The sequence below is a fragment of the Pseudomonas sp. GW704-F2 genome (assembly GCF_059423025.1).
Genome location: NZ_JBWKXO010000042.1, coordinates 1 through 47762, shown reverse-complemented (window position 1 = coordinate 47762; position 47762 = coordinate 1). Strand labels below are relative to the sequence as shown.

The window sequence follows — 47762 nt, the reverse complement described above, 5'->3', positions numbered from 1 at the left end:
GGCGTCAGCGCATACACGCCAGCAGCATTGGTGGCCCCACGATAGTTTGGCGCGATCGACATTGCCGAGTCGCTGGCAATGTTGGTGACCTCATACCACCCGCCATCGGGACCGAGAAACGCATCCCCTACCCGACTGTTGGCCACGAAGGCAGTGCCGGTTCCGATAACAGCATTTGAATCTAATGTTACAGAAACTGTGCCGGTTCTATACCAAGGCATATTTTTCTCCAGACAATAAAAAACCCACTCATGGTGGGATCTCAAAAGTTAAATATAGAACTCTTACTACGTTCCAGGAAGTCTTGCGAACACAGCGCCAGGCGCACCTATGTTAGTCCATGGCGATAGCGCGCTAACTCCGAACACTTGAAGTCTGTTTTCTGAATAATTGAACCTTACAGCTGAATCCAGCCAGTTCAGGTGGTTTTGCAGTATGCCGCGAGAGAATGGGTTGATCATGAAGTATTCATCGGACTGCAGCGGCGCAACAGATCCATTTGCCCAGTAGTAAGCCTGGGCCGTACCATTTAAAACTACCATCCCTTGATATGCCCACGAGTTATTGGCTCGCGTAAAAATTACCGGGGCCGCCCCAGAATCAAAGATAAGTACGCCGTTTGCATCCCACATCCGCAGCCCGTAATCAGCCTTGCTTATCGAGGCAAATACGGCTGCAAACCACTTTCCGGCAGGCCTGAAATCAATGTTAAGTGACGTTATGGAAAACCCAGTCCACGCTCCAGGGCCTCCATTAATGGTCATGCTCGTGTAAAGTTCATTCGGTCTAGCTGCGCTGTTCTGAATGAATACGCACGGCGGCTCAGGCGTGGTTATGGCGGACGGGAAAGACACTGACACCGATGAACTACCAGATGCCTGATACGTTCCACTGTACAGCGCACAAAGCCTAGGCTGCTCTGAGTCTATCTGTACATAGCTTCCGTCGTTTACAACAGATAGACCGAAATTCAATTTTTGAACCTCATTACAAGCAGCCTGAACTGTATTGTTGATCCTATAGCGCCTGGCTCATTTGGGTGTTTTGAGCGCACGACAACCGAACCAACACCTACTGACATAAACGGCATGGCGCTATAGCAGTAGTTGTTAGCTGCGGCCTGCGTGGGAAGTATAACGGCCGTACATGTTGCCGGGTCGAACCCAGCAATACTTGCAGTCACTATGGCACCCATCGTTAGCGTGTATAGGGCGTTATGCAGAACCTGATACGTGAAACTATCAGTATCCATTTGAAGATTACCTGAAGCATCCCACGTCCTTACCCCATGGCTCATACCGATAGATCTCCAAGTTGTACGCGCTTAACGTTGTTGGCGTCATATACCTTAATCGCTCTGTTGGTCATCGTCAGACGCCCACCACCAGGTGCTGGCCCGTTGAATTCCAGGTTTCCCGCTTTATCCAGGCGCCACCCCTGTACGCCGGCGACATAATTGTCGGACTGCAGGGCCTGCCCGATCTTCAACATCGTGATCGTGCCGTCCTCAATGAAGGCAGAGTTCATAAACACCTGCCCGCCACTCACCACAAACGGCGTAGTAATGGTCCCGCCAGCCAACGTGTTAACAACAGCGAACCGATCAGCGCTCACCAGGAACTGGCTTTGCAGAAGGCCTTCGGCGTTCTGCTCGATACCGAGCCCGATACCGGCCGCTACATACTGGCCGTTCTGGTTCACCTGCATCTTCACCGCCCACATGGTGGACAGCTTGCCGTCGGTGTCTGCTTGGGCCTTGGCTGTGATCTGGATCGCAGCCTTGTTCTTCCATTCGCTGAGAGCACTCGCAAGGTCACCCTCATCCGTACCATCGCGCCCGCCGCCGGCTATGGCTTCGAGCGTGGTGGACTGCGAGGCGATCGCCTTGGTCGTGTCGACCAGTGACTGGCTGACGGTTTGCACTGCCGCCGAGTTGTCATCGACTTCGCCTTTCAGTTGATCAATGCGCTCGGCGGTTGCCAGCTTGTCGGTGGCCACCACCTGCTCGAGCGTGGTCAGTGCTGCCTTGTTCTGGCCGACTGCCGCATCCAGCGACGTGGCGCGCTCAACCATGGCCAGGTTGTCGGAGGCTTGCACCTTGACCTGCTGTGCAAATTTCGCGGCAGCATCCCAGTTATGCAGGGCATCCGAAAGGTCGCCCTCTCCATCATCCTCGCGCCAGCTTGCCTGGAGCGATTGCAGGGCCGACGCCTGAGCCGTGACCTTGCCGTCCACGGTTTCGATTGACGCCTTGTTCTGCTGGATCTGGAGCGCCATGGCCTGGGTTGTTTCGGCAATGGTGCCCATGTTGAACCAGAACTCGGCGGCGGGCGGCGGGGTATCCACCGGAACCGCTTTGATCGCCTGGTACAGGTACTGGCCCTGTCGAACGATCTGACCGGCGGTGTATGGCTTGGCCGGATCGTAGGCCAAGGCATCCGTTACCTGGTCAATCAGGTCTTCCAGTTCCTGCTTGGCCTGCTCCAACCTGTCATTGACCGAGCCAGGGCCGGAGCCAGAGATCAAATCGATCTGGTCCATGATTTCCTTCGCAAGCTCGGTATCACCAACCTGGCCGGCGATCAGGTCAAGGATCGGCCTGCCCTCCGAGCTCGCCTGCCCAATCACGCCATTCGCCACCGGGTAGAAAGGACCGACGTTGCCAGTACGATCGACCAGACGCGCCCAGAAGAACAACGTCGCGCCGGCCAGCAACTGCTGCATGCGGTAATCGGCCTGTGGATAGGCCAGGTCAGCCAGCTTGGTAGCCACCGACAAGTCATTGGCCGGGCCGTACCATAGCTCGGTACGCTGGGTGTCTTCGGCGCCAGCAGGAAAGCCCCACTTGATGCCGATTCCGAACAGTTCGCTGGTGGTGGACAGGAACGCCACCGCCGGCGGTAGGCCAACCTTGCCGGTCAGCACCACCTCCTGACTTGCTCCCCAGATCGAGGTCACATCCATGGCGTTGACCGAGCTCACGCGCGCCACGTAGCGCCCGCTGTAGATGCCCTCAACGTCTGCGCCGAGATTCCCGGTGCGCGGCAGGCGTATCCAGTTGCCGCTGTCCTTGCGCCATTCCACGTTGTAGGCGATCGCCCCAGGCACGGCGTCCCAGGTGATACGCATACTGGTGACGGAAATCCCTTGCGAAACAATGCTGCGCGCCTCGATACCGATGTTTGCCGGTGGCGGCATCACACCTGGCGGAATGACGCTGGTTGGCTGCGGATCAATCCGCGCTCCGGTGTCGATCGCCTGATATTTTAGTGGTTCGTGCTGTGTAGCGGCGATCTTGAACTGGTGCAAACCCTGAGGCTCAATGGTTTGCACGCGAAAACGCATCACAGCCAAGTCAGCGCTTTCCACGGACCAACTGCACTCAGCCTCTGGCAGCTCAGAATAGTCAGCCATCACGGTGACCAGGCGCCCAGATACCGATTTAACGATGCGCCCCTCAGACTTGCCGCTTGGCAGGTTGAGGATCAATCGATCCTCCTCATGGACCTCGGCATCGATGTCCAAAGTGATAACGCGCTTGGTGGCTGCGCTGATGCGCCCACCGTTCGCACGACCAGAGAACAGCTCGTCAGCCACGCAGATGATCTGCCCGGGCTCAACATTGCGGCCCTCCATGCCGGTGGTGAAGCTGATCGACCACTCTTCGTACTGCTCCGACTTCAGTGCCCAGATGCCGTGGCGAATTGCTTCACCCTCAACAGTGCAGCCGAACCGCGAGATGTCCAGCATCCGATGCCCGAGCACGCCAATCAGCTCGTCGTTGGTGACTGGCGCCGGCTGGGTTTTGAACTCGTTCTCTGGGTTGTCCCAGGCCACTTTGGCGCGGGTGTGCCGATCAGGATACGCAGCAGCGACATATTCGAACTCACCGACGATGTTCGATCGAGTGAAGACGTAGCCGTCCTCATTGCCTGGGATGTCCGCCACCATGGTGACCTGCGACCCGTTCCAGCAGCTGCTGCCACGGAACACGCTGGCCAGGTCCGAAAGCAGCGCGTAGCCCTCAATAGAATCCTGGATGTAGACGTTGGTGGTCATGCGCGGCTGAACGCCGCCTTTGCCATCCGGCACCATGACATCGCAGTAGCGACCGATCTCATACAGCGTCCAGTGGTCGACCATGTCTGCAGTGATGCGGCGGCCCAGGCCGTAACGGCGGTGCAATAACAGGTCGCGCCACACCCAAACAGGGTTGTTGGTGTAAGCCAGCTTGAACGTGCCGTTCCAGTCGCCCGTGTAGGTGCGAGTTTGCGGGTCGTAGTTGCTGGGAACCTGAACGATTCGGCCGCGCATCAGGAAGCTGGCCTTCGGAGTGTCCTGGAACTGCTTGGCGTCGAACTGCAACCCACCCAAGGCAAGGTTTGGGTAACGCAGCTTTTTGTCGATGACTTCCGTCAGACCCTTGACCCGCATCAGGTCCGCGAAGTTGGAGTCGTTGCGGTTCGGAGTCAGCCGGCGCACACGCACCAGGGCGCTGGTGAATCCTTCCGGAAGATCAATCCTGTGGGTGCGCTCGTATTCAGTGGTGCCCTTATCATTCAGCGTGGCCGACAAGACGGTCTGGTAGCTGCCGCCGTTGACCGACAGATCGATGGCGTAATCAATGCGATAGCCGATCTGATCGCCATTGGTTTTCACCTGCCAAATCTGCGGCCACGACAAGCGCACGCGCACGGCTGACAACTGCTGGTCAGTGATCGCGTGAGTCCACGCATTGTCCGACTTCAGCTCGACAGGCAGACCTTGGGATGCCTCACTCTCGATGGCTGGAAAGCCAGCGATATGTTCCTGATCAACCGTGCCTGAGCGGAAATCCCAAATGGTGCCCGGGAAGTTTTCGCTACCGTCCGGAGAGATCAGTGGTGTGCCGTTCAGCTTGATCGAGCGCCGGCCATCAATCGGACCAACAATAGGGCCTTCGCTCAGCGCGTAGAGCAGCTTTACTGTAGCGACTGAAAGCGCGCTATCTGGCGCCTTGTATGGGGTGTAAGGCTTGGCCTCGCCGCCCTTGGAGCCCAAAACGCGGGCAGCAGCAGTCCGGCGCCGGCGCTTTGCAGCAGGCGCTGTTGCGGTTTTGGACATGGGTTTTCCTTACTGCTGATCTTCCGAGAAGACGCCAGCCGAGATGAGGGCGCCGCCGATATCGCGCTCGCCGTAAAGCAGAGGTTTGCAACGGCCCTGGGCCATCGTGGTTACCGCGCCACCGAACGCATAGGAAGGCTTGTTGCCGTCGCCCTCCTTATCCAGCACGCCCAACGGTGACGGGGACATGCTCATGGCGATGCCGCCGATCATCAGACCAGCGCCAGCAGCCACCAGATAGTATTGCTGCGTGATAGCCCCGATCACGACCAAGGCCAGGCCGGCGATCGTCGCAAACAAGCCGCCGCCCTTGCTTCCGATCACGATTGGCGCGATGCGGATCGGCTCAACGGTGTCCTGACGCATCTCAATCTCGCTTTCGCTGAGATTGGTCTTCCCACGGAACACCGCATAGGTCAGTCCGCGCTCCTCGGACATACGAAGGAATCGCCTGAACCCGGGAATCTTCACGCACAGAGCGTGGACGGCCTCGGATGGCGAAGCAACGGCCAGATGATGCACTCTCCCGAATCGGGCCCCGAGGATTCCATAAAGCATCACCAGTACCACCAGGGGCTGCGGGCGAAACGTTGTTCTCATTGCCATCAGTCAGCCTCCGGCACTCGTTGGTGCCGAAGGATCAGCACGGTGTAATCAGCCCACATACCGCCGTAAACATCGCGGGTGGATTTCTTGTTGTAGCGGTGATGCAGGAACGTGCCCGGGGCCGGATGCAGATCCGGGACGCTGGCCAGAAGGCCGTCACCCAGGTAGATGCCTGCGTGATTTGGCGCGCCGGCATTGATCTGCATGACGATCATGTCGCCTTTGCGTGGCATCGATACTGGGTAAAAACCGGCCTCTTCGTAGTACTTCTCGTAGAGGCTTTCACCGGCGTTCCACCAGCCATCGCGGCGAGGGTAGTTCGGCAGCTCAATGCCATGCTCGCGCTCATAGTAGTCTCGGCATAGCGCGTAACAGTCCAGCAGGCCGTGACCGAACTCGCGGCCAATGAGCGGTGCCTGATAGCCGTCCGGCTTGAATTCGAAGTACTCCCCAGACGGCCAGCTCACAATTCCCCACGGCTTTTCATGCAACTCACAACTTACGCGATCGGTCATGCTCGGCACCGGCGGCACGTCGGGGTGGCTGTGAATGATCATGACCACCTCGCCGCGGTCCTCTGCATCGCACTTGTCCTCGGGGTTGATGATGAAGTGCTCGCTCGGGGTCTTGGCATCGTTGCGACAGGGAACGTACTTCAGGCGCCCTGCCTCGCGGATCACCACGCCACAGCTCTCCTTGGGAAACTCAGCGGCGGCGTGGGCCTGGATTTGTTTCAGCATCGTTTTATTCATGGCTGTCTATCCAATAAGCGAAGCGCCCGGGGCACCACCAAATGGCAGCGGGTTTCCTTTCCCATGTCGCATCTCACAGGCGCTCGGGAGTCCGTTGCAGCGATCCAACGCAGGGTCAGTTACCGGGTTACCGTCGAGGTCGAACATCTTGATGCCGGTGTAGTTGCAGTCAGGGCCGCGATACTCACCCCACAGACACCACTCGCATCGGTTCATAATCAGGCCGCCGGGAAGCATCTGCCCCTTCACCGCCGTCGGTGGTGCCAGCGAGAACACCACTTCCTTGCGCAGCAAACTGGTCACCTGGTTGATGTAGGAGATATCGAGCCTTTCCATCGTGCTGGCCAGCGGGTTGCCGTCTGGGAAGTTGGCAGCATCCAGGTACTTCGCGTAGGTTTGCCGCACCGTCAACTTGACGCCGCTCATGCCCTGAAAGCGTCGGCACAGAGCCGTGATCGTTCCGTCGATGTTGCTGATCTTCAGCATGGGCGTGGAGTTGTTACCCTCGACGCTGCGACCGAATCCACCGGTCTCGTAAGGCCGGGGCAGATACACGTCGCCCTTCCAGATGATCGGCGTGGACTGCTGGTGTGCGTGGTACCGCAAAATGCCCATCCCTCGCGCCTCCCCGTCCAGTTCGATCAACTGGATCAGCGCACCCGGCTCCAGCTTCTGGTCGTCCAATGTGATCATGGGTTGAATACCTGCTGGAATTTGGCGGAAAGGATGTACACCCCGGCGCCGAGCGGCTGAAGACTCCAACCGCCGTCGGTGATGAATGCGCCCTGCTCATGCAAGGGTGGGGTCCACAGGAAATGCGTGACGCCCTTGTGCCTCACGAAGAAGTCGCGAATGGGGAGGATGTAGTCAGTCTTCCCCATGAACGTCACCGGCCAGGACGTGGATATGTTGTTGATGCCGACCGAGATGCGCTGGCTGTAGCCATTGCCAAACTGAGAGGCAAGGATGTCCGTGTCGTCATCACCGGTAGTGCCTTTTTCCGGGCGCCAGGTGAATACCTCGCTCATGCCGCGTTCCTCCGGTTGCTTGGGTCAAGTAGGCCGTTTTGACCTTTCTCGCGCATGATCCCGCTACGAATCATGCCCGGGCCTTCTGCAGCAAGAACGGCTCTGGCAATTACCATGGCCCGCTCCTCATAGCCCGCGGTAGCATCAGTGCTCGCAGTGCCATCGGCATGAATGGTGATATTGATTTGAGGCGCAGCACTCGATGTGGACCGCGCCGACCCGCCAGAGGCAGAGCCAGAAGCAGAGGATGGAATTGCCGATACGTTTCCGTTGCGGAGGGATTCCACAGCGGCAACGCCTCCGTATCGCTGAATGTCCTTTTGGCTCCAGACCACCTCGCCCTTGTGCACGGTGCCGGCGACTTCGTTAACGCCACCGGGGCCCGTGTAGCCACCTCCAGAGAAGCCAATACCGGCGATGGAGGCGACGTTTGCAGCGGCCACCACTCCAGCCGAAACGGCAAGCGCCATCCCGAGCGGATAAGGCTGAACCGCCAGGGCGTTCTGGACTGCCACATACCCCTGAATGGTTGCCTGCGCGATTGCAGCCGCCTTGCCAACCGCAGCGAGCTTCTTGTTGCCGGACTGACTGAGGGCCGACATGTTTCCGAAGAAGTCCGCGCTTGAAGTGAGGATTGCCGAGTTTTTTGCTCGCTCAATCTTCGCCTGATTGTCTCGACCCTGCTGATTGATGTTGTTGACTCGCTCGGCATAGGTCTCCTCATTGATAGCTTTGAGGTCGAGATAGGCCTTCTGCTTTTCCAATTCCATGGTGCGCCAGGCATCAACCTTTGCCGACTCTTCGTTGAGACGCTGGATTTCGCTATAGGCACCGCCCACTGAAGCATCAATGCCGGTCACCTGGGGCGCCTGCGAAACACCCTCAATAGTTCCGGGTTTCTGGGATGCCTGCAGATTGATATCGCGAATCTTGATCAGGGTTTCGAGTCGCTTCATCGCCTCGGTGTTGCCCTGGCGCTCGTACTCGGCCATCTGTGCTGCGTCATCCAGCGAGGACTTGAGGCTGTTCGCCTCGCGCAATTGGCCGGTCAGGGTTAGCAGTTGCACCTGGTCCTTCTGCGCCTGCTGAATGTCTCGACTGATCTGCGCTTCACGCTCAAGCGCGACATTCTTCTTGAGCTGAGCGGTGATCAGATCCTGGCTGGCCAGCAGCGATTTTTGATCAGCGGTAAGCGTCTGCTTGCCCTTGATGTCGGCAAGCTGCTGCTCCCACTTGATCAGGGCCTGGGCCTGGGTTCCGACCTTCTCGGTGGCGATGCCCTGAGCGTTCAGCGAGGCGTTCTGCTGGAGCAGTACGGCCTGGGTCTGGCGTGCCGCGTCCAGCGCTTTCATGCCGGCGTCTTCGCGGTAGGCCTTTTCCTTTTTGGGCGCCGACTCCTTGTAGATTGTGTTTTCGCGAATGGCCTTTAACGAAGCAGCCGCCTGCTCCTCGCTGATGTTGTAACCAGCAGCACGTGCAATGTTGATGCGCTTTTCTTCATCCTCAAGCGCTTTATTCATCTTTTGCGTTTTGGTGAAGTTTTGCTCGCGATTTTTCTGATGCTCTTCGTACGCAATCTGACCATCACGCTGTAGTTGGGCAACCTTTTGTTCTGCTGCTGCTTGGTCATTCTTTGCCGTTATCTGGCTCTGAATGGCTACGATTTGCTTTTGAAGTTCCTCGGCGCTTTCTCCGCCCCTGGATGCTCTAGAGGACCGGCCCGCAGCAGTAAGCTTATTTACGTTTTCCAGCCGCTCCTGCAGCAGTGAAAGTTTGCTTTCCAGGGTGCTTTCGCGGCCAATTCCAAGCATCGCGTCCCAACCTTTTTTTGCGGCGCCAGCCACGGTATTCCACGCTGTTTCGATATATCCCAGGCTTTCCTTGATCTTGCCTGCACGCTCAGACAAAGCCTTAGCCAGAGCCTCCTGAGCAATTGCGGCTGCAGCCTCCTTGTCGCCCATTTCCTGTGCAGCCCTGACCTGCTCATATACAGAGGCGGTGAGGAAGTTGTACTTCTCGTTGAGTGAGGCGAGCGCTTTCACTGGATCATCGGCCAGCTTTACAAACTCGGCGACAGTCGTTGATACGGCTTGGCCGGCAGCCTTTTCGAAGGAGACAGCGGCGGAAGCTATAGCCTCGAAGCTCGTGCTCGCAATTTTACCGGTTCCAGCAAGCTGAGCTAGCGCCGCAGCTGCCGTGCCCGTGGTACCGGTCGTGTCGCCGATCCGCTTAGCCATTTCGGCCAAAGCGCCGGTTGTTGTACCTGCGGCGTTTCCGGTGATGATCAGCGAATCCCTGAAAGCATCTTGCTCCTTGGAGCCCTGATAATACGCAACGCCAAGTGTCGCCGCAGCAGCTGCCGCAACGGTGAAGGGGTTCACCAGTCCAAGCACATATCCGCCGAGCGCCTTTGCCGCTGGCCCTGCACCGCCAAACATATCCTTGAGCTGACCGCCTTGCTGCAAGAAGACGGTTAGAGGTGCCTGCCCGCCCTGGAGAGAGACGGCAATGTCTGTGAACTGAGCCGGAACCCCCCTTAGCGCGGCCGCTGTTTGCTTGGCTGTATTCCCGGTGCGGGTCAAGGAGTCGCTGAACCTGTTCAAGTCGTTACGCGTAGCGGCGATCTTCTGCTGATATTCGGTGTAAGTATCAAGTTCGATAGTTCCTGCTTTGCGGTGTCGAGCAAGCTCTTGCTCTTGCCGGTCAAGCTCTCCTAGCTTTTTGCTCAGCGGATCAATTCGCCCTAGCAACTGATCAATCTCTTCGCGCTGACTGGAAAATGATTTACCTGCCGCCTCTGCGCTCTTACCTGCGCCATCCATCCCGCTTCCAGCCTTATCCATGGCTGGCTTTACCCGAAGTCCGGCGCCCTCGAGGGCTTCAAGTGCCTTGCGAGTATCGGCCGCTTTTTGCTCTGCATCCCGGCTATCAATTTCCAGAACGAGGCGGGATGTTTGAGCCATGACTTTTCTCCAGGCAATAAAAAACCCGCTCAAGGCGGGTTTTTCAAGAATTAGTTATTTTGGTACTGTTGGCGCAATACCCTCATCAAAGATCATATACATACCAGCATTCTTTAACTTAGGATCGGGCCAATATGTTGCTTTAAGAGTGAAGTTTTCAATGATTTTTCCGGTATCTTTAGGCCAGGATGTGAAATAACTCTCTTTATCTCTAGGGCCTAATTTAGAATCAAGCATACGAGCAATAGCATCAACCTCATTCTTGCTTTTTGCCTCAAAGAAGACGGAGTATAAAAACCCTTTGTAAAAACACATTCTCATTGATGATATTTTTGACCCTGGCAGAACACCTTCTACATTTTTCGATTCTCGACAGTCAACGCTTTTCGATGAATCGATCTTTGTAAAATTTTTGCTTGGGAAATCACCACTACGACCCATATCCGCGCCAAGTATATTTAGCGGCGGATTAAATACCCTTTCGAATGCAGGGCTAGGTAAATTGTACCGGAATTGCGTAGCGCCTCTTCGCGCAAGAGGGATCTCAACGAATACTGTGTTCGAAATAGAAACAGAGGCAGAAAATGCAGTACTCCGTGTCGGTATTATAGTTTTTCCGTCCGCGCTAAAAGACATTCTCTCCTTAGTTACAGATCCGTCATCAAACCTAACCGGAACCTCGCATATTCTTTCAGCGCATAACCCTCTGTCCCCATCAATTGTAAAAACAGTGGCCTGAACCGTCTCGCTTTTATTGATAACGTTCATAGAAAGGGTAACCGACGGTTCAGCACTGCTAGTGGCGGTAACTATTGCTCCACTAACCTCCTCACCCCTCATTTCGTCTTTTGTTTTGTAGTGTTCCCATTCGCCCGCGCTGGCAGTAAAAGAAACCGTTATGAGCATCAATGCCGCCAACGTTTTGATTTTAAGCATTACAGCCTCCATTTATATGAAAGCAATTTAGCATCATAACCACATCATAAGAAAGTCACTCGTCATCTCCCGCCAAGCACACGCCGTCGAGCGCAAACATCACAGCATCCACCTCGTCCCGCGTCATTGGGGAAGGGTGCGAATCCAGCCAGTCCGATATCTCCCTAGCAGATAAAGGTAGCGGGAAAGCACCCGCCATGGTGGCCAGGAACCGCCGACCGCGCGTGATGCTGCGGAAGGCGCTCAGCAGATACGCGGTGATCGGGTCATTCGGCGGCTCATCGGGAAGCTCAAAGCCCAGCCGCTGGTAGATTAGGCTTCGCTTTTCGGCTTGGCCGACTGCCCACTCTTTTTCCCACTCGAAGCGGGCGACGGCTTTTTTACGGTATCAGCCAGCTCTTCGGCCGCTTCGGTCGCCACCGAGGCGCTGTGTCGCAGGACGAACAGAAAGAAGTCCACGTTGTGATCGAGTAACTGCGCGGCAACGGGCGGGCTGTACTTTAGCGGGTTACCTTCGGCATCCAGCACCCCCGACCAGTCCTTCACGATGAAGTGGCTCAGAAGCATGGCGTGGTTCTGATGCTCGGTCAGTTCGCCGGTGATAACGCCAACCTGGCCTTCTTCGAATCGCGCGTCGTTCCGCACGATCCGCCGGCGCATGCGCTCCAGGCCAACCTGGTACTCGGCATTGTCGATGCCGGCCAGCAGCACCTTCGTGTCCTTGTCGAACTCCACCCAGCGTGCTCCGGAGGCCGCCTGGTCTTTCTTGGTCAGTTGGAGAGCCATGATAAATCCTCAACGCCACGCCAATAAAAGGACCGCCCCGGCCGGCGTTCACGCCGAGGCAGTCAAAGGGGTTTACGGTGTAGGGTCAGCCGCTTCGCGGGTGATGGTCGGGCTGAGCTTGGCGACGGTGTAATTGAGCGTGACCTCGATCAGGTCGCGCTTGCCGCCGTTTGGCAGTTCGCCGTCCACTTCCACTGCTGGGAAGTTGAAGGTGTACTTGTTGCCCAGCGAATCAGTGATCGGGAATACGACAGCGATAGGCGCCCGAGTGAAGGTGTTCTTCCAGATCTCCCACGCGCGCTTGGACCAGGCCAGCGTGAGGCTGCCGGTGATCGCCGCTTCGGTCGCGATGTGGGCGCCCGGGCCGAGGCGTTCAGAACCCAGGCAGCGCTGAGTTTGCAGGCTATTGTCGAGGTTCACAGTCATGGCTGAGACGCAGGCCACGCCTTCCAGCGACTGGCCGTTGACCAGGATCGTGCCGACGTTGTTATTCGACAGGAACGGCGTGGTGGTGGGAGCGTTGGGCGAAACCACGATCGGCACTTCGCCGTCGGTGTAGTCGAGGCAGGCCATGTTGAAGGTAGCGGTGACCTTGCCTTCTGACGGGATGTCGAGCGCGAAGGTCGAGACGTGGGCACCCTTGAACAGGCCATAGACGCCGACATCGTTGTATCCCTTCGCGATGCTGAAGGTGTTGCGGGTATCGCCAACACGCAGCACGTCAGCCGTCCATGCGCCATAGAAAGCGGCTTCCAGCAGTTGGTCAAACGAGCCGAATGAGAACTCTGCCGTCAGGTCGCCGCCGATATCGATGCTGGTGGCCACAGAACCTTGGCTCAGACGAGTGTCAGTGATCTCGTCGCTGACCTCGGTGTTGACGGTTGGGGTCAGTGCGTTGCCGGTCAGGCGCAGCGTGTCCCAAGTGCCGACAGGGGTAACGCCGGGCGTAACCTCCTTGATGATGTGCGATACGACTTTTGCGCCGGAACTCATGGGTGAGTCTCCTATCTGCGGGCATAAAAAACCCGCTCAAGGCGGGTGGATGGTGTTGCCTGGCTCAGCCGGCGCGGAACCGGATGTTCACGTTGATCTGGTAGAAGCCTTCGAACTCTCCGGCGATGACCTGGCTGGCCTCCATGCATTCGAGGTCGCCGGACATCCAGTAGGCGAAGTGCGCCTCGAGTGCATCGGCAAGCTCGGTGATGACCTTGGTGCCGGTGCGCTCCCTGGCGAAGCACTGAATGCTGATCTGCCCGGGCTTCCTGGTGTAGGGCCTGTCTGCCATGCCGGCCATGAAGGCCGTGGCGTACTGGATATTCAGCCGGCACCACAGGCCCGACTCAGGAGGGGTGAAAACTTCAGGCTGGTTGGGGTAATCAATCCGCGCCCGCTCAATGCCGGTGAACGCCACCATGCGCGCGGTGATGAGTGCCCTGATCTGCTCGTAGGTCATTTGTAGGCCTCGGAAACGCCGATGAAGGCCAGGTCGTAAACGCCGCCAGGCGCTTGCGTGGAATGCCCCAGCTCCAGCATCTCGCCGTAGGGGCTGTTCGTTTGGATGTAGATGACGGGGAACTGGCCCGAGGCCTTGATGAGCATGCTGCCCTTGCTGATCGTTTCACGTCCGGATGGGTCGATATTGTCGGTCACGGTAAAGTCGGGCGCACCGATCGATACCAGGTGACTGCCTCGGAACGTGCCGCCGATGTAGCCCTTCCCCGCTGCCTGCGCTTTGACGAAGTAGTTTTCTTCGCGCTCGCGCTTGGTCAGCTTCTTGAAGGCTCGGCCGCCGGTGCGCGCAGCGTTGCGGGCGTCGACGTTCGCGTCATAGGCATCAGCCAGCGCCACGTTCTTCGTGCGCAGCGCCACGTTGGCCTGCCACAGGTCAGGGTTGCCGACAGGGGACTTCAGCACCACCTCTTCGAGCATCTTCTGCGCGATGACGCGCGCCATCTGCGTGATGTCCTCGCCGGCCTGGTCGGCGAAGTCCGTGAGGCTATGGCTCCAGCCTGCTTTGGTGGTCATTAGACTTTCCTCAGCTGGATCTCGTAATGGGCGCCAGCCGGGTCGGTCTGCACGTTTACCACGTCGAAGCCGTTGATCTTGTGGCCGATGTCCGGTGTGCCACCGATTGTTTCGTTGGTCAGCGCGATCAGCAGTTGGTCAGTTGCGCGGATGTTTACGCCGTCAACCTGGGCCATCTTGAAGGCGTCGAACACGCCACGGCCGGTGTAGGCAATCACAACGGGCGGCCCTGCGGCCTCGGTGACCGGGTCCCAAGTGCCGGGAATCGTCACGCCGCCGGCGAATGGCTGCACCGCATCAGCCAGGTCGGTATCGAAGGCCTCGGCCAAATCCTTCTGGATGTCTTCGCGAAGGCCCATGGGTCACCCCCGATCTACGCGGAACGAGAACGGGCTGGACCGCCACGGCTGCAGCAGGCCCAGGGCGAACTGCGCGCCGTCGGGCAGCGATGTGGACTTGCTGGTGTCGATCGATGCGAAAGTCTTGCTGGTAGTCACCGATCCGGCCTTCACCGTCTTGGCCTCCAGCGATCCCTCGGTCTGCTGCTGGTACAGCTTGCCCTGAGCAGCGACCACCGCCAGTTCGGCGCCGGCCTGCTTCACCTCTTCCGGGATGGCGTCCATGTCGACGCCAGCAAGGTTGAGCGAGGTCAGATAGGCGTTTGCCTGCAACACTGCGCGGGCCTTCTTGTCATCTGGCGCCCAGGTGGCGCCCAGGATGGCGTCAACGTCCGCCACAGTGATGTAGGTAGCCATCTGGCCTCCGCTTGAATGATTGGGGCCGAAGCCCCGGGTGTTACGCCTTCGGCAGTTCGTCGACCTGCTTTTGCAGCGACTCTTTCGAGGCATTGGCGCGGTAGGTGACCTTGGCCGCGTCCAGCTTGCCCTTCAGGTCGGCAATTTCCTTTGCCTCGGCGTCTGCCTGACTGGTTTTGGCGGCCTGCTGGAGAAGGTCGTCCACCTGCAGTTGCAGGGCCTTCACCTTCTCCACCTCGCCGTCACGCTCGCTGCGCAAACTCTGCACGCCAGCATTGACCGCTTCGAACACCTGGAACAGGCGCCCGGCCACAGGGCCAAGCTCACCTTCCGGGCGCGCCAGCGCTTGTTCAGCGAATGACTCGACGATCAGGCCGACAGATTCGAGCTCCGCGCGGTAGGCGTCGATATCGATGCTGGAACTGCCACCACCGATCAGCAGCACCTTCGGCAACTCCTTTACCGTAACGTCAGGCACATTGTCGGCAGCATCTTCACGACTTTCGGTAACACTTGCGTCGACGATGCGCAGACCTGCGTCCTTGGCCAGGGACTTAACGTCTTCCTGATACTGGTGAAACGGGCCTGGCAGATACCAAATCTTATTACTCATGTCGCGTCCTCGCCGAGCCGAGCACTTGGCTCGACTCGGCATCAGGGGTTACTTGGAGGCATCACCGATCAGAGCCACACCAGCGGTGTGCTTGATGCTGGTGGCGGTCTTATCCCAGTTCGTCCCGGTCGCCAGTTCGGCGTCGGTTGGCGACTTGCCGCCGGTGGTGGTGTCCCAGGTGTAGCCCTTGAGACCCAGGCCGAAGGTGTAGTCGGTCTGGAGCGTGGTTTCGATACGCTCCTTGCCGTTGGTGGTCTGGACGTTACTGATGATGTCGCGACCGTCGTGGACCAGCGCAGCGCCTTGCACCAGGGACAGGATGATTTCTTTGTTCGGGGTGCCGGCCTGCATCAGCGCCGGGGCATCCGTCACAACGGAGATCTTGCCCAGAATGTCGATCACGCGGACGTTACCGGCCTGGAACAGCTGGTTCTGGTTTGCCAGGTTCTGACCGACCAGTTTGTGATAGCTGGTGCCCTGCATCACTTGGGTGACCAGGTTCTGGCTTGCATCGCCGAACTTCGCATGCGCGTTGTTCAGACCTGCGTAGGTGATGCCGGTGGTGGCCGACACATCGTTGACCGCGGCGGCCTGAGCGGTGATTGCAGCAACCAGGGCGGCGATCGCGGTGTTCAGTTGGTCCTTTAGCAGGATTTCAGCGAACGCACGGCTGGCGACTTCGATGCCTTGCGCGGTTGGACGCTCCAGCCAGGTCATCTGCGATGGCTCGTAGCGGATCGGACCGAAGCCGCCGGCGACCTTCACTGAAGTGTTCTTCAGCTCGGTCAGGTCGGTTGCAGCGACAGCAGCATTCGCGCTGTAGCGATCCACGCGGCGCTGGGCTGCGGCCAAGGTCTGGAAGAACGACTCCTGGAGGAAGTCACCGGTGAAGCCGTCCGGAGACAGCACGATTGCACCGCGGCTGGCGGCGTTGAAAGCGGCGAGATACTGATCCAGCGTCTCGAGAGTCGCCGGCATGATGTATTCGTTGAAAACCTGCATTTGCGACAGGGACATGAGTTATTTCCTTACGATTGAGGGAGATCTGGGAACCGGCTTGCGATTGCAGCCGTCCGTTCCTCTTTGGTGCCGCCGATTTTTCCTTTTGCGGCCCCGCCGCCCTTACCAGCACCGCCGGCCCCGCCGCCCGATGCCTTACTGCCAGCGATCAGCGGGCCGAAGGCCGGATCGTTGGTGAATTCTGCTTTCAACTCGTCCAGCGTTGCTGCCGAGAGCTTGCCGGAGGCATCCAGCACGACGACAGTTGGCTTGCCGTCTCGCTGCTCAACGCTCAGCCGGCGTTCGATATGAGGGAGCAATGCCTTGGCGCTGCCAGGGATCGCCAGAGTAGTGGCGATATCGGTAGCGGTACGGCCTACGGTCAGATCCCGGATCTGGCCCTGCAGGGCGCTATTCGTGCTTTCCAACTGACCCGACAGTTCAGCCTCACGGCGGGCGTACTTCTCGGACCAGGACTTCTCCAGCTCCTCGACGTTGCCGGATTTGCGGGCCAGTTCTTCGCGCTCCAGGCGCGCAGCCTCTTCCGCCTCGCGCGCCTTCTTTTCGGCCGCCTTCTTCTCGCCGAGCAGTTCGTCAACCTTGGCCTTAAGGCCGGTAACGTCTTCTTGTGCTGGCAAGCCATCGATGTTCAGGACGTACTTGCCGCCCTTCTCGACGTACATGGTCTGGATGGCTTCGTCGACGCCTTCGAGGGTGTCCAGTTGGAATTTCAAGGTCATTGCTGTCTCCCAGAGACTTGGTGCAGGCCCTGCCTGCGGGCATAAAAAAACCCCGCCGAATGGCAGGGCTGTTAAATCTGATTGCTTGTTACATGCCTGCGCGCTCAAACGCCTGAGGCTCAAGGTCTTTCAATTGCTGAAGAGTCAGCGTCTTGCCGTTGTCGTCCACGAACTTATCCAGGGTTAACTCGCCCTTAGTGAAAAGCTCGTAACGATTCGGCCCCAGCACGTCGCGCTGAAACGATGCAGGCTGGCGGGATAACCATTCCTGATAACTCGTCTTGCTCGACACCGGCGCAACCCCATCAGGACCGATTGAGGGCCTGGTAGAGCCAGGAATCTCCCGCGCAAACTCATCCTTCAGAACCGGAACGATCGTCGTCCGGCACCCCCAGTGATATGGCGGTCGCGGGCCATCCAGCGGGATGATCGTCTGATCGATGCTCATGCAGAACAGCGTGGTCTTGGAGTCCAGCGTGGCAATCCGGCGCATTCCCTTGAGGATGTCGTCGTTCGCCTTGAGCGTCTCCACCCGCGCTGTACTGGCGATGTGGTTGGTCATAGTGCGGACCAGCGACGAAGCCTGATCCTGTTGTAGCTGGTGAATGCCGGTCAGACGCCGGCTGATCTGCTGGCTGGTTTCACCCAGGCTTGAACCAATCTGAATCTCCCCGATGATCTCGGCGGCCTTTTTTGTCCCGAACTGGTCGAGTGCGCCACTGATGCTGATGCGCTGGATGCCCTTGCGAGCCTCCAACTCCAGCGGATCGGCCAGCGCCGCAGCAGAAACCATTTCAGTCGACAGCACGTTGAGCTGCACGACGGCACGCACCACCTTTCCGAGCATGGTTGCGTTGAACTGGGCCTCATATGAGGCAAAGTCGCTCAGATCAAGCTGCGCCTGGCCCTTTAGGTCGTCGTAGATGCCCCGCAGATCGCCCTGGAGCGTTTCTATCTGTGAGGTGTAGCGCTTGGTCCCGTAAGCACTCAGCCCATCCGAAACACGCTGCTTGGCCGTTTTTATTGCCCTGCTGAGGAATACAGCTACTCGCTTTAGGTTTCCGCCGGCGTAACGCTGGACGTAAACCTGGTGTCGGGTAGCCGCGTCTTCGAGGAAGCCTTCATTGCTCATCGCTTCCGCCTACTGGGGGCTGACTGGCCAGCTCCTCGTCGATCTTATCGTCAGTGCGATCAGCCTCAAGCACGCCGCCCTGACGAAGGTTGGTGCGCACATCCGACTTCGCGATGAAGCCCTGTTGCCAGAGCTGGACCTGGGCCAGGATGTCCTGGGCGGTCATAGTTTCGTCGAAAAACGCCTGATTGAGCCAGAACACCGTGCCCTTCTCGTCCGGCTCGCCGATCATGAACCGCTCGGCGTCCAGGATGGCGCGCTTCAGGGCTTCTGACACGTTGCTGGCAATGGTGCCGAGGACCGAGTTGTCGGAGCTGTACCTGATGCGAACAGCCTCTGCCGTCTCGGCCCCACCGCCCTGCTGGACGATGCGGGCGCCGATCATGAGCATCTGCTCTTCCTTGTCCTTCATCAGCGTGCGGGCCAACTGGCTTTCGTCGGCCTGCAGCAAGACTGCCGAACCGGTCTTGCCAAGCATGTGGCCGCGACGCGAGCCAATCTGCATGCCATTCGGGTTGGCCTTTACGAACTCGTCGGCACTGATGTCGGTGGCGATGAACAGAGTAGGTTGCGAACTGATGAACCCGCTCTCCTCCACCGTGGCGCTGTTGCCATAGTGGAGAATATTCACGTCAGCCAGGTCCTCCAGGGGCGACTTGTCGATGCTTGCATCGTTGTTCTGGGAGCCGAAGAAGCTGAAGGGGATGTGGTCGAACGCCTGACCGGCCTTGTCCGTCGGCTGCGTTTCGGTGTAGCCGTCCTCCCCCTCTTTGTATACCCGCTGCACGTACCTGCCATCGATCAGCAGGAGCACACGATTCTGGTTGTATGTGTCTCGGGACAGCTCGGCAGGATTGAACTCAGTGACGCATTCCTGAAGGTTCACGTACACCAGGCGCTTGGCGCCATCGATCACCTGCTCGTCCCAGTCGATGACAGACAAGGCGTCGTAGAAGTGAATCAAAGCGCGCTTGGTGCTGAGGTCGGCCATCGAGGAAACGCCGCTTTCGGAAGTGACTGTTGGGAAATCGACCAAAAAGCCCCCACGGCCCGTGTCCAGGCACTCACCTACAGACTCTTTCGAGAGTTGTTCGAGGCTTGTGCCGTCGCCGCTGGCGTTCTCCTTCAGATACTCAATGGCCGCTGGCAGGGTAAGTTCTGCGGTCTTGCGGAACACCGCGCCCATCAGGCCAGTCCGCGTGCGTCCGGTGATATTCAGGAACATCGCCCGCTTCTTGTACTGCTTGTACCTGGCCTGGTTCTCCGGTGTTTTGTTCTCCGGATCAGGCATCGGCAGGTATTCGTCGTGCTTGCGCACCTCGCGCGCGCCAGCCACGCAACGCTTCACCAACTGCCAGCCAGCCAGGGCTTGTGCGTACTCTGCCCGGGGGATGCCGTAATTCGCCATATTGGCCTCAGAAAGTGAAGGTGACAGGGATGTGGGTCATAGGCTTGATGATCGGATAGTCGTGGTGGATGAAGTAGCCGCCGGCGTCGTTCGCGTGGTCGTTTCCTGACTTCTTGTCCGGCTCCCCACTGGGTGACCACACCTGCTGCTCCAGGCCATCGGCATAGGTTGGGCAGGCGAACGGGTTCACCAGGTAGCGCCGCTCGCCCTGCGCGTTACAGAACATGGCGTTCATGGCGTTGATACGGTCCTTCACGGGCGGGTTTGCGTCAGGCGCAATCACCGAGAACCCGGCCTGACTCAAGATCGCAATGTCGGTCTCGCTCGCATTGACTGATTTCCTCGATCCACCGGAGGCATCCGGATATATCCGAATTTCGCAGGTCTTCTCGAACGTATTGCCGTTGTGGCGCCAATACCGCTCTTTGATTCTCCGGATCATGTCGGGCGTGTCGTAGCCATCCACTAGCTCATCTACTGCCCTGGGCAAGCCCTGATCGCGCTTTACGTGGGTGATTGCCGCCATCTTGCCGACGTTGAAGTCCATCCCGATGAACAGCGGCTCACCGGGCTGCACTGTGTCGAAGCACCCGTTGAGCTTGCGGTCGTAGGCCGTGTAGATCGTGCCAGAGGTCAGGTTGACGAACTGGCCTTTTAGGTACGCCAGGATCAACTGAGGCGGATACGACTCCATCAGCGATTCGATGTAGTCGTCCGGCAGGTTTAGCTCGTTGTCGAATGTACTGGCCTGGACCAGGCCGTACAGCGAAGCCATGGAAGGCTTGTCGCGGATCTGCTTGACGAACTGCTGGTAAACGAACTTGAAGCCCTCTGGCGTCGTCGTAACATCCACTCCGTTGCGAAGCCCGTCGGCCTTGTAGCGCATCCGGGCAATGATCTTGCGCCAGGCTTGCTGGGCCTTCACCGAGCTCATCACGTCGAGTTCGTCGACCAATGCGTGCCCGATCTTGAAACCAACGATTGTCTGCGGCTTTTCCATGGATCGACAGATCACAGTGCCGCGATACTGCCGACCACTGTAAACATGGACCTCATGATTCGACTGATTGATTTCAGTGCGAAGCCCCCAGTCTTGCGCCACCTCTTCCATGGTCGGATAGAAAATGTCGCGGATCTGGGCATAGGTCGGAGCGAAGTAGCCGGCGTTGATGCGCGGCCACTCCCAGAAGTGCTTCCCCAGCGCCGAGCAGCCCACCCAGGTCTTGCCTGAGCCAAACCCGGCCACGAAGGCTCGGAACTTGTGAGGCAGCGCAAGGAACTGGGCTTGAGGTACGTTAAGGCTCGGCATTCGGGCGTCTCGCGTCAGTCACCACCACTTCGATGCGCTGAGGCAATGGCCCTTCGTCGTCAGGGTCGAGTTTCTTCATCATGTCGGCGCGCTTCGACTCAAGGTCTCCAATGCGGCCGAGTAGACGGTTGATGATGTCTTCGTAGCCACGGCGTCGGCGCTGAATGGTCGTTGTTGGTTGCCCAGGCTCTTGCGGGGGCTCGCCCTCTTCAACTGGGTCAGTTCCGCGGATGTTGATGCTTTCAAGGTCCAGGTCAAGACCATCACCAGCCTCAGCCTTGGCCTGAGCCATAAGCGCCCGTCGCAACTGCAACTTGGCGATCTTGATGTCGTCATCCAGCGTGCCGATCCCAATGTCGTCCCACAGGCCATGCTCATCAGCAGTAAGCGTGTCGGAATAGATACCGTGCTTACGTGCGCTCTGATTGCCCTTGTTGGACTTTGAGGCCGCGCCACCGTGTAGCTTGCAGCGTGCAGAACCCGGAACAGCGTGTCGCTTGCATGGTTCCCCGCTGCGCGTCTTTGCGCCGCATAGGGCCATGGTCACGCCTCATTCATGGGGTGTTTCGCGAAAGGGTGGTCATTCAACGTCGTTCGAACGTCATTCAATGGTTATTCAAACCATCCAGTTGCCTCTGTGCCGCAACCACGGCAATACACCGCGCCATTAGCCAGCTTGCCACGGCGCATAATGAAGAAGTCTTCGGAGCCGCAATTGCACTGATAGCTCTCATCGCCTTCAGATGGCCCATAGGGCCACTTGAACACGCCTCGATGTGAACTACAGGACGGACACTCCAGATTGCGCTGACCAGCCGGCGCAACCGCGACCCATTCATGCTTGCAGTTGGTGCAGATGGCTTCACCGGACGAGTGAGGATCGCTGGGCCGCTTGAACTCCAGAACCTTGACAGTCATTGCGTCACCATCTGGTGCGTCTGTGCATGTGCGTGACCGTGGAGGAGTCCAACGATCAGGCCTTGAGGAAGTCCGGCTGCCTTGGCGGCGTCCACTGCATCGGCAATGGCCTTATCGAGAGCGCTTACCGCAGCGTTGATGTCCTGCCCCATGGGAAGCACATGCCGTAGGCGGGTTACTTTGCCCATCAGTTGAACGGATCGGCTGGCTTGGCGATCGAGCGCACGAACCACATGAAGCCTTGCTGCAAGTTGGTCTTCGCCAACGCCAGCAGGCGCGGGTCGACGCCATCAATCTGGCCAATCTGTTTGAACAATTCGCCGGTGTCAGCCTCCAGCGCCTTGATGGAGTTCATGCCGTCGATCTCGGACTGGCTCAGGTCCCGGTAGCCGGTGATTTTCTTGTGCTGGTTATCCATGGGTGATTCCTCATGATTGCGCGCCACGATTTGGCGCATTCGAAAACGTGGCGCGCCTAACTTGCCGGGTCATCCGGAGACTTGTTGTCGCTGATAATGGCTGACTGCGGCTGTGACAACACACGGACAACAGCAACGCCGACCCCGAGAGCCATGTTGATGGCTGCGTAAATCAGCGGGTTGACCGTACCCTGGAAGACCGTCCATCCAATCGCCCCGGCATTCAGTACCGAGCCGGCCAGGGCCAGGCGCACCGACCACAGGCGGTGCCAGCTTCCGGCGCTCTCGATCAGCTTCATAGCTCATCCGCCTTGCGCTCAGACCAGCGCTTGCCGAGTTGTCGAACCTGATCAACGCCTAGAATGCCGACGAAGCCGGCGGCGAAGAATGCCCACCCGCTGCTTAAGCCGAACTTCTGCACCGTCAGGCCGACCACCATCACGATCAGAGCCCCAAGGACAGACTCGATAATCTGGCGAACAGGCTTGGTCTCTTTGCCGTCGTACTGAATTCGCAACCAGATTAGGAGGAATGTCAGGACCATGGCCAGCCCGTTGTCGCGCAGGGCGTTTAAAACCATCGCCCAGAAGGAAGGGTCTTTTTCGGGCATGATTTTCAATCCGAAGTCCTCCCTTCTGGGAGTAGGAGAATAAAAAAGACCGTCAGGTGGCGGCCAAACGCTGGGGAGCAGCGGCGAATAGGTCAGCCCCGGCGGCACTCCCAGCTCAGAGCGAAGGGTGTGGCGGGGCCGAAAACGAAAATGCCCGCTCAGTGGCGGGCCGGGGATTAGCGTGAGCGGTTGAGCAAGCCGCCAGGCATGAGCTCCTTGCGGATCACAGTTTTGACTTGCTCGGCGAGATTCGAACCCAGCAGGTCAACCTGCTCTTTCAGGTCCTGGCAAAGCTTGCTCTCGCCGATCTTGCTGGCGAGCTGATCGAGCATCGCGGAAACCCCACTAGCCTTCAGTGCATCCCCTGGCTTTGGAGCGTCACCGGTATAGCCGCCGCCACACATGCAGCCCCTGCGGAACTTGTCAGCACTCGCAAGGAATTCCGATTCGATACCCAGTCCAATCCCGGCAGCGTACTTCTTGCCGTCTGCGGAGAAATCCATCCTTACTGGCCACTCATCTCCGACCTTAGCCTTGGTGATCGAGCCACCCTCGACGAAAGCCTTGTCGATGCTCACCTGGCCACCATCAACCTTGAAGGGTTCAGGCTGTTCAGGTGCGCGCAAGTCAGGTGAGTCGGTCAACTGGATATAGGCAACGCCGTCACGACTGAACGTAAGCCCGCCCCTGTCGATCTTGAATGTCGAGCCTTTTGGCTTGGATAGTCGCGCAGCTACCTCTTCGGCAGTTTCGTGGCGCTCGTAGGTCAGCGATGCCCGCACATCCGAGCCATCACGATCAAATGAGATATCCTCAGTCGTGAACTCAGCGCTTGCTCGGCACTCTGCAGGGATCTTCTCCAGCTCGGCTCCGATAAACGCCAGGCGCTCCAGCGCGTTGGCTGGCAGATCGTATTCCGACCAAGAGCCAGCCGTTACGGTGATCAACTGAGGATCGCTTGGCAGGGTGCCGACCTGGATCTGGGCATTGTTGATTTCGAAGTCGCCGCTGACGTGGCCGAACTTCCAGCCGGAAACGCCCGGCACGTAGTTGCTGGATTGGATAGTGCCGGACATTTTCTGAGCCTCATAACGAGAAAAGCCCCAGCGAATGCTGAGGCCCTGAATAGGTGCGCGGTCTTTCCCGCAGTCAGCCAAAGACCTTCCAGCGTCGACACCCCAATGCATCGATCTCGCTGATCTGGTATCGCGCCACTCTGGAAGTCAGGTGTGAACAGAGCGCGCGGGCTGCCGGTGTTTTTCCGTAGCGCTGCACTACCGGCTTATCAGCGTCCAGGCCTCCCGAGGGCTGCCCTGGCTGCAGTTAAAATCAGAATGCTGGGGTGATATCGAAGTAGTAGTCCTTACCTTCTTCGAAATGCTCGGCCCGATCGGCAGCAACGTTCACGGTGTACTCGCCGTATGGGGTGTACTTGCCGTAAATCGCGTCTTCTTCAGCCGGATTGGCCGACCACACTGCGCCGAAGTTCAGGCGGGTCAGCGATTCCGTCGAGCCCTGAACAGGCCCTTTGGAGCGGAGAGTCATTTTGCAGCGAGTGATATGCGACATCGGTAGATCCTCTGTATGTAATGGGCAGGAGGGTCTTTCCGGTCTTTCGCCTGCGTTTTGGCAATAAAAAACCCGGCGCAGTGGCCGGGTTCTTTTTAGTCAGTCCTACACACGCAGGAATGACAGGATGGGTGAATAATGCGACATGGCGACATGATATTGCAAGCCCTTTTGAGGGACTATTTTCAAGCCGCCTCCCCAGACAGAACCCCTACGGCCTCAAGCATGTGCTGTGCATCGACCAAAGCCTCGTCCACCATCGACTCCAGCGCTCCCTTGATGCTCTTGTTCCAGCGCTGATAGGTGCGCTCCGTCAGGCCCTGGGCGTCCCAGTTCGTCATGTCATAGTTCGACTCGGCAAGGACGATCATCTCTCCCGGCTTCGTCTCGGCCACTGCCCTGGCGTGCTTATTGGCGCGCGCAACATCTGCGTCAGCCGCTTTGTTCCGCCAATCCCATTGGCCCTCATCCTTGTTTTCCCGATGCTTTGGAGCTTTGACCTCGATCACGGCGCGCTTGATGCCTTTCGACTGCTGCGGCACAGCCCACACCAGTACCGCCTGCTGAGTGAAGCGCAGTGGCGCCGGCGAAGGCACAACCGCGACAAGCCGCCCTATGGAATCGATCTTGCGCCCGCGGTGCGTGCTGTACTTCGCCACCAATGCATTCCAGTGGCGCGGGCTGAGCTGGGCATGCAGAAGCTTGTGCACGATGCAGTCAGCAAGTAGGGCCGCATCCTTGCCGGTGATCTCCCCCTTCAGTTTGCTGGTCTGCACTCGAGGCTCGACGTTGCACCCGCCGGCGCTGTTGATGGTTTCCGCTGCAAGGGCGCGGACGACTGCAGAAATGACGTTTTGGTAGTTCATGCTGCCTGCCCCTTCTTGAGTTCTCTGGTCTTTGCCCGGTACTCGGCGGTGATGGCTTTCAGGTCTTCGATGGTGTAGCGCTTGGGCTCGCTCGGCCCTAATAGGGTCTCGACCGCTTCCAAGCCGATGCGTCGGATCAGCTCAGGCTGATAGCCAAGGATGTTTCCGCTCAGATGGCTGTTGCAGACGGAACAAGCTTTATGCACATTGGCCGGGTTAAACCGGTGCTCTGGCGATGAGCCGACGCTACGGAAGTGGGATGCGTGCCACTGACCGGCCCAGGTCGCAGGCTTGTTGCAGCTCACACAGCCAAGGGCGGCGTCACGCAATCGCACCCAAGCGTTAAAAGTGGCCTGAGCCACACGCATGTACTGCCCCTTCGGCTTTACGCGCTCCTTGGCGGCCTGTAGCTCCTTCCTGCCTACATCTGCCAAGGCCTTGCGGGCTTTGGTTTGGTTCACGTCCTTGATGGCAAGGCCACACTTTGGGCTGCACACGGCTTGACCCAGGCGTTGAGCAACGAACTTCTCGCCGCATGCTGGGTTCTTGCAGGTCTTCGGGCGGGGCTGTTTGGCGATCACCGGCGGTCACCCCGCTTCTCGCGCATGTAGAAGTTCGCCACCACTTCGGCTAGGAAGCGGCAACCAAACTCAGACAGCCCGCTGGCGAACTCACTTGCGGCATCAGCCCGATTCGCATATTCGCCATCCAGGCGCTGGGCTATTGCACTGCAAAAACTTCCGATGTCTTCTGCGTCCATTTCCTTGACGATTTTGTCGACAGACAGGAACACGCTTGTTTCTGTGGTGATTCCGATTCCTTCGCTCATGCCGCCACCTCACCCAGCAGATCAGTGAACACCACACCCTTGGCGCTGAACTCGGCCACGATCTGGTCCGTGTAGACAATGCCCTGGGCGCGATTGAACAGGCGGGTCACCGGGAAGCCGTCCGGGCCGAAGATCGAGCAAGGCCCCATAAGCTCCAGCTTGGTCTCGTAGTCCAGGTGCAGGAACATCCGGTTCCAGCCGTTGCGGAAGTCGGCGTCGGCGCTGCGCATGATCGGCACGCCGAAGTGCAATTTGCAGTACTTGCGGGCGTCCTCCACGTCACCTAGCTGGGTCATCTGGGCGATTCGCTGGTAAAGGGCGAACCACAGGGCGTTCTGGTCGAGTGTCCGATCCTTGCCTGGGCGCATCGAAACCACCACGTACTTGCTCTGGCGGTACATGGCTGTCAGGGCGTTGATGGCCTCGGAGAGCTTGGTGGCGCTGTTGACGCTGATCTTTTCGCTCATGACCGCTCTCCCTGGGCCATAGCGGTGTCAATCGTGCTGTCCACGTTCTCCTTGCTGAACTTCACACCGGTGAACCAAATCGGCGTACTGAGGTAGAACTGGTGTATGGATTCGCTGCTATCGCGCAGCCACCGATACCGCTCAGCATCCTTGCTCAGCAACTCCGCTCCTTTCTGCGCGGTTTCAGTCAGTCCACGCAGCGCCCCCACCTCAGCCTTCAGCTCAGCATTCACCTGCTCGTAGGCTTCGTAGCCGGTGCGTAGGCCGGCGACTTCGGCCTTGAGCGCTTCAACCTCCTGCCACAAGCGGTCTGCAAGTGGGTCATGCCAGCCTGGCATCTTCTGCAAGCTGCGCATGTGCACAGCGAGCTCGGTAGATGATTGCTCTCTGACGTAGGTCATGGCTTCACCTCAAACAGCTCAGGATGTAGTTGGCGTGCTGGACCTGCCATCCAGGGGCGCCGAATGACTACGTGGAATCTCCACGCCCAAATCGATAAGTGATTCGCCCCTCGGCTACGCATAAAGCTCCTGCATGCCTGATAGCGCCATGGCAGGAAGGTGACCTTCAGAAGGCAAGACTTCGGCAGGGCCTTGTGCTTGACCGTTGCGTCGTGTGGCATCGAATGAATGTTCATGACTTCACCTTCAGGCCTTGCGACCGAATTGCTTCTCGGCATTTATCCAGGACGAACTGACGAATATTCCAGTTCACTCCATGCACGTCCGGAACCTCAACCACAAGAGCATCCCTTGATGCCCTCCAGCCCTTCTGGAAAGACTCCCAGTCGGCCTGGGCCATTGGGTCGATGTAGTTGTTGCCCTTGGGTGGCTGGCGGCGATGATCTTGGCCGTTGGTACGCTCAAACTCTTCACGCATCTTGTCGGTCATGTCCGCTTCTCCGCTGCTTCTGCGATCAATGCCATGCGCTCCAGGCGCTCGGTGGCTTGCGTGGCCAAGTTCAGGTGGTCCGCCTCATCAACAACCGGGACACACACAAAAAGGATTCCGAGCTTGACCATCTTGTTTGCCAGCTCAATGGATTGGCGTAGCTGGGCTGGGTTTGCTCGTTTCATCACTTGCGCTCCTGAATCATTCGGTCGACACAGGCCACCCAAGCGGATGAGCCACGCTCATTGGTTTTGGCGCAGATGTTGGCCGGCGATGAAGATGGCGCGAGCAGGTATGCGAAAAACGCGCAAAAGCCCAAAAACAGAAATGCGTAACCTGCCCCTTGCATGGCCGGCCAGAACAGTCGGTGAATCCTCATCAGAAGCCCTCCTTGCCGCGCGGTGCTTCGCGCTCGGATTCGTCTTTTCGAATAGCGCGCGCCATCGTGAAAAGGCAGTACCCAAAGGCAATTGCGATGGGAGAGAAAAGAATCCAGCCGTTCAACACCCACGCCTTTCGCCAGGCCAAAGAACCGAGTGACGCACCTTCGTAAATCCACGGACCGACCCAAATCGTATTGATCGGGCCCCAGACGATGGTGAGGAACAGGAAAAACGCAATCATGGTGATGACGCAGCGAATCCCAGCTTTGTCGATGTGATCTTTCATCAGAATTTCTCCGCGCCGCGCTGTGCATCGCGCTTAATGTTCATTTTTGCCAGCAGCAGCGCGCGGGCGGACTTTCCGTCGGCCGGGATGCCTTGCTCGATGATTTTTGCCTGGGCCTTCTGGTCGGCCAGTTCGTTTGCCAATTCGAAGGCCGTCTTCTGGCTGTCGTGGCCGATGCCGGTTGCGATCCGGCCGTCGAGTGCCTGCCCGGCCTGGGCGCGGCGAAGGATGATTTCGTAGTTGTGGTCGAAGCGCTGGCGGAGGCCCTTGTCTTCCTGCTTGGCGGAACGCAGGTCGAACAGCCCGGTGGCGATGGCAGCGATGCGCACGCCTTCATGGCTGTAGGTCTCCATCAGCGCCTCCATCCACGCCCCAGCAACCGAAGGCATGCCGAAGTCTTCCGGGCCTGGCACGCACATGGCGATGAACTCACCAACGCTCGGCGCGAAAGGCTTCTTGAGCTTTCGGCACTTCTGGATACCGAACTCGATCTGCTCCAGGGTGCGGATGCCCTCGTCGGCGAACTCCTTGATCCATTCGGCCTTGGCGGCGTCGAGCGCTTCAGTGGACGGCCACGCCTGGCGCCACGCCGGGAAGATCCCACGCAAGCGGCGGAACAGGTCGTTCACCACTTCGGCCGTCTGCGGCGTCACCTGGAGCGGCTGGCGAGGCTCCACGGCAGGCAGGTTGCCCATGGTCGCCATCAGTTGGCTGGCTGGCTTCATGGGCTCACCACGATGCCTTCGGCCCAGGCGTTGCTGTCGAAGTCAGGCTCGTTGCTCTGGCGGCGCGCCGGGAACTGACGGACGTTGCTGGCTTGATTTCGGTCAGTTTTGACCCACTTCACCAGCAGCGCCACCCATGCGTCTTGCGTCTCCATCCGGCCGGATGCCGTGTAGTGACAGACGAACGAAGCCGTGGCATCAGCAGTGAACACATCCACCGGCAGCGTCATCCGAAGGGCATAGTTTTTCAGGAGGTTCCGGTTCGGCTCCCAATCCAGCGTCATTTCAGATGGCGTCTTGGGGTCGACAGGAACGGGGTCGGCTTCTGGCTTTTCTTCTCCCTGCACACCTTCGGCTGGCGCCAAGCCGTCGAACGTTTCGGCGACCAGCGCTTCGTGCGCAGAGAGAGAGTTGTGTTGATCTTTATTCTTCTCTACATCTACATCTTCTTTAGGTAACGCAGAAGTAACGATGCGAGCGTTACCTTTTGCGTTACCTGCTTTATGACTGGCTACGCGCTTTGCCGTGAGGAGCCTGTTTTTAGCGGTCTTCCCGTTGTGACGCTCAAAATGAGGAAGGCTGATCACACCCTCAGCTTCTGCCATCCAGCCCACGGACTTCATGTGATCGCAGAAACCGGTAACGCCTACTGAGCGATCAAGTAACTTTTTACTAACGCTTGGAGCGTTACCATTTTCTGTTTGCTGATCGAACCAAGCCCACACACGCATGAGCTTCCCCACCACCGCATCCGGATCAATGCCGGCCAGGTCGGCGATAAGGCAAACCTCTGGCTTGTCCATGGTAGTGAGTTCGAATTTAATCCAGTCGCCAGCCATTACTTGGCTCCTTTGCCGACAAGGCAGGCCAATTCAAGGAAGCGATCCACGTACCAGTGCGGGGCGGTCTCGCGGGGGTTGTTGGGGCTGGTCAGGTTCTTGCCATAACGAAGGCCCTTATCAGTCACCGACCAGAAGTCGACGACGCCGCGCTTGGTGCTGTTGCGCTGGCACTTTTTGATAAAGCCGTTAGCGGCCAATAAGCGGTTGAAGGCCGTGGCCGTGCTGGCTATGCCGTTTTCTTTGATGAGGTCGGTGATGGGCTTGGTTTCCATCGAAGATCCGCCAGTAGCGTCTGGAGCGGCATCAATGGCATAGCCAGGCAGGAATTTCGCATCCAGTCCGTTGTTAGCGGCGATCTGCGCAAGCATCATCATTTTGCTGGAGGGCGCGGGCTTCAGCAGACGATCGAAGCATTCCAGAATGGCGAGTTCGCCAATGACCTTGGAGTTATTCGTTTCCTGGGCGGTGTAAGAGCCGGTCTTCCGAATGGTCGGCAGCACCTGACCCACCACCCATTCTTCGAACTGCTCAGCAGCCGGAAGCTTGGACTTCATCACCAGACGGTAGAGATCGCGCTCAGGGATGATTTGCACTGCGCGGACCTGACCTCCCATTTCGGTATGGCAGGTACTGACCGCTTTGCAGTGAGCATTGATCGCCTTCGACGTGTTGGAGTAGCCGAGGGCTTCGGCGATGTCCTTGGCGATGAACCAGGGCTCCCCGTGACCGTCGTCAATTACGCGGACAGGGAAACCGTGGAAGTCGAAAGGAGTCACCGGCTTAATCCGCGCCACGTTTTGCGATTGCAGAAAACGTGGCGCATTAATTCCAGCGGTATTGCTTTGTGATTCGATTTGCATATAATCCGCCTATACATGTTGTTCAAAAGGCCGGGTCACTACCCCGGCTTTTTATTGCCTGAAATTTGATGAGCCCTTCTTGAGCCCCTCACTGAGTCCCTCAAGAGCCCTACCTAGAGACCCTCATCTATCCAGTTGAGGGTCTCTTCAGTCCCACCAGAGTGAGTACTGGTGCTTTTTGCCTACCTACGAAAATCGTTGCTCCTGACGTGATTGCCTCAAGCAAAATTTCATTCACGGCCTGTTCAAAATCCCAGCCTCTTGCTTCCATCAGGCGGTAAACCCTTTCCCGCGTCTTTGGCGGAATATTTTCTTCTGTAAACTGCATTCGAGCCCTCCAGAGGGCCTCTAGCCCGCGATATGCTTGAGCTCTTCTGGCATGAGCGCCTCGATACCGCCGTTAACTGCTGCCCACTCCAGCATCTCGAAAAGGTACGTCGCGTACTCGCGGCGACTCTTGTCCGCGGCACGCTGCAGTTGTCGATCCAGTAACGGGTACAGGCGGATCTTTCTTGCAATGTCTCTGCGTTGGTTTAACGGGTCTTTGAAGCCCATGGGTGGTACTCCTTGTGGCTGATGAATGGGTTTAAGCGGCGGATTTCTTTGCGGGGATTGGTCGAAGCTCGGTGGCCTCCAGCGTCCCGTCATCCATCAAGGTGATGTTGATGGTGCGTTTTGATCTGAACATCTGGGATACGGCGCTCTGCTGAATACCCAGAGCCTTAGCGAGATCACTCTGGGTGCCATGCAAAGCCAGGTACTCCCCTAGGGTTACGGTCTTCATTGGCGGTCTCTCAAATTGAATACGGCTAGATAGTAGCACTGCTGTTTTATACAAAACAAGGAATACAGTAGCACTGCTGTTTGCTTAAAAAGCAGCCCTGCTACTAAATCGCACTCATGAATAAACCTGTACGTACTCCCTTGAATGAGGAGCAGCTTGCCGACGCCAAACGACTCAGCGAGATATACAAGCTCAGGGTTCGCCAGGCAAAGGAGCGCAAGGACTCACCTCTCAATCAAATGGAGGTGGGTGAACGCTGCGGATGGAATTCGCCTCAAAGTACTGTCAGTCAGTACATGACCGGCAAAGTTGCCCTTAACCTGGATGCTCTCGTAAAGCTTTCTAGGGCCCTGGATTTCGAGCCATACGAGGTTAGTCCGACCCTGGCTTCCGGGATCAGGCGAGCGTCTCCAGGCCACCCGAAAGGTGACGCGCCAAAGGACGCAGCCAATACACCATTCCCAGCAGGAGATGATGCGGGGGTTATTGATGATCGCTATGCCTTCATCCCTCAATATGACGCCAGGGCCGCGGCGGGTGTCGGGCATGACAATCCGCACGTCGAGGTAAAGTCCACTCTAGCTTTCAAGCGCGACTGGCTGCGCCTAAAAGGTGCAAATCCAACAACCTTGATCGTAATTTATGCAGACGGCGAGAGCATGTGGCCAACCATTGACCACCACGATGTGCTGCTGCTGGATACGTCAAAGACAGATCCGGTTGATGGTCATGTCTTTGTCCTTGCAAGCAACGACAAGGGAACAATTGTTAAGCGCCTCATCAAGCGTGGTGATTCGTGGATTATCCAGAGCGATAATCCTGACGGAAATAAGTACCCAGATATCGTGCTGCCGGATGGCGAGATTTATGAGCACAGGATCGTCGGCAGAGTGATCTGGCGCGGCGGAGATTTGTAAGTCATGCCTCTCACCAAGCCCAACCAGCAGCTTCGCCGCGACCTGAAACAGGCTGCGGCCCTGCTCAAGTGGTCAGGGGTCGATCTGTTTGTCTTTGCCAAGCGCCTTCTGGCGGCAGGGGATGAGCAAGGCGCCAACGATCTGATGAAGATCGCGCTGAGCTTTCAGGAGACCGAGGACAAACTGGCGGGTTATGCGGATGAGGTGAAGGCTGGCCAGATAACGCGCTCAAAATCAAATTAAGCTGCACCTAGCGCTCTTATAACAGCACCACAAGGAGGTAAGTGTTGATCCCGCAATGGAATCACCAAGGGATAATTCCCCCCATTGATGAAAACGACCCGACGGCGCTTGAGAGGGCGCCATATCCGGTAACCGTCGAGCAAATCGTTGAGCGATTTTCTACTACAATTGAAAGGTGCGAGATTCTCGAAGGCTTCCTATCCCACCGAGCTGAAATGCACCGTCTAGGCGTTGTCTCTGGCTTTCAGTGGTTGAATGGAAGCTTTATGGAGCACGTTGAGTTGCTGGAAGGGAGAGCGCCAAACGACATGGATGTTGTGACCTTTGCGGATATTCGACCGGAAGTGGAAGCTGCTTTGGCGCCGGAGGACATCAAGGCGCTAACCGATAACCCGTGGATAAAGAAAACCTACAAGGTTGACTTTTACCTTCTCCCTCTGTCGGAACCCGCGGAATTTTTAGTCGAGATGTCGGCATACTGGTACAGTATGTGGTCTCACAGAAGGTCTCAGCAGTGGAAAGGCTTTTTGAGCGTCAGGCTCGAGCCGGACCATGATGATGGTGCCAGGCGTCTTTTGGAGAATCGCAAGCGGGAGGTCCAGAATGAACAGAACTGAATTCACCCATGCGCAGGCTGAAATCAATTTCTTGGATCGCATGTCGCGCAAACCGGGGCTGAGCAAGCTCGCACAACTTTCAATGAGCTCAAGAAAAGAGCAGGTTGAATCGCGCCTGCTTGATCCTGGTAGAGGAGCATTTTCTCCCGCAAAAGCTGTAGTGACCTACCGAGGCGCTCCCGTTTGGGGGGTGCATGGTGTCGTTGCTGAGTTTGGCGCCATAGCAACTGCGAAGTTCTCGGAAGCTATTGCTGCCGTAGCCGCTTCTATCGGGGGTGTTTTGAATGATTTTGGCCCCATACCGAACAAGGCCCAGAATCAGATACTCATAACAGGCACGGCTGTCGGCTCTTTCGGATTTGAGTTTGAAGAGGCTCCATCACTTGAGGCGCAATTGCCTCTTGAGGGAACCACGTCTGTTTCGCAGGCATTTGAGTTGGTAGCTGAGCTGCTCGAAGCCTCCACCAAGAGTGATGAGGAGTTATCCGAACCTGCCTCTCGGCTAGGCACCAGGGCGATAGCAACGATTTCGGATTATCTCGACAAGCTGATCTCATACGAAGCCTACTGCTCAGTGGCAACCCGCGACCATCTGTTCTCGTTTACGAGTGTTGATCAGGTCAGGATTAGCAGGTCCCGCCTCAGTACTGAAAACATTTCCGAGAAAGGCGTCGAATTTTCTGGCGAGTTCTTGGGGGCCTTTCCTGCGGAAAGACGGTTCGAATTCAAGACTCAGGAAGGGATTGTGATACACGGAAGAATTGCCGCCGAAATTGAAAATCCGGCAGTTATCAATATGCACCTGAATAAAGCCTTTACCATTCAAGTTCGTGCTAGAACGGTGGGCAAAGGCAGGCCGCGATATACCCTATCCCAGCTCCCCTGGTAATCAAGCCCGGCCCAGCGCCGGGCTTCTTGTATATGCCCTTCCCTGCCGAGTCCGTAGCCCGCCACTGAGCGGGCTTTTTTGTGTGCGCGTAAAAATATATCAGCAGTGCTGTTGACTCACAAATAACAGCAGTGCTACTTTTACCCCATCGAGTCACCCAACAGGGACTCGCCAGGGCCTCACAGCTCGCCGCTCTTTAACAGTCAGCGCAATACGAACAAAGACGGCACCGCCTCTACGGCGACCGGAGATCAGATAGCCCCGAAAGGCTACCAACGCGAGGACCACCTCGACGGCTGACTAGAGCGAAATGCTCGAACCGAGTGAATGACCCGATACGCGGTGCCAGCGGGAACCACAGATTTACTGATGCCGCTTCTATGAGGCGGCATTGGAAATCAACGGAGGAAGTGAGATGGGCAGATTTGAAAGTTTTCCGGAACAACTGATGGCCTGCTTCATGCTGGGATTTCCAGTAGCGGGCCTGCTCTTGGGTGTCGTTCTCCTTGGTCTTATCTGGCGAAAGGCCTGGGCCTGGATTGACGATGCGGAGGCAGGGCGCAACCCGGTTCTGGAGTTTATGGCGAGACTGCGTGGCTGGACGCCCTATACCACGGAGGGCAACGGCTACCAGTGGTGGAAAGATAAAAAAGACTCAACGCAACCGGAAGTTCTGCTGCCGTTTCTTGGATTGTTCTTTTTCTCCCCTCTCGCGGTCTTCCTCGCCATCAAACTTTACCCAGTCGTCATGGCTGCCATGACGCTGGCTGCAGTCGCTTTTGTGGCTCGGTTCGCCCGCCGGCACAAGAAACTGTTCGATAAGCACCTGAAAGATCCCGAAGCGCACAAATGACGGACCTTTTCACTGATGCCCATCCAGAGCGGTGGGCATCGGGAAAACAACCGAGGGCAAGATAATGCGACCAGTAATGACGATGAAGACGGTTCATGACTCCATCGGGCGGCGGCTCGAAGGGCTTGATGATGATCGCGAAGGCAAGTTTCACGGCTGGGGTTCTGGCTACGAGGAATTTGAAAGCGGTCCGGGCAACTACACGGTAGCGATCGTTGAATTCCCTGACGGCAAAGTCGACACGGTGATGCCGTACTTGATTCGCTTCCTCGACAGCGACGACGCCAACAACGAGGCGCTGGATTACGCACTGGCCAATCCCATAGTTATTGGTTGAACCATCCTCCTGCGCATTCACAGAGTGCGCAGCGGGATGCGCCAACCAACCGGAGTACACCATGCCAAACCTTACCTGGGCCGCCTGGCTCGCTGTGACTGTCCTTGTAGGCGTGTTCCTGGCCTGCTGCTGGGGCATTGCGCAGAGCGTTTGAACGAACAACCAGCGCCACGTCAGCACTGACGCTAACTGCCCGATCCTCTCTATGAGAGCGCATCGGATATAGCTCGGCCTTCTGCGTGATAGCAGGGTGGCCACCTTGTCCCGAGCCTGAGCGGATTTTTCCGCGGCGTAGACGGGCAACACACGGAGGGATTCGAGCTATATCCGATGCGGACGACCACTACACACCGCGCAAAGCGGCCCCCGGCATCTCACCTATGACGAACCACCCCGGCCTGACTCCAGTAGCGTGACCGGGTACAGATGGCTCCCTGCTGATTCAGGTAGCCATCTGGTTTCACAAATGCCTCTAGACCCCCTGGAGGTATTTGGAAGCCAACGAACGGAGCAAGACGATGGAAACCAAACACACGCCGGAGCCTTGGCTCATTCAGGAATCGACCGTATATGCACTGAATGAGCGCAGACCACCTGTAAATCGCTTTCATGCATCAGTAGATTCTGGTTTCGACAACTGCGACAAGCGCATAAGCCGAGAAGAAGTGTGTGCCAACGCCAAGCTGATCGCCGCAGCGCCGGATCTGCTGAAAGCGCTTGAGCGGTGCGAGTTACTGCTTAGATCTAAGCGCCGCGCTTGCGAGGACAGCAACCTCTGCCACCTTCTGGATAGCCATATATCTCAAGCGCGCAACGCCATCAACAAGGCTACGGCCTAACCCTCTCCTTGCACGTCAGCCAGACGAAAATTGGCCCGATCCTTTCCTTGGGGAGACTCGTATAGGGAGAGGCTGCATCGGAGTGTGATCTGTCGAGCATGCAGGCTAACCGCGCATGCAAACAGCCGAAACGCGAGGGTCAACGACCTCGGGAAGATAGTTTGTTCACGCCCGGCGGCAAGCAATTGCGATGGCGTGGCAGGGAGGCACACCTGTTGGTGTCAACCGGGATTTGCGGTCCGGACAGATCACACCCCGATGCAGATGAATGCGCAGGCTGATGGGCAATAACTGACTGGCACCCATACCGACATTGCTTCCAGTCGGAAAGGAGCGTGGCGATCACGGCTCAGGCTCTGATCAAGGTCAGGACAATCGAAACCCGGAGATCAGCACCGGGCACCTGCATCAGGCGTTCGGTGCCATTAACCGACGGCGTGGGAAGCGTCGATAACTCAATCTCTGACAGCCGGAAAGACGGCACCCACCCTTCTCGCCTCTATTACGTCAGCACTCACCCCGCGCCCATCGGCAACCAGCGGGAGGCATGAGTGTTGAGCGAATACAGGTGAACCAAGTCCACGGAGTCATTCATGAGCGAGCAAAGAAAGCCATATCCACGGTCGGCAGACAACGCTGACCAAATGAATCTGCCCAAGGGCAAGACCTGCGGCGACTGCGTGCATTGCCGCCGCTGCACCGCGATGTTCGGCCACATCCCTGCTGATGAGGCTTGCGACTGGAGCCCATCGCGCTTTCGTGAAGCCCTGCCAGCCACCGCGTAACCCAAAACACTGGAGGTCGCCATGAGCGATTGGATCAAGTGCAGCGATCGGCTGCCGCCAGAAGGCGATAAGCGCGATTACTTGTGCCTGTTCGAGTACGGCGAGATGCAGGTCACTGAGTGGCTGTACGACAAAACTCTCGGATGGTGCTTCTGGTACGGCGACCCAAGTCACTGGATGCCGCTCCCACCTCTTCCCACTGAATAACGCCATCCTGGAGGCGACCATGCACCACAGCATCCAATCGCGCCGCGACATTGTCGACGGCCTGCATCAGCGTTCCCGTATCGCCACTGCCGAGTTCTACCGGCTGATTGGGCGAGCTGAGCCGGCGGTCACCTTCCGGATGATGGTGAAGCCTGCAGGCCGCGACTTCTTCCATGTGGTGGACAGCCGGACCGGCAAGGTCATTGGGTTCCGCCGCGATCACAACGAAGCCTGCGCCCTCGCTCGGCGCCTGGAGTGCCTACATGCCGACCAGTTACGCGGATAGCGCTCAGGCCCGGGAATCCGACAGGCGCTGGGACTTGCCGAACTTTGGGAAGCAGCAGCACGCTGACCTGTTCCATGAGTACACAGCAGAGGACTTGGCAGGACGCGAGGAGCACCGACTCAAAGAGCGCGCCAGCCTCAAGCTGCGCATTGGACTGGCGATGGCGCAGATGGAGGCGATCTGTCCGCCGGCAGGAGGCGATCAATGAACACTACTCAGCGAGACCACCAGAACGCCGTGAACTGGATCGAGGGAGAGATCGAAAACATGATTCTCGAACTTGGCAAGCCAAACGCCAGTGCGGCGGCCACATCATGCGTCACCCTCGCTTTCATGCTGCGGGTTATCGACGAAAACGAACACCGGCACTTCCGGGCACTCATCGACAAGATTTACGCCGACTACAACGCATCGCTCGTTTCTGCCGCCTGACGGCACAACCCAACCCCACTACTTTCAATGCTGCGCCAGGCGCGGCGAGGGATAGTCATGTCCAAAAATACCAAACAAGCACACGCACAAGAACCGCTCGAAATGAACGAAGCTGAAGGCGCGCAAAAAAACCTATCCCCTACGGTAGCGGTCACCGACATCGCCGAGTATCGGCCGCACGAAGAACAGATCGTTCGCCTGGAGACCACCTACGCGAAGCTGGTCGTTGACTGCTCGACGAGTGAGGGCTTGGCGAATGCGAAGGAAGTTCGCGTCGATATCCGCGATGTGCGCTACGCCCTGGATAAGACCACCAAAACCGCATTGGTGCCATATCAGCAGAAGGTCAAAGAAGCTCAGGCTCGCGTCAATCAAGTCAAGGAATTCGGTGAAACACTCAGGACTCGTGTGCTGACAATTGAAGAGCCTGTCGATGAAGCGATCAAGGCCGAAGAAAAGCGTATAGCTGATGCCAAGGCAGAGCGCGAGCGTGTCGAGGCTGAGCGTGTCGAAGCCATCCGGGCAAAAATTACTCGTTTCAGTTCTGTCGCCGCCGCATATGCAAGCCGCAGCGCCGCAGACGTCTCCAGCATTTTGCAGGGTGTCAAAGAGTCGGTGATCCTGCCCGAAGAATATGGCGAATTTGAAGCCGAAGGCACCATCGCTCGCGACAACGCCATTGAGCAACTGGAAGCGCTGCTCAAATCTGCCGCTGAGCGAGAAGAAGCTGCTGCCAAGTTGCTGGCCCAGCAGAAAGAGCTGGATGAGTTGCGCGAGAAACAACGCATCGCCGATGCCGAAGCCGAGGAGCTACGCAAGCAGCGGGCAGAGGAAGACCGCAAGCGGTTGAAGCAGCAGCAGGACGAACTGGACCAGCAGCGCCGCGACATGGAGGCGCAGCAACGTCAGCAGCGTGAACAGCAGGAAGAGCAACAACGCCAGCAGCGCGAGCGCGAGGCACAGTATCAACGCGACCAGGAAGAGCTGGTCCGTCTGCGCGCCCAGGCTGCCGCGCCTGCGCCCGTGGCGGCTGTCACCGCCACTCCAATCGTTGAGAAAGCTGAAGCCGCCCCTGTTTCAGCAGTCGCCGTCTCCGTTGAATCCATCGACGTGGACCCGACCACTCCCCCGGCTGACGACATTGTCGAGGTTGTAGCGCTCGGCTTCGACGTGACTATCGACACTGCTCGCGATTGGCTGCGGGCCACCCGCTTCTAACCATCCTTTCCATCTGCCGGCCGACCCACTCCACGTCGGCCACGGAGAGCGCAATGACCGATACAGACACCCAAGCACAAACCGGCCTCGCCACTTATCACGATCCATCGCACAACGCGGCCGCGCTCATCCTCGACCCTGGCACCATGCGGTCGATGAGCGACCTCGCGCTGATGATGTCGAAGGGAGTGACAACCGTCCCGAAACACCTTAAAGGGAACCAAGCCGACTGCATGGCGGTGGTGCTTCAAGCAATGCAGTGGCAAATGAACCCCTTCGCTGTGGCGCAGAAAACATTCATCGTCAACGGCGGCGCATTGAGCTACGAGGCGCAGCTCGTTAACGCAGTGATCACCGCCAAGGCGCCAGTCAAAGGTCGATTGAACTTTGAATGGTTCGGCGCTTGGGAAAACGTCATCGGGAAGATGCGCGAAGTTACCAGTAAGACCAAGAAGGATGAGGACACTGGCGAGTTTAAAAAATATCGCGTTCCCGCCTGGAGCTTTAACGACGAAAAAGGGCTCGGCATCAAGGTTTGGGCAACCTTTCGGGGCGAAGACGAGCCACGCACTCTGGAGCTTCTGCTGACCCAGGTCCGCACGCGCAACTCTACGCTTTGGGCGGAAGACCCCAAACAACAGATCGCCTACTTGGTGACCAAGAAGTGGGCACGCCTCTTCTGTCCTGACGTGATCCTTGGCGTTTATACGCCCGATGAATTCGAGGATTCATACGGCGGCGAGATTGATATCACTCCAACAAAACAAGCCGCAAACAGCGCTGCCGCCGCTGGCGTTTCGTTTGGCCCAAAATCCCCATCACCGGAAATAGACGGTGTATTCGCAGACCTCCTGGTCGTTGCAAGGCAACAGGACATCGACGCCTACGCGGCCGCCTGGGCAGGTCTCAAGCCGAAGCAGCGCGCAGCGATCGGCCTGGAATGCCACGAAGCCCTAAAAAGCTTGGCGGCTACCGTCGATGCCGACTTTACCGACATAACCGGCCCCAGCGGTGACCAGTCCCATTCAGAGGAGGCTGCGTAGTGAGAGCGGAGCTTCAGGGCACAGAAAAGTGGCATGCGGACCGATCTGGGCGCGTGACAGCCAGCCGCTTTAAAGACGTGATGGCCTGGGGGAAGCCTGACAAAAATGGTAAGCGCGAGCCTATGGGCGCACGCACCTCGTACATGCGTGAGCTGTGCTTCGAGCGGCTGGCAAAGAAGTCCAAGCACAACGTCAGCAGCGCCTCTTTAAAGTGGGGTCACACCGAAGAACAAAAGGCTCAAGACGCCTACGAGATGCTGACGGGCAACATCGTCATACCGTCAGAGTTCATCGTCCACCCGAAGTACGACTGGCTTGGATGTTCGCCAGACGGACTTATCAACGATGACGGCGGTACCGAATCGAAGTGCCCCTTCAACGAAGCGATACACGTCAGAACTTGGCTCGAAGGCATGCCCGAGGAACACATGCCGCAGGTCCAAGGCTGCATGTTCGTTACGGGCCGCAAATGGTGGGACTTCCTGTCCTTTGATTCTCGCCAAGATGAAGAGTGTCAGCTCTATATCGAGACGATTTACCGCGACGAAGACTACATCGCCAACCTGCATAGAGAGCTGGTCCAGTTCAACCTAGAGCTGAATCGCATGGTTGATGAGGTAGCGGACAAAGCTCGGGCGCAAGCCCATCGCCTAGGAGCCTGACCATGATCAGCAACCTAAAATCAGACATCGAGTTTCGGCGCGAGAAAGCACTGGAGCTTTCCGGCCAGGTCCGTCGGCACCTGGCCGCCGGCGGAAAATTCACCATCGGCGATAGCCCTGCGATCAATCCAGAGCCAGCCAAGCGTTCGGAAATTATCGACCCAGCGACCATTCTCAAGCGCCGCAAGCCGCCCATCACCCGGGCCGAGCGTAACGCGCTGCGCAAACTCGCGGAGGCATTATGAGCAAGCGCAAGCCGCATAACCTTCAGGCACGCATCGCCCGGTCCTGCCGCTCACTGCTGGCCTCCAACCACGTCGCGGTGGTGAACATCGACCCCTGCGGTCGCCAGGGCATGATCAATTACAAGTCGCTGAAGAACATTGCCCCGGGAAAGATTGGCCAGGCCGTCTGCGGCATTCCCCACCGGCGGACGATCTACCTCAGCGCGCTTTGCATCGACGCCCGCGGCGACCGCTACAGCAAGTCGGTGGAGGTCGCGCCCGATGGCGTCTATCTCTCCGACCACCTGGAAGACGTGATCGAGCATTGCTACAAGAAGCTGCGCGACGAGGCCAACCAAAGCCAGATAGTGGCTTCGGGCTGGATCGCCATCCCCGAAGCGATGTCACTGGACGAGGCGCACGCAGCGCGGATCTTCGAAGCGGTCGGCGCCTGGCACCAGGAGAAGGTCGCAGCGTGAAGCGAATCCACAAACAGGTCAGCGCGAGACGCCGACCAACCTGGCTCGCACTGCCGGCCAGCGGAATAGAAGAGGTAGGCCATGGCAAAGACTGTGCAGGAGCGCTCGGCCAAAACTGCCAGGAAGCGCGTGGCGAATGCCGAAGAGGAATTGAGGCTCAGGGTTCGCCCCGGCACCCGCCAGGCGCTGGCCGAACTGATGGAGTGGTCAGGCATTACTGAGCAGGGCGAGGCGATGACGCTGATGATTCATCACCTACATGCGCTGGGTTCGAAAGCCACATTCCTGCTTGATCCGCCGCGCCACAAAATCCAGATATCCGAAAACGTGGCGCGGGAATTCCGCAATAAAAGCCTACTAGCCATCCAGAAAGACCTGGGCGACGAGATCATCGAGCCCGCATAACCCACCCTAATCGCTGCATCCGGAACCCGGAGGGCGGCGCTTACCCGGAGTAAACCCATGACCAAGCAAGCACAGCAAACAGTACTCGCCGCCGAACTCCCTGAGCGCGGCCAACCTCTGGCCGGTGGTGTGTTCGTAACCCGCTACTGGCTCAACGGCGTAGAGCGCGCCCTGATTCTCCTGCCTGACGAGCTCAACGGTGTCTGGGGCGAGTATGGCGTAAAGATCGAAGGCGCCGGCAGCTACAGCGACGGCGAAGCGAACACCCGCGCCATGGCCGAGGCCGGCAGCGAGATCGCCGTAAAAGCGCTGGAACTGGGCGGCTTTATTCCGTCCTGCCTTGAGGGCCAACTGCTGATGGCAGCCAAGGCTGATGGCCTGGTGGAGCTTCGCGATGATAGCTATCACTGGCTTAGCACGCAGCGCTCCGCCGACAACGCCTACTACATGGACTTTGAAGATGGCTGGCTCGTCATCAGCGTCAAGACCAACGAGCGGCTCGCGCGCCCTGTCCGCCGTATCTACGTCACTTCGTGAGGATTGGATATGCCTGAAGAGCAATGGCGGTAGATATCGGACTGGCCAGGATACGAGATCAGCGATCACGGGCGGGTAAGGCGCGGCCCTCACATAAAGAGCCACTACTTCGACAGGAAGGGGTATCCGAAAGTAAAGCTATGGAACAGGCAGGCCTCGAAGGGCTTCCTGATCCATCGCCTGGTCGCCACGCACTTTATCGGGCCGGTACCGGAAGGGCATATCTGTCGCCATCTGGACGGCGACAAAACCAACGGCCGCGTTGGCAATCTCGCCTATGGCACGCCAACCCAGAACGAGGCCGACAAGAAGCTCCACGGAACCGACGGAACGGGCGAGCGACATCCGGCGGCGAAGCTTACCGAGGCCCAAGTCGTCGAGATCAGGTCTCTGTTCAAGCCGCACAGCCGAGAGTTCAGTGGGGCCGTACTGGCCAAGCGGTACGGAGTAACCCAGGCGCTGATAAGCGCAATTGTTTGCCGCCGGATCTGGAAGCACGTGGCATAGCATCCAACAGCTACTTCGGCCTGCTCAGCCAGGCCAGCCATAGCCATAACGACCGGGCAGCACTCGCTCGGGTCGTGCTGAAGCGCGGCAACAGCGTCAACGCGGCGCTGACCAAGACCTTCGAGAAGAAGTAACTCCCCACTCCACCGCCCGGGCATGGCCCGGCAAGGACTACCCATGCCTACAGAAAACCAAAACCACCCCGACGACCACGCCGCCATCGAGCGCCTGCACCAGCAGTACGTGGGCAAGATAGAACGCTTCTCCGATGATCTGATGGCGTTTCAGGACGCAGCCTACGCCATGGGCCTGGAACGCGGAAAGCTGCTTGAGGCGAAGCGTGCAGACGCCCTACAACAGCGCCTGACCGCAGCGGATGAGCGGGCGGATGTGCTGACTCATCTGCTGCGTGAGGGTTTGGAAGAATACAAAGACGGTGACGACTGGATTGACCGCGTTATCGCCGCGCTCAAGCCAGCAGAGGTTCGCTGCAATATCCCGGCATGCGATTACCAGATCGATATGAATCAAAACTGATGCGCGCCCAACTCCCCGCCTACTGCTGGTGCCTGCTGGCACTGGCACAACTGATTTGAGGTGATTTATGAGTGAGCGCATTCCTTGCTCGCAATACGACGGCAGCAAGAAACAATGTCTGAGCGGATGGCCTGCTACGTCATCGACGTGCTGGGGCGGGCTCAATGGTTGCCCTACGTGTGGGGTCCATGGAAAGCCACCGCCCTGCATGAGCGAAGATCCACCTGCACATTTTCTAAGGCCCGACGGGAAGCCACGGTTCTGGCCTGAAGCCACACTTGAAGGTGCAAAGCCATGACCACCAACCAAACGATTGACGGCGTGCCGCGTGAGCTGGAAAAGGCAATGTCCTTCTACTTCGGCGCAAAGGAAGTAAGAAACTTCAAGCTGTACCTGCGCAGGGAGTTTAAACCCGCGAGAAGCAAGACGACTGCTCGCACCATTGAGCTGTCATTAGGTCAGGTGGAACGGGCCTATGACACTGCCATGGTAAGCGGGAACCGTGACTTGGCGGATGAGCTGCGCAGGCTGCTAAAGGCTGAATCGGCACCTGGGGCAGAATCGCAAGTTGAGCCAGCCGCCCAGCCCCAGGGCGAGCCGGTGGATAGAGAGCAAAAAGTAACCGAGCTGTCCGAATTCATGAGCAGGCTTTCGGGTGGGTTGAGGCACTTTGCTGGACAGATAATAGATGCCGGATGGAAGAAGTGCGGACCGCAATCGTCTGAGCCAATCGGCTTTCGAGATCCTGAATTTTTGTGGGCCACGATCAGCTCTGAAAACAAGGCCAAGATGGAATCGTGCGGGCACGACTTGAGCTGTTTCTCTGCGCCGCTCTACGCCGAGCAGCCCGCGCCGGTAGCGGTGGTGCTGCCTGAGCGCCGCGAGATTGGCCCAAACTATCCGTATCTGAGCGACCTGGATATTGAGTGGAACGCCTGCCTTGACGAAGTAACCCGCCTCAACCCCTCTCTGTAACCCCTCCCCCTTCAAAGTCAGCCGCTATAGCGGCAAGGACGAAGTCATGCCCGAACAAAAGATTACGTTCGTCAACGGCGAGCCCGCCAAATGCGGCTGCAAGATGGAATTCAGCTCTGGCAATGGTCAGTACTCCGACGTGCTTTTTGTCACTCCCTGTGAGGCGCACAGCGGCAGCAAGCCGTTCGGGCCGGCCGAGGTGAAGCGCGATGCAGACGGCTGGTGGTATCACCCAAACATCCCGAGCTTTGGCGAAGGCGAAGACCCGGCGCCCTACATCGCCTGGGTCAAGGAACAGGGACTGGAACTGAAAGGCTGGCACTCTGGCGACGAGCTTGAGGATCTACCTGACGAGGATGCCGCGTGCACCGCCTGGAATCCCGAATCGCCAGGCCCTGAGTGGTTCCTGATGGGGATCCTCGATACGGATGACGGCCCCTATGTGCAGTGGGCACGCCGGGTGACGCCATGATCGCCACCCTCTGGTTCGCCTACGTCTTCATCTACAAAGGGACGTGGCGCTAATTGATCGCCCCGATCAGAACTACGCCGTCCACACAATCTCGGCAATCCCGGGCGGCAGCTCAACAGAGCAGGCAACTTTGTCCGGCCAGAAAAACCTATATTCCTGCTGCCAGGCATCATCATGAGATTTCAGAAAATGATTCCGTTGGTGATCATGCGTGTATTCACAGTTTCCAAATCTAGATTTGCGCCCCAATCGCTTATCTAGGTGTTTCCGCAGCTTTTCAATATTGTGAATTCGCACACACGCGGTCTTCCCAAAACGATTAGCAATCTCCACATCGAAGACATTACAGAAAGATTGGATCAGCCCGTCTTCCGTATAAAAGTTCGCGTTTCTTACTTCAGGCATTGGCATTCCATTGAAATAGTTTCCCGTGAACGTGAAGTCTCTAACATTTGGAGTTTCGCCGAATGACACAAATGGATGAAGTGATCGCAAATCTATTTCCGCCTCGTGGATAAGGTTTTCATCTGGCGTGTAAATACCATCGCGATCCATGCGCTTGTACTTACTTGCAAGCGCCAGCGGGATGGAACCTCCATGGACCCATGACTCAGTCCACGAGGCATGTGTCAGGTACAAAAATTTATGCATTCTCACTCACCCCTAGATAGAAAACCCCAAGCTACTCCAGCAAATATCAAATAGCCATATAACAAATTCTCCCCAACTAAACAGCCTGCCGGTGAGCGGCTGGCGAGGTATTCGCATGTCTGAGAAAACTGTCAAAGCCATCATGGAGCAAGCCCAGGTATTCGCCAGCAGCTGGTCGATGGTGGGCGGCCCATTCGCCGCCGACGACCAGCTCGAGCGCGCCGAAGATGAAAAATTGGAGCTGGAGAAACTCGTCAAAGGCGCGCTAGAGGGCTCAGTAGGCGCCCCGCAGGATGTCGGCGAGATGATCGAAGCGCTGCTTGCATGGCATAAACGGCAGACCGATCAACTGCAGATCATTACCGACAACTCCAAAGAAGGCACGACCCTTTCCCTGGGCATCGATGATCCAGTCGACATCGTTCTGACAAAAGATATGGCCAAGGGCTTGCGCATCGGGCTCGTCCTGGCAATGGCTCGACTTGGCAAACTGCCCATCAGCGTTAGCCATGGCGATGATGAAGATCCTGACTCCGACGACGAATAACCCCACCCCACCTTCTGCCGCCCAGCGCGGCAAGGACACCACATGTTCGCTATGAAACTCACCCTGATCCTGCTGGGCGCTTTGCTGTACCTGGTAGGAACCATCGGCTGGCTCGGCTGGCTCGGGCTCGACCTCCTGGACACCGGCACCACCGAGGCACTGCTCTGCGCCTTCGCCGGCACCTGCGCCTGGCTGCTGATCACCTTCGGCCTGGCCGTTCACATCATCAAGACAGCGCGGCCCGCCGGCTCTCTCGACAAACCTGACGTATAGAGGTGCATAGCATGGAGATGCAAAGCGAAACGCTTGCCGAGGAAGAGCTGGCGGCGATCACCGGATACGTGATTCCGTCAGGCCAGATAGCGTGGCTGAGCCGAAACGGCTGGAAGTACGTGCTGACCAGGGCTCGCCGGCCTGTGGTCGGCCGCGTCTACGCCCGAATGAAGCTGGCAGGCGTAAAGCCTTCTGCGGAAAACGTTGCGGCCGAGGCCTGGTCGCTGGATTTGTCAAAGGTAGGATGAAGAGATGCGAGCCAAAAAGGCGGCAAATAGGGACCTGCCGCCAAGAATGATTCGGCGTGTACGCACGCTGAAAGGCGGCAAAGAGTGGGTTGGGTACTACTACGACGGGAGGAACGAAGGCGGGAAGCGGGTAGAAATCCCGCTCGGGGGTGATTTGGATATCGCCAAGGCTGAATGGGCAAAGCTCGATTGCAAGCCAGTGCCAAAGAAGGACGCTCTGCTGGGCCAGGTATTCGACCGCTACGAGCGAGAGATCATCCCCGGCAAAGCGCCGAAGACGCAGAGCGATAACCTGCTGAGCTTGAAGCAATTGCGCAAAGCCTTCAGCGATGCGCCCATTGACGCGGTGACGCCGCAGGTCATAGCCCAATATCGGGACGGGCGGAGCGCCAAGGTACGAGCCAACCGCGAGATCTCCCTGCTTTCGCACATCTATAACATCGCACGCGAGTGGGGGATCACCGATAGCAACCCGGCCGCCGGCGTGCGGAAGAACAAGGAAGTACCGCGGGACTTTTACGCAACCGAGGAAATCTGGAGCGCCGTGTATGCGGTCGCGACCTCGGAGTTGCGCGACGCCATGGACCTGGCTTATTTGACTGGCCAGCGCCCGGCTGACGTACTTTCGATGCGGGAAGCAGACGCGGTTAACGAGTTCCTGCAGGTTGCCCAGGGCAAGACTTCCAAAAAGCTACGAATCCGCCTGACTGCCGCCGGAGTTTTGAATGACTTAGGCGCACTGGTTGAGCGGTTGATAGAGCAGAGGCGTTCCCGCGGCGTGCGGAGCCCGTACCTGATTGTCACTGAGGATGGGCGGCAGGTGACCAAGCCGATGCTGCGGCTGCGCTTTGACGATGCCAGGAACCAGGCGATTGCGACAGCTCGCGAGAAAGGAGACGCCCATTAGCCGGTCTCAAGTCAAGGCTAAAAGCCAACTCGCCCTGCAGCTTTTAACTGTAGGGTTTCCCTTTGTCTC

General features: G+C 57.9%; 71 protein-coding genes and 1 pseudogene. 28 read left to right on the top strand and 44 right to left on the bottom strand.

What is annotated here, in order from left to right:
• From AC07W0_RS25865 to AC07W0_RS25655, 43 genes and pseudogenes are all read right to left on the bottom strand, one after another.
• Positions 1-221, bottom strand: a pseudogene (locus AC07W0_RS25865) (tail fiber domain-containing protein); the annotation flags it as partial.
• Positions 222-287: 66 nt separating this feature from the next.
• Positions 288-764, bottom strand: a complete 477-nt coding sequence (locus AC07W0_RS25860; protein WP_146013218.1) for a hypothetical protein — start codon at positions 762-764, stop codon at positions 288-290.
• Positions 765-1293: 529 nt separating this feature from the next.
• Positions 1294-5103 (bottom strand): TipJ family phage tail tip protein, encoded by a 3810-nt coding sequence (locus AC07W0_RS25855; protein WP_495029342.1) that lies wholly within the window; start codon positions 5101-5103, stop codon positions 1294-1296.
• Between the two features lie 9 nt (positions 5104-5112).
• Entirely contained in the window at positions 5113-5541 is a 429-nt protein-coding gene (locus tag AC07W0_RS25850) for a tail assembly protein (protein ID WP_368665947.1), read from the bottom strand.
• Between the two features lie 167 nt (positions 5542-5708).
• Positions 5709-6461, bottom strand: a complete 753-nt coding sequence (locus tag AC07W0_RS25845) for a C40 family peptidase (protein ID WP_102618468.1) — start codon at positions 6459-6461, stop codon at positions 5709-5711.
• A 6-nt stretch (positions 6462-6467) separates the two neighbouring features.
• Complete coding sequence (locus AC07W0_RS25840; protein ID WP_102618469.1) at positions 6468-7154, bottom strand: phage minor tail protein L; 687 nt, start codon at positions 7152-7154, stop codon at positions 6468-6470.
• Positions 7151-7489, bottom strand: coding sequence for a phage tail protein (locus tag AC07W0_RS25835; RefSeq protein ID WP_102618470.1), 339 nt, complete (start codon positions 7487-7489; stop codon positions 7151-7153). The genes AC07W0_RS25840 and AC07W0_RS25835 overlap by 4 nt, the downstream gene beginning before the upstream one ends.
• The gene (locus AC07W0_RS25830) at positions 7486-10452 is read right to left on the bottom strand and encodes a phage tail length tape measure family protein (RefSeq protein ID WP_102618471.1); all 2967 of its coding nucleotides are present in this window, start codon (positions 10450-10452) and stop codon (positions 7486-7488) included. Before AC07W0_RS25830 ends, AC07W0_RS25835 begins: the two co-directional genes overlap by 4 nt.
• Before the next feature lie 54 nt (positions 10453-10506).
• Positions 10507-11388 carry a hypothetical protein gene (locus AC07W0_RS25825; protein ID WP_146013190.1) on the bottom strand — a complete coding sequence of 294 codons (882 nt, stop codon included), beginning with the start codon at positions 11386-11388 and terminating at the stop codon, positions 10507-10509.
• Positions 11389-11700: 312 nt separating this feature from the next.
• Complete coding sequence (locus AC07W0_RS25820; protein ID WP_102618473.1) at positions 11701-12174, bottom strand: phage-derived protein YdaY family protein; 474 nt, start codon at positions 12172-12174, stop codon at positions 11701-11703.
• A gap of 72 nt (positions 12175-12246) precedes the next feature.
• Positions 12247-13167 carry a phage tail tube protein gene (locus AC07W0_RS25815; protein WP_173677834.1) on the bottom strand — a complete coding sequence of 307 codons (921 nt, stop codon included), beginning with the start codon at positions 13165-13167 and terminating at the stop codon, positions 12247-12249.
• Between the two features lie 64 nt (positions 13168-13231).
• Positions 13232-13627, bottom strand: a complete 396-nt coding sequence (locus tag AC07W0_RS25810; RefSeq protein ID WP_102618474.1) for a phage tail terminator-like protein — start codon at positions 13625-13627, stop codon at positions 13232-13234.
• A complete protein-coding gene (locus AC07W0_RS25805) occupies positions 13624-14199 on the bottom strand; it encodes a hypothetical protein (protein ID WP_102618475.1) in 576 nt (191 codons plus the stop codon). The genes AC07W0_RS25810 and AC07W0_RS25805 overlap by 4 nt, the downstream gene beginning before the upstream one ends.
• Positions 14199-14558, bottom strand: a complete 360-nt coding sequence (locus AC07W0_RS25800) for a hypothetical protein (RefSeq protein WP_102618476.1) — start codon at positions 14556-14558, stop codon at positions 14199-14201. The genes AC07W0_RS25805 and AC07W0_RS25800 overlap by 1 nt, the downstream gene beginning before the upstream one ends.
• 3 nt (positions 14559-14561) lie before the next feature.
• A complete protein-coding gene (locus AC07W0_RS25795; protein WP_102618477.1) occupies positions 14562-14954 on the bottom strand; it encodes a DnaT-like ssDNA-binding protein in 393 nt (130 codons plus the stop codon).
• Positions 14955-14994: 40 nt separating this feature from the next.
• Entirely contained in the window at positions 14995-15567 is a 573-nt protein-coding gene (locus AC07W0_RS25790) for a hypothetical protein (protein ID WP_102618478.1), read from the bottom strand.
• Between the two features lie 48 nt (positions 15568-15615).
• Entirely contained in the window at positions 15616-16584 is a 969-nt protein-coding gene (locus AC07W0_RS25785; RefSeq protein WP_102618479.1) for a major capsid protein, read from the bottom strand.
• An 11-nt stretch (positions 16585-16595) separates the two neighbouring features.
• Positions 16596-17306 carry a hypothetical protein gene (locus AC07W0_RS25780; protein ID WP_102618480.1) on the bottom strand — a complete coding sequence of 237 codons (711 nt, stop codon included), beginning with the start codon at positions 17304-17306 and terminating at the stop codon, positions 16596-16598.
• Positions 17307-17394: 88 nt separating this feature from the next.
• Entirely contained in the window at positions 17395-18438 is a 1044-nt protein-coding gene (locus AC07W0_RS25775; protein ID WP_102618481.1) for a structural protein, read from the bottom strand.
• The gene (locus tag AC07W0_RS25770) at positions 18428-19846 is read right to left on the bottom strand and encodes a DUF4055 domain-containing protein (protein ID WP_102618482.1); all 1419 of its coding nucleotides are present in this window, start codon (positions 19844-19846) and stop codon (positions 18428-18430) included. The genes AC07W0_RS25775 and AC07W0_RS25770 overlap by 11 nt, the downstream gene beginning before the upstream one ends.
• A 7-nt stretch (positions 19847-19853) precedes the next feature.
• A complete protein-coding gene (locus tag AC07W0_RS25765; RefSeq protein ID WP_102618483.1) occupies positions 19854-21155 on the bottom strand; it encodes a terminase large subunit domain-containing protein in 1302 nt (433 codons plus the stop codon).
• Positions 21142-21696, bottom strand: coding sequence for an HGGxSTG domain-containing protein (locus AC07W0_RS25760; protein WP_102618484.1), 555 nt, complete (start codon positions 21694-21696; stop codon positions 21142-21144). The genes AC07W0_RS25765 and AC07W0_RS25760 overlap by 14 nt, the downstream gene beginning before the upstream one ends.
• A 71-nt stretch (positions 21697-21767) precedes the next feature.
• Positions 21768-22073 (bottom strand): hypothetical protein, encoded by a 306-nt coding sequence (locus tag AC07W0_RS25755; protein ID WP_146013192.1) that lies wholly within the window; start codon positions 22071-22073, stop codon positions 21768-21770.
• Complete coding sequence (locus AC07W0_RS25750) at positions 22070-22261, bottom strand: hypothetical protein (protein WP_102618485.1); 192 nt, start codon at positions 22259-22261, stop codon at positions 22070-22072. The genes AC07W0_RS25755 and AC07W0_RS25750 overlap by 4 nt, the downstream gene beginning before the upstream one ends.
• A complete protein-coding gene (locus tag AC07W0_RS25745) occupies positions 22261-22491 on the bottom strand; it encodes an Acb2/Tad1 domain-containing protein (protein ID WP_102618486.1) in 231 nt (76 codons plus the stop codon). Before AC07W0_RS25745 ends, AC07W0_RS25750 begins: the two co-directional genes overlap by 1 nt.
• Positions 22492-22547: 56 nt before the next feature.
• A complete protein-coding gene (locus AC07W0_RS25740; protein WP_102618487.1) occupies positions 22548-22790 on the bottom strand; it encodes a DUF7940 domain-containing protein in 243 nt (80 codons plus the stop codon).
• Positions 22787-23101 (bottom strand): phage holin, lambda family, encoded by a 315-nt coding sequence (locus AC07W0_RS25735; protein ID WP_042947841.1) that lies wholly within the window; start codon positions 23099-23101, stop codon positions 22787-22789. The genes AC07W0_RS25740 and AC07W0_RS25735 overlap by 4 nt, the downstream gene beginning before the upstream one ends.
• A 176-nt stretch (positions 23102-23277) precedes the next feature.
• Positions 23278-24177, bottom strand: a complete 900-nt coding sequence (locus AC07W0_RS25730; protein ID WP_102618488.1) for a hypothetical protein — start codon at positions 24175-24177, stop codon at positions 23278-23280.
• Between the two features lie 253 nt (positions 24178-24430).
• Entirely contained in the window at positions 24431-24670 is a 240-nt protein-coding gene (locus AC07W0_RS25725) for a hypothetical protein (protein WP_102618489.1), read from the bottom strand.
• 185 nt (positions 24671-24855) lie between these two features.
• Positions 24856-25536, bottom strand: coding sequence for a hypothetical protein (locus AC07W0_RS25720; RefSeq protein WP_102618490.1), 681 nt, complete (start codon positions 25534-25536; stop codon positions 24856-24858).
• Positions 25533-26117 carry a recombination protein NinG gene (locus AC07W0_RS25715; protein WP_102618491.1) on the bottom strand — a complete coding sequence of 195 codons (585 nt, stop codon included), beginning with the start codon at positions 26115-26117 and terminating at the stop codon, positions 25533-25535. Before AC07W0_RS25715 ends, AC07W0_RS25720 begins: the two co-directional genes overlap by 4 nt.
• Positions 26114-26365 carry a hypothetical protein gene (locus AC07W0_RS25710; protein WP_102618492.1) on the bottom strand — a complete coding sequence of 84 codons (252 nt, stop codon included), beginning with the start codon at positions 26363-26365 and terminating at the stop codon, positions 26114-26116. The genes AC07W0_RS25715 and AC07W0_RS25710 overlap by 4 nt, the downstream gene beginning before the upstream one ends.
• Complete coding sequence (locus AC07W0_RS25705) at positions 26362-26832, bottom strand: hypothetical protein (RefSeq protein ID WP_102618493.1); 471 nt, start codon at positions 26830-26832, stop codon at positions 26362-26364. The genes AC07W0_RS25710 and AC07W0_RS25705 overlap by 4 nt, the downstream gene beginning before the upstream one ends.
• The gene (locus AC07W0_RS25700) at positions 26829-27233 is read right to left on the bottom strand and encodes a coiled-coil domain-containing protein (protein WP_102618494.1); all 405 of its coding nucleotides are present in this window, start codon (positions 27231-27233) and stop codon (positions 26829-26831) included. Before AC07W0_RS25700 ends, AC07W0_RS25705 begins: the two co-directional genes overlap by 4 nt.
• A 232-nt stretch (positions 27234-27465) precedes the next feature.
• On the bottom strand, positions 27466-27723 hold the full coding sequence (locus AC07W0_RS25695) for a phiTE_015 family protein (protein WP_102618495.1): 258 nt from the start codon (positions 27721-27723) through the stop codon (positions 27466-27468).
• Positions 27720-27908, bottom strand: coding sequence for a DUF1382 family protein (locus AC07W0_RS25690; RefSeq protein ID WP_102618496.1), 189 nt, complete (start codon positions 27906-27908; stop codon positions 27720-27722). The genes AC07W0_RS25695 and AC07W0_RS25690 overlap by 4 nt, the downstream gene beginning before the upstream one ends.
• A 193-nt stretch (positions 27909-28101) precedes the next feature.
• Entirely contained in the window at positions 28102-28392 is a 291-nt protein-coding gene (locus AC07W0_RS25685; RefSeq protein ID WP_102618497.1) for a hypothetical protein, read from the bottom strand.
• Positions 28392-29117, bottom strand: a complete 726-nt coding sequence (locus AC07W0_RS25680) for a replication protein P (protein WP_102618498.1) — start codon at positions 29115-29117, stop codon at positions 28392-28394. Before AC07W0_RS25680 ends, AC07W0_RS25685 begins: the two co-directional genes overlap by 1 nt.
• The gene (locus AC07W0_RS25675; protein WP_102618499.1) at positions 29114-29956 is read right to left on the bottom strand and encodes a DnaT-like ssDNA-binding domain-containing protein; all 843 of its coding nucleotides are present in this window, start codon (positions 29954-29956) and stop codon (positions 29114-29116) included. Before AC07W0_RS25675 ends, AC07W0_RS25680 begins: the two co-directional genes overlap by 4 nt.
• Complete coding sequence (locus AC07W0_RS25670; RefSeq protein ID WP_173677835.1) at positions 29956-30819, bottom strand: BRO-N domain-containing protein; 864 nt, start codon at positions 30817-30819, stop codon at positions 29956-29958. The genes AC07W0_RS25675 and AC07W0_RS25670 overlap by 1 nt, the downstream gene beginning before the upstream one ends.
• 127 nt (positions 30820-30946) lie before the next feature.
• On the bottom strand, positions 30947-31147 hold the full coding sequence (locus AC07W0_RS25665; protein WP_146013193.1) for a hypothetical protein: 201 nt from the start codon (positions 31145-31147) through the stop codon (positions 30947-30949).
• A gap of 20 nt (positions 31148-31167) precedes the next feature.
• The gene (locus AC07W0_RS25660; protein WP_102618500.1) at positions 31168-31374 is read right to left on the bottom strand and encodes a hypothetical protein; all 207 of its coding nucleotides are present in this window, start codon (positions 31372-31374) and stop codon (positions 31168-31170) included.
• A gap of 31 nt (positions 31375-31405) precedes the next feature.
• Positions 31406-31603 carry a Cro/CI family transcriptional regulator gene (locus AC07W0_RS25655; protein WP_102618501.1) on the bottom strand — a complete coding sequence of 66 codons (198 nt, stop codon included), beginning with the start codon at positions 31601-31603 and terminating at the stop codon, positions 31406-31408.
• 116 nt (positions 31604-31719) lie between these two features.
• Between AC07W0_RS25655 and AC07W0_RS25650 the strand changes: the two genes are divergently transcribed.
• The 24 genes from AC07W0_RS25650 to AC07W0_RS25535 all read left to right on the top strand — a co-directional run bounded on the left by AC07W0_RS25650 (position 31720) and on the right by AC07W0_RS25535 (position 45067).
• Positions 31720-32520, top strand: coding sequence for an XRE family transcriptional regulator (locus AC07W0_RS25650; RefSeq protein WP_102618502.1), 801 nt, complete (start codon positions 31720-31722; stop codon positions 32518-32520).
• A gap of 3 nt (positions 32521-32523) precedes the next feature.
• Positions 32524-32763 carry a hypothetical protein gene (locus AC07W0_RS25645; protein ID WP_102618503.1) on the top strand — a complete coding sequence of 80 codons (240 nt, stop codon included), beginning with the start codon at positions 32524-32526 and terminating at the stop codon, positions 32761-32763.
• Positions 32764-32807: 44 nt separating this feature from the next.
• Positions 32808-33380 carry a DUF6932 family protein gene (locus AC07W0_RS25640; RefSeq protein ID WP_102618504.1) on the top strand — a complete coding sequence of 191 codons (573 nt, stop codon included), beginning with the start codon at positions 32808-32810 and terminating at the stop codon, positions 33378-33380.
• The gene (locus tag AC07W0_RS25635; RefSeq protein WP_102618505.1) at positions 33367-34269 is read left to right on the top strand and encodes a hypothetical protein; all 903 of its coding nucleotides are present in this window, start codon (positions 33367-33369) and stop codon (positions 34267-34269) included. Before AC07W0_RS25640 ends, AC07W0_RS25635 begins: the two co-directional genes overlap by 14 nt.
• Before the next feature lie 415 nt (positions 34270-34684).
• Positions 34685-35122, top strand: coding sequence for a hypothetical protein (locus AC07W0_RS25630; RefSeq protein WP_102618506.1), 438 nt, complete (start codon positions 34685-34687; stop codon positions 35120-35122).
• A 76-nt stretch (positions 35123-35198) separates the two neighbouring features.
• Positions 35199-35459 (top strand): hypothetical protein, encoded by a 261-nt coding sequence (locus AC07W0_RS25625; RefSeq protein ID WP_173677836.1) that lies wholly within the window; start codon positions 35199-35201, stop codon positions 35457-35459.
• 518 nt (positions 35460-35977) lie between these two features.
• Entirely contained in the window at positions 35978-36298 is a 321-nt protein-coding gene (locus AC07W0_RS25620; RefSeq protein ID WP_102618507.1) for an XkdD/Y8K6 family phage-associated protein, read from the top strand.
• Between the two features lie 593 nt (positions 36299-36891).
• The gene (locus AC07W0_RS25615; RefSeq protein WP_102618508.1) at positions 36892-37083 is read left to right on the top strand and encodes a hypothetical protein; all 192 of its coding nucleotides are present in this window, start codon (positions 36892-36894) and stop codon (positions 37081-37083) included.
• A gap of 21 nt (positions 37084-37104) precedes the next feature.
• The gene (locus tag AC07W0_RS25610) at positions 37105-37290 is read left to right on the top strand and encodes a DUF551 domain-containing protein (protein ID WP_102618509.1); all 186 of its coding nucleotides are present in this window, start codon (positions 37105-37107) and stop codon (positions 37288-37290) included.
• 19 nt (positions 37291-37309) lie between these two features.
• Complete coding sequence (locus AC07W0_RS25605; RefSeq protein ID WP_102618510.1) at positions 37310-37576, top strand: hypothetical protein; 267 nt, start codon at positions 37310-37312, stop codon at positions 37574-37576.
• A complete protein-coding gene (locus AC07W0_RS25600; RefSeq protein WP_102618511.1) occupies positions 37554-37784 on the top strand; it encodes a hypothetical protein in 231 nt (76 codons plus the stop codon). Before AC07W0_RS25605 ends, AC07W0_RS25600 begins: the two co-directional genes overlap by 23 nt.
• The gene (locus AC07W0_RS25595) at positions 37781-38008 is read left to right on the top strand and encodes a hypothetical protein (protein ID WP_102618512.1); all 228 of its coding nucleotides are present in this window, start codon (positions 37781-37783) and stop codon (positions 38006-38008) included. Before AC07W0_RS25600 ends, AC07W0_RS25595 begins: the two co-directional genes overlap by 4 nt.
• Before the next feature lie 57 nt (positions 38009-38065).
• Positions 38066-39226, top strand: a complete 1161-nt coding sequence (locus tag AC07W0_RS25590) for a coiled-coil domain-containing protein (RefSeq protein ID WP_256580876.1) — start codon at positions 38066-38068, stop codon at positions 39224-39226.
• A gap of 53 nt (positions 39227-39279) precedes the next feature.
• Positions 39280-40269: a RecT family recombinase gene (locus AC07W0_RS25585; protein ID WP_102618513.1), complete on the top strand. Its 990-nt coding sequence runs from the start codon at positions 39280-39282 to the stop codon at positions 40267-40269.
• Positions 40269-40931 (top strand): lambda exonuclease family protein, encoded by a 663-nt coding sequence (locus AC07W0_RS25580; RefSeq protein WP_102618514.1) that lies wholly within the window; start codon positions 40269-40271, stop codon positions 40929-40931. The genes AC07W0_RS25585 and AC07W0_RS25580 overlap by 1 nt, the downstream gene beginning before the upstream one ends.
• A 2-nt stretch (positions 40932-40933) precedes the next feature.
• On the top strand, positions 40934-41176 hold the full coding sequence (locus AC07W0_RS25575) for a hypothetical protein (RefSeq protein WP_102618515.1): 243 nt from the start codon (positions 40934-40936) through the stop codon (positions 41174-41176).
• Positions 41173-41634: a hypothetical protein gene (locus AC07W0_RS25570; protein WP_102618516.1), complete on the top strand. Its 462-nt coding sequence runs from the start codon at positions 41173-41175 to the stop codon at positions 41632-41634. The genes AC07W0_RS25575 and AC07W0_RS25570 overlap by 4 nt, the downstream gene beginning before the upstream one ends.
• 81 nt (positions 41635-41715) lie before the next feature.
• Positions 41716-42039 carry a hypothetical protein gene (locus tag AC07W0_RS25565; protein WP_102618517.1) on the top strand — a complete coding sequence of 108 codons (324 nt, stop codon included), beginning with the start codon at positions 41716-41718 and terminating at the stop codon, positions 42037-42039.
• A gap of 57 nt (positions 42040-42096) precedes the next feature.
• A complete protein-coding gene (locus AC07W0_RS25560; protein ID WP_102618518.1) occupies positions 42097-42576 on the top strand; it encodes a hypothetical protein in 480 nt (159 codons plus the stop codon).
• A gap of 33 nt (positions 42577-42609) precedes the next feature.
• On the top strand, positions 42610-43083 hold the full coding sequence (locus AC07W0_RS25555) for an HNH endonuclease (protein ID WP_309474182.1): 474 nt from the start codon (positions 42610-42612) through the stop codon (positions 43081-43083).
• On the top strand, positions 43053-43217 hold the full coding sequence (locus tag AC07W0_RS25550; protein WP_371918434.1) for a hypothetical protein: 165 nt from the start codon (positions 43053-43055) through the stop codon (positions 43215-43217). The genes AC07W0_RS25555 and AC07W0_RS25550 overlap by 31 nt, the downstream gene beginning before the upstream one ends.
• Positions 43218-43260: 43 nt before the next feature.
• Positions 43261-43620 (top strand): hypothetical protein, encoded by a 360-nt coding sequence (locus tag AC07W0_RS25545; protein WP_102618519.1) that lies wholly within the window; start codon positions 43261-43263, stop codon positions 43618-43620.
• A 294-nt stretch (positions 43621-43914) separates the two neighbouring features.
• Positions 43915-44595, top strand: a complete 681-nt coding sequence (locus AC07W0_RS25540; protein WP_102618520.1) for a hypothetical protein — start codon at positions 43915-43917, stop codon at positions 44593-44595.
• Between the two features lie 46 nt (positions 44596-44641).
• The gene (locus AC07W0_RS25535) at positions 44642-45067 is read left to right on the top strand and encodes a hypothetical protein (RefSeq protein WP_309474179.1); all 426 of its coding nucleotides are present in this window, start codon (positions 44642-44644) and stop codon (positions 45065-45067) included.
• Positions 45068-45139: 72 nt separating this feature from the next.
• On the opposite strand, the gene AC07W0_RS25530 is transcribed toward AC07W0_RS25535, so the two are convergent.
• Positions 45140-45718 carry a hypothetical protein gene (locus AC07W0_RS25530; protein WP_146013194.1) on the bottom strand — a complete coding sequence of 193 codons (579 nt, stop codon included), beginning with the start codon at positions 45716-45718 and terminating at the stop codon, positions 45140-45142.
• A 115-nt stretch (positions 45719-45833) separates the two neighbouring features.
• Between AC07W0_RS25530 and AC07W0_RS25525 the strand changes: the two genes are divergently transcribed.
• Genes AC07W0_RS25525 through AC07W0_RS25510 form a run of 4 tightly spaced genes read left to right on the top strand, consistent with a single transcriptional unit; the run spans position 45834 to position 47693 of the window.
• Positions 45834-46265 (top strand): hypothetical protein, encoded by a 432-nt coding sequence (locus AC07W0_RS25525; protein WP_102618522.1) that lies wholly within the window; start codon positions 45834-45836, stop codon positions 46263-46265.
• A 42-nt stretch (positions 46266-46307) separates the two neighbouring features.
• On the top strand, positions 46308-46538 hold the full coding sequence (locus AC07W0_RS25520; protein WP_102618523.1) for a hypothetical protein: 231 nt from the start codon (positions 46308-46310) through the stop codon (positions 46536-46538).
• A gap of 11 nt (positions 46539-46549) precedes the next feature.
• Positions 46550-46786, top strand: a complete 237-nt coding sequence (locus AC07W0_RS25515; protein WP_046382930.1) for a DUF4224 domain-containing protein — start codon at positions 46550-46552, stop codon at positions 46784-46786.
• 4 nt (positions 46787-46790) lie between these two features.
• Entirely contained in the window at positions 46791-47693 is a 903-nt protein-coding gene (locus tag AC07W0_RS25510; protein WP_256580877.1) for a tyrosine-type recombinase/integrase, read from the top strand.
• Positions 47694-47762 lie beyond the last annotated feature (69 nt).

Coding starts and splice junctions, on each gene's coding strand:
- AC07W0_RS25860 (WP_146013218.1), bottom strand. CDS start 764: ATGACCATTAATGGAGGCCCTGGAGCGTGGACTGGGTTTTCCATAACG.
- AC07W0_RS25855 (WP_495029342.1), bottom strand. CDS start 5,103: ATGTCCAAAACCGCAACAGCGCCTGCTGCAAAGCGCCGGCGCCGGACT.
- AC07W0_RS25850 (WP_368665947.1), bottom strand. CDS start 5,541: ATGTCCGAGGAGCGCGGACTGACCTATGCGGTGTTCCGTGGGAAGACC.
- AC07W0_RS25845 (WP_102618468.1), bottom strand. CDS start 6,461: ATGAATAAAACGATGCTGAAACAAATCCAGGCCCACGCCGCCGCTGAG.
- AC07W0_RS25840 (WP_102618469.1), bottom strand. CDS start 7,154: ATGATCACATTGGACGACCAGAAGCTGGAGCCGGGTGCGCTGATCCAG.
- AC07W0_RS25835 (WP_102618470.1), bottom strand. CDS start 7,489: ATGAGCGAGGTATTCACCTGGCGCCCGGAAAAAGGCACTACCGGTGAT.
- AC07W0_RS25830 (WP_102618471.1), bottom strand. CDS start 10,452: ATGGCTCAAACATCCCGCCTCGTTCTGGAAATTGATAGCCGGGATGCA.
- AC07W0_RS25825 (WP_146013190.1), bottom strand. CDS start 11,388: ATGCTTAAAATCAAAACGTTGGCGGCATTGATGCTCATAACGGTTTCT.
- AC07W0_RS25820 (WP_102618473.1), bottom strand. CDS start 12,174: ATGGCTCTCCAACTGACCAAGAAAGACCAGGCGGCCTCCGGAGCACGC.
- AC07W0_RS25815 (WP_173677834.1), bottom strand. CDS start 13,167: ATGAGTTCCGGCGCAAAAGTCGTATCGCACATCATCAAGGAGGTTACG.
- AC07W0_RS25810 (WP_102618474.1), bottom strand. CDS start 13,627: ATGACCTACGAGCAGATCAGGGCACTCATCACCGCGCGCATGGTGGCG.
- AC07W0_RS25805 (WP_102618475.1), bottom strand. CDS start 14,199: ATGACCACCAAAGCAGGCTGGAGCCATAGCCTCACGGACTTCGCCGAC.
- AC07W0_RS25800 (WP_102618476.1), bottom strand. CDS start 14,558: ATGGGCCTTCGCGAAGACATCCAGAAGGATTTGGCCGAGGCCTTCGAT.
- AC07W0_RS25795 (WP_102618477.1), bottom strand. CDS start 14,954: ATGGCTACCTACATCACTGTGGCGGACGTTGACGCCATCCTGGGCGCC.
- AC07W0_RS25790 (WP_102618478.1), bottom strand. CDS start 15,567: ATGAGTAATAAGATTTGGTATCTGCCAGGCCCGTTTCACCAGTATCAG.
- AC07W0_RS25785 (WP_102618479.1), bottom strand. CDS start 16,584: ATGTCCCTGTCGCAAATGCAGGTTTTCAACGAATACATCATGCCGGCG.
- AC07W0_RS25780 (WP_102618480.1), bottom strand. CDS start 17,306: ATGACCTTGAAATTCCAACTGGACACCCTCGAAGGCGTCGACGAAGCC.
- AC07W0_RS25775 (WP_102618481.1), bottom strand. CDS start 18,438: ATGAGCAATGAAGGCTTCCTCGAAGACGCGGCTACCCGACACCAGGTT.
- AC07W0_RS25770 (WP_102618482.1), bottom strand. CDS start 19,846: ATGGCGAATTACGGCATCCCCCGGGCAGAGTACGCACAAGCCCTGGCT.
- AC07W0_RS25765 (WP_102618483.1), bottom strand. CDS start 21,155: ATGCCGAGCCTTAACGTACCTCAAGCCCAGTTCCTTGCGCTGCCTCAC.
- AC07W0_RS25760 (WP_102618484.1), bottom strand. CDS start 21,696: ATGGCCCTATGCGGCGCAAAGACGCGCAGCGGGGAACCATGCAAGCGA.
- AC07W0_RS25755 (WP_146013192.1), bottom strand. CDS start 22,073: ATGACTGTCAAGGTTCTGGAGTTCAAGCGGCCCAGCGATCCTCACTCG.
- AC07W0_RS25750 (WP_102618485.1), bottom strand. CDS start 22,261: ATGGGCAAAGTAACCCGCCTACGGCATGTGCTTCCCATGGGGCAGGAC.
- AC07W0_RS25745 (WP_102618486.1), bottom strand. CDS start 22,491: ATGGATAACCAGCACAAGAAAATCACCGGCTACCGGGACCTGAGCCAG.
- AC07W0_RS25740 (WP_102618487.1), bottom strand. CDS start 22,790: ATGAAGCTGATCGAGAGCGCCGGAAGCTGGCACCGCCTGTGGTCGGTG.
- AC07W0_RS25735 (WP_042947841.1), bottom strand. CDS start 23,101: ATGCCCGAAAAAGACCCTTCCTTCTGGGCGATGGTTTTAAACGCCCTG.
- AC07W0_RS25730 (WP_102618488.1), bottom strand. CDS start 24,177: ATGTCCGGCACTATCCAATCCAGCAACTACGTGCCGGGCGTTTCCGGC.
- AC07W0_RS25725 (WP_102618489.1), bottom strand. CDS start 24,670: ATGTCGCATATCACTCGCTGCAAAATGACTCTCCGCTCCAAAGGGCCT.
- AC07W0_RS25720 (WP_102618490.1), bottom strand. CDS start 25,536: ATGAACTACCAAAACGTCATTTCTGCAGTCGTCCGCGCCCTTGCAGCG.
- AC07W0_RS25710 (WP_102618492.1), bottom strand. CDS start 26,365: ATGAGCGAAGGAATCGGAATCACCACAGAAACAAGCGTGTTCCTGTCT.
- AC07W0_RS25705 (WP_102618493.1), bottom strand. CDS start 26,832: ATGAGCGAAAAGATCAGCGTCAACAGCGCCACCAAGCTCTCCGAGGCC.
- AC07W0_RS25700 (WP_102618494.1), bottom strand. CDS start 27,233: ATGACCTACGTCAGAGAGCAATCATCTACCGAGCTCGCTGTGCACATG.
- AC07W0_RS25695 (WP_102618495.1), bottom strand. CDS start 27,723: ATGACCGACAAGATGCGTGAAGAGTTTGAGCGTACCAACGGCCAAGAT.
- AC07W0_RS25690 (WP_102618496.1), bottom strand. CDS start 27,908: ATGAAACGAGCAAACCCAGCCCAGCTACGCCAATCCATTGAGCTGGCA.
- AC07W0_RS25685 (WP_102618497.1), bottom strand. CDS start 28,392: ATGAAAGATCACATCGACAAAGCTGGGATTCGCTGCGTCATCACCATG.
- AC07W0_RS25680 (WP_102618498.1), bottom strand. CDS start 29,117: ATGAAGCCAGCCAGCCAACTGATGGCGACCATGGGCAACCTGCCTGCC.
- AC07W0_RS25675 (WP_102618499.1), bottom strand. CDS start 29,956: ATGGCTGGCGACTGGATTAAATTCGAACTCACTACCATGGACAAGCCA.
- AC07W0_RS25670 (WP_173677835.1), bottom strand. CDS start 30,819: ATGCAAATCGAATCACAAAGCAATACCGCTGGAATTAATGCGCCACGT.
- AC07W0_RS25665 (WP_146013193.1), bottom strand. CDS start 31,147: ATGCAGTTTACAGAAGAAAATATTCCGCCAAAGACGCGGGAAAGGGTT.
- AC07W0_RS25660 (WP_102618500.1), bottom strand. CDS start 31,374: ATGGGCTTCAAAGACCCGTTAAACCAACGCAGAGACATTGCAAGAAAG.
- AC07W0_RS25655 (WP_102618501.1), bottom strand. CDS start 31,603: ATGAAGACCGTAACCCTAGGGGAGTACCTGGCTTTGCATGGCACCCAG.
- AC07W0_RS25650 (WP_102618502.1), top strand. CDS start 31,720: ATGAATAAACCTGTACGTACTCCCTTGAATGAGGAGCAGCTTGCCGAC.
- AC07W0_RS25645 (WP_102618503.1), top strand. CDS start 32,524: ATGCCTCTCACCAAGCCCAACCAGCAGCTTCGCCGCGACCTGAAACAG.
- AC07W0_RS25635 (WP_102618505.1), top strand. CDS start 33,367: ATGAACAGAACTGAATTCACCCATGCGCAGGCTGAAATCAATTTCTTG.
- AC07W0_RS25630 (WP_102618506.1), top strand. CDS start 34,685: ATGGGCAGATTTGAAAGTTTTCCGGAACAACTGATGGCCTGCTTCATG.
- AC07W0_RS25625 (WP_173677836.1), top strand. CDS start 35,199: ATGACGATGAAGACGGTTCATGACTCCATCGGGCGGCGGCTCGAAGGG.
- AC07W0_RS25620 (WP_102618507.1), top strand. CDS start 35,978: ATGGAAACCAAACACACGCCGGAGCCTTGGCTCATTCAGGAATCGACC.
- AC07W0_RS25615 (WP_102618508.1), top strand. CDS start 36,892: ATGAGCGAGCAAAGAAAGCCATATCCACGGTCGGCAGACAACGCTGAC.
- AC07W0_RS25610 (WP_102618509.1), top strand. CDS start 37,105: ATGAGCGATTGGATCAAGTGCAGCGATCGGCTGCCGCCAGAAGGCGAT.
- AC07W0_RS25605 (WP_102618510.1), top strand. CDS start 37,310: ATGCACCACAGCATCCAATCGCGCCGCGACATTGTCGACGGCCTGCAT.
- AC07W0_RS25600 (WP_102618511.1), top strand. CDS start 37,554: ATGCCGACCAGTTACGCGGATAGCGCTCAGGCCCGGGAATCCGACAGG.
- AC07W0_RS25595 (WP_102618512.1), top strand. CDS start 37,781: ATGAACACTACTCAGCGAGACCACCAGAACGCCGTGAACTGGATCGAG.
- AC07W0_RS25590 (WP_256580876.1), top strand. CDS start 38,066: ATGTCCAAAAATACCAAACAAGCACACGCACAAGAACCGCTCGAAATG.
- AC07W0_RS25585 (WP_102618513.1), top strand. CDS start 39,280: ATGACCGATACAGACACCCAAGCACAAACCGGCCTCGCCACTTATCAC.
- AC07W0_RS25575 (WP_102618515.1), top strand. CDS start 40,934: ATGATCAGCAACCTAAAATCAGACATCGAGTTTCGGCGCGAGAAAGCA.
- AC07W0_RS25570 (WP_102618516.1), top strand. CDS start 41,173: ATGAGCAAGCGCAAGCCGCATAACCTTCAGGCACGCATCGCCCGGTCC.
- AC07W0_RS25565 (WP_102618517.1), top strand. CDS start 41,716: ATGGCAAAGACTGTGCAGGAGCGCTCGGCCAAAACTGCCAGGAAGCGC.
- AC07W0_RS25560 (WP_102618518.1), top strand. CDS start 42,097: ATGACCAAGCAAGCACAGCAAACAGTACTCGCCGCCGAACTCCCTGAG.
- AC07W0_RS25545 (WP_102618519.1), top strand. CDS start 43,261: ATGCCTACAGAAAACCAAAACCACCCCGACGACCACGCCGCCATCGAG.
- AC07W0_RS25540 (WP_102618520.1), top strand. CDS start 43,915: ATGACCACCAACCAAACGATTGACGGCGTGCCGCGTGAGCTGGAAAAG.
- AC07W0_RS25535 (WP_309474179.1), top strand. CDS start 44,642: ATGCCCGAACAAAAGATTACGTTCGTCAACGGCGAGCCCGCCAAATGC.
- AC07W0_RS25530 (WP_146013194.1), bottom strand. CDS start 45,718: ATGCATAAATTTTTGTACCTGACACATGCCTCGTGGACTGAGTCATGG.
- AC07W0_RS25525 (WP_102618522.1), top strand. CDS start 45,834: ATGTCTGAGAAAACTGTCAAAGCCATCATGGAGCAAGCCCAGGTATTC.
- AC07W0_RS25520 (WP_102618523.1), top strand. CDS start 46,308: ATGTTCGCTATGAAACTCACCCTGATCCTGCTGGGCGCTTTGCTGTAC.
- AC07W0_RS25515 (WP_046382930.1), top strand. CDS start 46,550: ATGGAGATGCAAAGCGAAACGCTTGCCGAGGAAGAGCTGGCGGCGATC.
- AC07W0_RS25510 (WP_256580877.1), top strand. CDS start 46,791: ATGCGAGCCAAAAAGGCGGCAAATAGGGACCTGCCGCCAAGAATGATT.